The sequence below is a fragment of the Lysobacter hankyongensis genome (genome assembly GCF_039543145.1).
Classification (GTDB): Bacteria; Pseudomonadota; Gammaproteobacteria; order Xanthomonadales; family Xanthomonadaceae; genus Lysobacter_I; species Lysobacter_I hankyongensis.
Map to the genome: position 1 here is coordinate 229,623 of NZ_BAABJE010000010.1, position 56,815 is coordinate 286,437.

Consider the following 56,815-nt stretch of genomic DNA (forward strand, 5'->3'; position numbering starts at 1 on the left):
GCCGTCCGGCGCGTCGGGCAGGGTCATGTCGCCGAAGGCGGGGCCGAGTTCGAGCACGTCGCCGATCTTCGCATCGCGGCACAGATGCCGGCTGAGTTTGCCGCCGGGGATCGCCTTCACCGTGATCGCGATGCGGCCGTCGGCGCGGGGCGCGTCGCTGGGGCTGTAGCTGCGGACGACGCGGATACCATCGATCTCGGCGCCGATGTTCAGATGCTGCCCCGGGCGGAACCCGGCCCAGTGGCGGTTGGGCTGCAGCAGCAGGGTCGTGGTGTCGGCGGATTCGGCCTGCCGGCCGACGATCCGGGCCAGCGGGCGGTCCCAGGACCAGGTCGGATGCAGGCGAGACGCCCAGAAATCGAAGACCGCGGGCGCCACGAGACGGCCTCCCAGGCGTTTGAGCAGCGGGGCGCGGGGCACGATCTCGGAGCGGGCGACAACGTTCATGGCTCCGACTATACCGTCGAAAATACATTTGTCTATACAACTGTATATTTTTTGCGAGGCTATGATGCAAGGCCGCCCCGACCACTGCCCTCCGCCCGTGACTTCCCCGCTCCCCAACGACAACGTCGAGCTCGATGTCCCCTCCGGGCGGAAGACCTCCATTTCCCGCGAGGATCTGCTCGCGGCGGCGCTGCGCCTGATCGGCCCGCACCGCAGCGTCTCCAGCCTCAGTCTGCGCGAGGTGACGCGTGAAGCCGGCATCGCGCCCAACAGCTTCTATCGCCAGTTCCGCGACATGGACGAACTGACGGTGGCGCTGATCGATCTCGCCGGCCGCTCGCTGCGCAAGATCATCGGCGCCGCCCGTGATCGCGTGGCGACGCAGCGCGGCATCGTGCGCAGCTCGATCGAAGCCTTCATGGAACAGCTGCGTGCGGACGACAAACTGCTGCACGTGCTGCTGCGCGAAGGCACCGTCGGTTCCGACGCCTACAAGCAGGCGGTGGATCGCGAACTCACGTTCTTCGAAGAAGAGCTGCGCACCGACCTGGTGCGCCTGGCGGCGGCCGACGGCACGACCATGCACGAACCCGCGCTGGTGTCGAAGGCGATCACGCGGCTGGTGTTCGCGATGGGTGCGATGGCGATGGATCTGCCGCCGGAGCGCGACCGCGAACTGATCGATCAGATCTGCACGATGGTGCGCATGATCATCACCGGTGCGCGGACCATCGCGGAACAAGAAACGTCGAAGAACTGAGGCCGCAACGGCGCGGCGATCTCACTTCCGCCGCTGCGCGAACAGCCATGGCCACAGCTCGGGCGTCTGCGCGTAGGCCGGATCCCAGCTGTTGTGGTTGGCCTCCGGAAATTCGGTGTAGCGCACGTTCGCGGCGCCCGCGGCCTTGAACGCGGCGTAGGCCGCGCGCGATTCGCCCGGCGGCACCACATCATCCTTCGCGCCGTGGAAGATCCACACCGGCAGATGTTTCAGGCGCTGCGCCAGCGCGGCCGGCTTGTCGGCCTCGTCGCGCAGCGGGCCGACGAAGAGATCGCGCTCGGCGCGCGGCGCGGTCAGGCCGCCGCAGATCGGCACCAGCGCGGCGAAACGCCGCGGTTGCATCAGGCCCAGTTCCCATGTGCCGTAACCGCCCATCGACAGCCCGGTGAGATAGGTGCGATCCGGATCGCCGCCGAACTCTTCGCTGGCGGCCTCCAGCGCGGCGAACGCGATCGCTGCGGCCACGCCGTTCCAATCGCGGCCCTCGGGCGCCTGCGGAAACACGACGAGCGCCGGGAACGTATCGGCATGCGCGCGCACATACGGGCCGATGCCCGCGCGCGTGGGTTTGTCGCCGTCGTCGCCACGTTCGCCGGTGCCATGCAGGAACAGGATCGTCGGCAGCGACTTGCCGCGACGGCGCTGCGCAGGCACGAACACCTGATAGCGATGCTCGGCGCCGTCGACGCGCACGCTGCGCTCGACGAAACCGCCGACTGGTGCGCCGCCCGACACGCTGGCGCAGCCCGCCAGCGACAGCGCGGCGAAGACGAGCATCAACGTCGAGGCGAGACGTAGACCCGGTATTCCCATGGCTTCAGTTCCAGTGCGGTGGCGGCATCGAGTGTCGCGGATTCGCGGCTGAAATGCTCGATGTAATCGCCATGGAACAGGGACTGCTCGAAGCGCACGGTCTGCGGCTTCGGCGAGAGATTGAACACCGCGAAGACCTTGTCGTTGGCGTCCTGGCGGACGAAACTCAGCACCTGCGCGAGCCGGTCGTTGGGCACGTGGACCATCATCGCGCCCCAGCGCCCGTTCCACAGTGCGCTGTGATCCTTCTTCAGCCGGATCAGGTTCGCGTAGAGATCGCCGTTCGGATGCGGCCGCCAGGCGATCGGGTCCTTCTCGAAGAAGGCGAGCCGCTTCGCGTTGCCCGCTTCCTGGCCGTTGTAGATCATCGGAATGCCGTCGGAGACGAAGGACAACACCATCGCCGCCTGCACCGCGTCGCCGAAGGCCTCGAACTCGGTGCCTTCCCAGGCATTCTTGTCGTGATTGCTCACGAAGGTCATGCGCATGCCGCCGCGCGGGAAGAAGGCCTCGTTCCACGAGTAGTACACGTACATCGCGTTGACGTCGGCCTGCCCCTTGGCGATGCGGTGCAGGGCCTCGTACCAGCTCCAGGCGTAGGTCGCGTCGAAGGCGCGCGCGTGTAGATCGCGCGATTCCCATTCGGCCAGCAGGAAGACTGGTTTGATCGCGTCCAGTTCGGTACGCAGGTTGTCCCAGAAATCGACCGGCACGAAGCCCGCCACGTCGCAACGGTAACCGTCGACGCCGACCTCGCGCACCCAGTAGGCCATCGCATCGGTCATGTACTTGCGCAGACCGGGCTGGCTGTAATCGAGATTGATGATGTCCGACCAGTCCCACCACGGTGTCGGATGGAAATCGCCCTTCCAGTCGCGCGCGTACCACTCGGGATGCTGCTGCAGCAGCGGGTTGTCCCAGGCGGTGTGATTGGCCACCCAGTCGAGAATCACGTACATGCCCTGCGCATGCGCGGCGTCGACGAAATGCTTCAGGTCGTCCAGGGTGCCGAACTCCGGATTCACGCCGTAGTAGTCGCGCACCGAATACGGGCTGCCCAGCGTCCCCTTGCGGTTCTTTTCGCCGATCGGATGCACCGGCATCAACCACAGGATGTCGACGCCGAGCGCCTTCAGCCGCGGCAGTTCGCGCTCGGCGGCGCGGAAGGTGCCTTCGGGCGTGAACTGGCGGGTGTTGATCTGGTACAGCACCGCGTTCTTCGACCATTCCGGATTGCGCAGCTTCACGTAGGGCTGCGGTTGATAGCGGGGATCGGCGGCGGGGTCGGAAGGATGTGCGGCCACGGCAGGTCTCGCGGAGGCTTGGGAGGACGAGGGGACGGGCGTCTGGGCCGAAGCATCGAATGCCGCAGCGGCAATCGCGGCGGCGAAGGCGAAGATCAGGGCGAGGACGGGCTGGCGCATGCGGGGCTCCGGAGTCGTCCAGCGGATGTACGCCCCGCGCCGCCGGGACGCAATCGGAAAACGATTGCATGCGGGGGATCGTGCATGCTGCGCCGCGGCAGCGCAGGCATTCGGTGCAACCGGATCAGTGCCCTTGGATCAGCGCAGCAGGACCAGCGTCGCCAGACCGAGGAAGGTGAAGAAGCCCATCACGTCGGTGACGGTCGTGAGGAAGATGCTGCTGGCCAGCGCGGGATCGAAGCCGAGCCGCTTCAGCGTGATCGGCACCAGCACGCCCGCGGTCGCCGCGGACACCAGATTGAGCGTCAGCGCGGCCGCGATCACCAGCGACAGCCCCGGGCTGCGGAACCACACCAGCACGATCAGCGCCAGCACGAGGCCCAGCGCCAGACCGTTCAGCAGCGCCACCCGCGCCTCTTTCCACAGCAGCGTGCGGACGTTGGACGCGCTGACCTGGCCCAGGGCCAGACCGCGCACCATCAGCGCCAGCACCTGGGTCCCGGCGTTGCCGCCCATGCCGGCGACGATCGGCATCAGCACCGCCAGTGCGACCAGCTGGTCGATGGTCGCGGCGAACTGGTCGACCACGCTCGCGGCGAGAAAGGCGGTGCCGAGATTGATCGACAGCCAGATCAGCCGGCGGCGCGTGGCGCGCAGCACCGGGCTGAACATGTCCTCTTCCTCGTCCAGACCCGCGGCGCCCAGCGCCTGGTGCTCGGCCTGGTAGCGGATGATGTCGACCACGTCGTCGATGGTGATGCGGCCGAGCAGCACGTTGTTGTCGTCGACCACCGGGGCGCTGATCCAGTCGTGGTCGGAGAACATCCGCGCCACCTCGTCGGCGGACACGTCCACGCCGATGGCGGGCTGCTCGTCGTCGATCAACTGGTTGATCGGGGTGCTGGCGTCGCGGGTCAGCAGCGACTGCAGCGCGATCCGGCCGAGATACTGGTGGCGGCGGCTGATGACGTACAGATGGTCGGTGTGCTCGGGCAGTTCGCCGCGCAGGCGCAGATAGCGCAGCACCACGTCGACGGTGGTGTCGGTGCGCACCGTCACCACGTCCGGGTTCATCAGGCGCCCGGCGCTGTCCTCGTCGTAGGACAGTACCTGCTCCAGGCGCTCGCGGTTCTCGCGGTCCATCGACTTGAGGACCTCGTCGATCACCGTGTCCGGCAGGTCCTCGACCAGGTCCGCGAGGTCGTCGATGTCGAGATCCTCGACCGCCGCGACCAGCTCGTCCGGGTCCATGTCCGCGATCAGGCTCTCGCGCACGTCCTCGCCGACGTGCACCAGCACCTCGCCGTCGTCCTCGGGATCGACCAGCCCCCAGACCACGCTGCGCTTGCCGGGCGGGAGCGATTCGAGCAGGTTGCCGATCTCGGCGGGGGACAGCGTGTTGACCAGCCGCTTCACGGGGCCCAGACGGCCGCTGTCGAGCGCGTCCGAGAGCAGACGCAGCTGGCGCGCAGTCTTGTCGTGGCGGATGGTCTCGGCCATTCGATGCTCCCGGAGGCGGGTGCGCACCTTTCGAGGCTTCAACCACGACGGCGCGACAGGGTCAGGTGTCCATGGCGCGCATTATCGCCGGTCGGGGTGGGGATGCCTACCCCATGCCTCCGTCGCTGAACCGAATGATCGAAGTCGCAGGATCCGCGTCCCACTCGAATGAAGCGACAGCACCGCACTCATGACACCCGGGCAAAGGTTCGGTTGACGGCCATTCCGGGTGGAACCGAGAATCGCCACGACACTCGTCGGAACCCTGCGATTGGGCAAGCCACCCTTCGAAACGCTTCTTGACATTCTCAACGCCCAATCCACGACATGGGCCGAGGGTTATCTGGTCTTCCACGGAGGCGCCAACCCTACCGCGCAAACGGATCAATCCGCTTTTCTGGAATTCATGCACAGGTGCGAAAACAGGAAACCGCTGTGGGGTGATGTCGCGCCAATGCCTCTGCTGGCCCAGTCGCGACTCCGCACGGTGGCCGACAATGAAGCGCATGCAAGACTCTATGAAATGCTTCAGGACGAACAACGCTCGTTCGCCGGAAGACAACAAAACGAACATGAGATTCTTTCTCTGGTCGACTGCTTCATCGACCAGTTCCCGTTTTCCGTATTCCTGTCGAACGCGACACTCCAGAAAAACGGTGGTTCAAGCTGGAGTCCGGTGACCGGACACGCTTCCGATCGATTGCTTGTCGCCATCAATCATCAATGGATCGCATACTGGCTCACGCGTGATGACGAGTAACCTGATTGGTGGACAGGATCGATTCACCGTCGTCGCCGCACATCCGTTCATATCCATCCACTCCATCTCTTTCAGGCGCCCTACTTCCCGCAACAAGAAGAACCAAATGCACACCCCCGATCGAACGATCACGAAAGTCGTGAGACATGCGAACCAGGCGATGTCCGGCGGCAGCTTCGTCGCCTTTTTCTCCTTGGTAATCGTCCCGGATCTGGCAGTCGCGATTCCGATTGCGATCCAGAAAGAGGACAGCCCGGCTTCCGCCAGGGCTTTCCCTGCGATAGAACGCGGCCTGAAGCATTTCATCGCATGGCGACTGGAGCAGAGGACGCCTGTTTCCGGATTCAGGATGTACGTGACGGACGTGGTTGAACATCCGGACTTCAAGGAATTCCGATTCGTCGAAGCCACGATCATTGCCTTGAAGGATATCTTCGACCTTCATGAGATCCTGACCGGGGCTCCACAGAACCAGAACACAATCTCCTGAGCATGCAGACAACGGGATTCGCCGGCTGCACCCTGCTTCTACAAAAAACCACTGTCGCGGTGATTGCCGCATGCTGTACACGACCATCGGCAGGTACAGCGTTTCGCTTTCGTCTTCTCCCGACGTCATCAACCGCCACACACGCGAGTTTGCCGTCGTGACGAAACGCCTGACCACGCACGAATCACGCGGAGATTACGTGGCGATCGGCATCGCGGACGCAAGGCTTGGCGAAGATCCACTGGTAGAGGGGCAGTACTATCCGGGCCCTGCCTCAGGCTTCCATCCCGGGATATTGATCATTCCTGAAACCGATATCGTGTTCATCGGCGTCGGCACGAACGTGATTGTTTACAGCATGGCGCCGATTTCCGAAATCGTGCATATACAGACAGAGGCGGGCTTCTGGTGCTGGAAACGCCATGGAACCAGTGTGCTCATGTGTGCCGAGCTGGAAATCGCCGTATGGAGCATCAACGGACAAAAGCGATGACCCCGTCCCGTCGAACCTCCATGGTCGTGGCACGTAGAAGACGATGTCGTCTCCATCGATGCGATGGGCCATGTCGACGCTCACTCCCTGCAGACCGGAGAAAAAATCTGATCCGCAGCACAGCTTGGCGCCGCACACCTGAGTTAAGCCGCCACGACCGGGGCCAGCTTGAACAAATTTTTGGGGCTCAGATCGACTATGTTCATAGCCATGTTATTGGCCCACGCTGGACAAAATCTGGGGGCAGCTCCATGCCATTTGCGGACAGTATTGCCCTCAGTACTTGGCGAGGTGTTTGACGCCAGATCCAATATGCTTGCTCAAGACGCGTACCGGGGAAGTGCGTGCCGTTATCAATTCCTTGGAAATTCTTACAGGTATTCAAATATTGGTCACTTAAGAAGTAGTACTGATCACACAGCATTCCGCGCTCCTGTGCATCGGATACAAGGTAGCCAAGGAGTTCGATCATTCTTTCAATGTTCTCGCCGCCTTGCGCGTCCATTGGGAGTTCGAGATCAGGGCGTGCGTTAAATGCACTGTGCATCTCAGCGTGGCAAGAATGGCAAAGTGTTATGCCGTTTCCTGTTTCGTATCTGGCCTGTGTCAAGAAGCTCTTGCGGAGAACGTGGTGCGCAGAAACTCGTTGAGGACTGTCACACACCACGCACCGATGCAGATCACGAAGGCGTATGAACTGGCTCCACAGTCTGTGGCAGTAATTCGGGGTTCGATCTCTCTGAACAGCGTTGCTTAGACGACGCAAAGCGGCATCTAAATTAGCTAGATCCGATTGATTTTTAGTTGGCACGATTGTTTGCCCTGAGCCCTAACTAGCGCTACACCGTCTCCCCACCCCGCCCCGGGCAGCCCCAGTTGAGGATCGGGGTGCCGGCGGGCAGCACGCGGCGGAACAGGGCGATGCGTGCGGGTTTCGGGTTGACGACGACCGGTTTGCGCGCGGCCTGCAGCAGCGGGAGATCGGCGCTGCTGTCGGAGTAGGCGGCTTCGACCGGGCCGCCGTAGCCGGCGTCGGCGAGCATCCGCATCTTCATGCGGTAGTGGCAATGACGCACGGCGACGATCGAGCCGTATTTCGGGCCGACCTGGGTGCCGATCACCGGCAGGTCTTCGTGCGCGACGAACGAGAGAATCGCGCGCGCGAGTTCCGGCGGCGCGCCGGTGGCGATGATGACGCGGTCGCCGGCGTCGCGATGTCTGCGCAGCACGTCGAGCGCGATCGGCAGCAGCCGGGTCTTGATCGCTTCGGTATGGGCGGCGACGTAGCGGTCGGTGGCGTCGTCGAACTCGGCGACGGTGCGCATGCCCAGCGTGCCGACCCAGACGAAGCCGGAAATGCCGCGACGGCGGGTGGGCATCCACGCGATCATCGGGCCGAACACCGGCGCGATCAGCAGCGCGAGCAGTTGCCGCCACCAGTCGCGTTCGATCAGCCACTTGAACAGATGGCTGCCGGAATCGCCGTCGTACAGAGTGTGGTCGAAGTCGAAGACGACCAGCGGCGCATCGGCCGCAGGCATGGGGTATTGGAGCCGGGGATAGCGATGCGCGCTCATGCCGGGAAGAACAATCGCTGCAGGGCGACGCCCGGCTCGGGGTCGCGCATGAAGGATTCGCCGACCAGGAAGACATCGATGCCGGCGGCGCGCATGCGTTCGACATCGTCGCGGGTGGCGATGCCGCTTTCGGTGACCAGCGCGCGGCCTTCGGGCATCGCGGCCTTCAACGCCAGCGAGGTGTCGAGCGACACCTCGAACGTGCGCAGGTTGCGGTTGTTGACGCCGATCAGCGGCAGGCGTCCGTCGACGGCGGGCAACGCCAGCGCGCGCGCGAGTTCGTCGGCATCGTGCACTTCCACCAGCACGTCGAGGCCGACGGCCATCGCTTCGCGATAGAGCGACGACAGCTGCGCAGCGTCCAGCGCCGACACGATCAGCAGGATGCAGTCGGCGCCGAGCACCCGCGCTTCCACGATCTGATAGACATCGACGGTGAAGTCCTTGCGCAGCACCGGCAGCGCGCAGGCGGCGCGCGCCTGTTGCAGGTAGGCGTCGGCGCCCTGGAAGAAATCGATGTCGGTCAGCACCGACAGACAGGCCGCGCCGCCGGCTTCGTAGCTGCGGGCGATGGCCGGCGGATCGAACTCGGCGCGGATCACGCCCTTCGACGGGCTGGCCTTCTTCACTTCCGCGATCACCGCCGGCAGACCGGCCGCGCGCTTCGCGTCGACGGCCGCGGCGAACCCGCGCGTCGGCGGCGCGTCGACGAGGCGCGCACGCAGCGCGTCGAGCGGAACGCGGGCGCTGCGCTCGGCGATTTCTTCGGCCTTGCGGTCGAGGATGCGTTGCAGGATGTCCGCGCGTCCGGCGGCGGTGGCGTGCTGGCTCATGGGGCGGTCTTCGCGAACCAATCGTAGGCGCGTTCGACTTTGGCGACGCGGGTGATGTAGCGGGTGTACCAGTCGCGACGGCCGCGGTTGCGGATCGCGGTGTGCTCGGCGTGATGCTTCCACGACAGGATGTCGGCCTCGCTGCGCCAGTAGCTGACGGTGATGCCGATGCCATCCGCGCCGCGCACGGATTCCGCGCCGAGACAGCCCGGCTGCTGCGCGGCGAGCGCGACCATCGCGGCCGCGGCTTCGCCGTAGGCCTCGGCGTCCTCGCCGTTGCGCTGCGAGGTGAAGATCACCGCGTAATACGGCGGTTCCGGCGTGTTCGCGAACGACGGATCGCTCATGCCGCGCCCAGCCGTTGGGTGGTGGCGATGAAGTGTTCGAGCTTGGCGCGGGCGTCGCCGCTGGCGATGGCGGCGCGCGCGGCGTCGATGCCGTGGGCGACGCTGTCGGCCACGCCCGCGACGTACAGCGCGGCGCCGGCGTTGAGGCAGACGATGTCGCGCGGCAGGCCGGGCTTGTTGTTCAGTGCTTCCAGCAGCATGGCGCGGGATTCTTCCGCGTCGTTCACGCGCAGGTTGCGGCTGGCGGCCATGCCGATGCCGAAATCCTCGGGATGCAGCTCGTATTCGCGGACCTTGCCGTCGCGCAGTTCGCCGACCAGCGAGGCCGCGCCCAGCGACAGTTCGTCCATGCCGTCGCGGCCCCAGACCACCAGCGCGCGCTCGGCACCGAGTTCCTGCAGCACCCGCGCCTGGATGCCGACCAGATCCGGATGGAACACGCCCATCAGGATGTTCGGCGCACCGGCGGGATTGGTCAGCGGGCCGAGGATGTTGAAGATCGTGCGCACGCCCATCTCGCGTCGCACCGGTGCGACGACCTTCATCGCCGGATGATGCACCGGCGCGAACATGAAACCGATGCCGGTCTCGTCGATGCAGGCCGACACCTGCGCCGGCTGCAGATCGATCTTCGCGCCGAGGGCTTCGAGCACGTCGGCGCTGCCGGATTTCGAGGACACGCTGCGGTTGCCGTGCTTGGCGACCTTGGCGCCGGCCGCGGCGACCACGAACATGCTGGCGGTGGAGATGTTGAAGGTGTGCGCGCCGTCGCCGCCGGTGCCGACGATGTCGACCATGCGCTCGCGGCCCTTCACCTCGACCCGATGCGAGAACTCGCGCAGCACCGAGGCCGCGGCCGCGATCTCGCCGATGGTCTCCTTCTTCACGCGCAGGCCGGTGAGGATGGCCGCGGTCATCGCCGGCGTGACTTCGCCGCGCATGATCTGGCGCATCAGTTCGACCATCTCGTCGTGGAAGATCTCGCGGTGTTCGATCGTCCGCTGCAGGGCTTGCTGGGGCGTGATGGACATGGACGCGGGTCGCTCCGTCATGGGCGTGGGCTGCCGTTCGGCGACGGCGCTCAGGCCGCGCGCGCGAGGAAATTCTTCAGCAGCGCGTGGCCGTGTTCGGTGAGGATGGATTCGGGGTGGAACTGCACGCCTTCCACCGGGAAATCGCGGTGGCGCAGGCCCATGATCTCTTCCACGCTGCCGTCGTCGTTCTCGGTCCAGGCGGTGACTTCCAGCGCTTCCGGCAGCGTGTGCCGGTCGACGACGAGCGAGTGGTAGCGCGTGGCCTCGTAAGCGTCGGGCAGTCCGGCGAACACGCCCTTGCCTTCATGGCGGATGCGCGAGGTCTTGCCGTGCATGATCCGGCCGGCGCGGACGACATCGCCGCCGTAGGCCTGGCCGATGCTCTGGTGGCCCAGGCAGACGCCGAGGATCGGAATGCGGTCGCCCAGCCGGCGGATCACCTCGACCGAGACGCCCGCCTCGTTCGGCGTGCACGGGCCGGGGGAAATCACGATGCCGGACGGCGCCAGCGCCTCGATCTCGTCGACCGTCAGTTCGTCGTTGCGCACCACCTTCACGTCCGCGCCCAGCGCCTGCAGGTACTGCACCAGGTTCCAGGTGAAACTGTCGTAGTTGTCGATCATCAGCAGCACGACAGCGGTCTCGCGGCACACGGGGGGACGCGCAATGTAACAGGAACCGACGCGCGGGGCCCGCCCGCAGGCAGGCGCGCGCTCAGCGCCGGGGTTGGCCCTGCATGGTCCGGTCGCGGAGGCCGGGCGACGCGGCCCTCGCCGGTGCCGTCGCGGCCCCGGGCGCCCGGACCGCGCGCGGCGTCGGCCGCACGGTGACCACGAACCCTTCGGTGGTGACCGCGTCCACCTTCACCCGGAAGGCGTAGTCCGGGGACACCCAGGTTTCACCGACCTTGAACATGCTGCCTTCGTTGTTGGCGCGGTTCGCCGGCGGGGTGTCGGCATCCTGGCTCCAGGCCGGGGACGCGCGGCCGGTCTGCACCTCGTGGATGATGACCGCGTCGCCGGCCAGCTTGTTCTCGTAATTGCCGGTGCGCTTGCGCACTTCGACGGTGTAATAGCGGGTCGACTGGTCCGGATAATTGAGGGTCAACATCTGGGTGTTGACCGAGCCCGGCAGGCTGGCGCGATCGAGCGTGACCGAACGCGCGCCGGTGCCGGCGGTAATCGTGCGCTTGCGCGCGGCGGCGACCCACCCGAGACGGTTGCGCGAATAGATGTTGATGTGCTTCGGCAACGTGCCGTAGGTGGCGCTGGACACGCCGTTGTTCCACGCATCGCTCATCACGTCCCACGGGTTGTCGTAGGTGTCGCTGTCGTTGTCGGAATTGTTGGCGTGCGGCAGGCCGTAGGCGTGGCCCATCTCGTGCGACAGCGGCGCCAGGTTGCCGAACGACCACGGCGGGTTCCAGGTGGTGCTCCAGCACCTGTTGACGCCGTCGAGCGCGCCGCACTGAGCGCCGCCCCACGCGGAGCCGTCGAGATCGCCGTTGAACATCATGTTCACGCCCTGCAGGCCACCGTTCGCGGCGAAATTGACGTTGGCGTCGTGCGCGGCGGTGCAGTCCTGGAACAGCTTCGCGAGATCGACCTTGTCCTTGTTGGCGGCCTCGTCGCGGGTCACGTAATAGGAACGCGGCTGCGGCAGCGTGGCCCAGCCGTAGGCGGCGCTGCCGGCGAGGTTGATCTGGCCGTAGGACACTTCCTGCCAATAGTGATCCAACTGGCCGACGGCGCTGCCGTACTGCGACTGGAAGAAGCTCTGCGGCTTCTGCTCGCTGGCGATGTCGCTGAACTTGCACATCAGCGTCGCCCAGACCGTCACGCCGGCGACCTTGGGCGCGATCTCGCCCGCCTTCGATGGCGAGAGATCGCCGATCGGCACGATCGCGTCGACCACGACGGCTGCGCCCGCACCACCGCGTTTGGCCGCGGCCGGCGCGGTCGACACCGCGACCCGCCTGCCGAACAGCGCGTACAGATCGTGGGCGGCGCGCAGCGCCTGGTCCGGATCGATCGGGTGACGGCCGCCGTCGTCGGCGACCAGGGTGACGCGGAATTCGCTGTCGACGACACCGGCGGCCTTGGCCGCGGGCCCCGGGTCGCCCCAGGCCAATTCGAGACGGCCGATCAGCGGCGACGAGGCGCCGCGGCGACCGGCATCGCGTTCCGGGAAGGCATCGGTGCGGCGGGCGGCATCCGCCTGTGCCCCGCAGGCGAACGTCAATGCGATCAACAGACCGGTACGCAGGCATCGCATGGTCGTCTCCGGAAGGGTCGTCCGAACAGGTGCGGGAACGCTACCACCGACTTGCCGCTTCACGCCGCGACGGAAGTCCGCTTCGTCACTCCGGTAAGCTGTCGGGATCCGCCGTCCGTCGATTCCGCCGCCATGCCCTATCTGGAACTGTCCCTGCGCTGCCGCGAATCCGAGCAGCCGCGTTACGAGCGCGCGCTGGAGGATGTCGGCGCGCTGGCGGTGACTTTGCTCGATGCCGACGCCGAAACCCCGAACGAACGCGCGATCCTGGAGCCCGGCGTCGGCGAAATGCCGATCTGGGGCGAAGTGGCGCTGTCGGCGCTGTTCGATGCCGAGGCCGATCCGCTGCTGCTGCTCTCGGCGCTGGACGCCTTCGACCCCGGGCTGGACTGGTCGCAGGCCGGCTTCCGCAAGGTCGAGGATCAGGACTGGGAGCGCGCGTGGATGGACCAGTACGTGCCGCTGCGGTTCGGCGAACGCACCTGGATCGTGCCGTGGAACCACGACCTGCCGGAAGGCGCCGATGCACCGGACGCCGCGGTCGTGCGGCTCGATCCCGGCCTGGCCTTCGGCTCCGGCACCCATCCCACCACCTCGCTGTGCCTGCAGTGGCTCGACGGGCTGGCCGCGCGGGGCGAACTGCAGGGTCGCGCGGTGCTGGATTTCGGCTGCGGCAGCGGCATCCTCGCGCTCGCGGCGCTCAAGCTCGGCGCCGGCCGCGCGGTCGGCGTCGACAACGACCCGCAGGCGATCCTCGCCACCCACGACAACGCGGCGCGCAACGGCGTGGGCGACCGCATCGCCGTGCACCTGCCGGCGGACGAACCCGCGACCACCTATCCGGTGGTGGTCGCGAACATCCTGGCCGCGGCGCTGGACGCGCTGGCCGACACCCTCGCCGCGCGGGTCGCACCCGGCGGCCGGATCGCGCTGTCGGGCATCCTCGCCGGACAGGAGGACGAACTGCTGCCGCGCTACGGCGCCTGGTTCGACGGGCTGCGCGTCGTCCGCGAGGACGATTGGGTGAGGATCGACGGCGTTCGCAGATAGCGCCCGCACGGCATGCTTCAATAGCCCGCATGTTCATCAACTGCCCCTATTGCCGCGCGCTGGTGTCGACCGATCCGGTGACGGATCAGCCGCCCACCCACTGTCCGCACTGCGACAGCCTGCTGCGCCGCGATCCCGACGCGCCCTTCGACGGCGACGATATGGAAGAGCGTCCGCCGCTGGACATGGCCGCGCTGCTGAATGCGCCGGAGATGCTGTCGCCGCCCGTTGCGACCACAGCGGAAGCGGGCGAAGCGATGCTCGATACCATCGCACCCACGGCGGACACGCACGACGCGGGCGCTTCCGAAGTCGCCCCACTGCCGGCCAACGGTCCCGCCGCGCCTGCGGTCGCCGCACCGCCGGCGCGCACGCGCATCGGCCGCGCGATGCCCAGTTTCGCCCGCGGTTCCGCCGGCACCGGCACCGGCCGGCGCGAGCGCTGGGTGATCGCGGTCGTGATCGCGCTCGCCCTGCTGCTCGCGCTGCAACTGCTGCTCGCGGACCGCGCGCGGCTGGCGGGCGATGCGCACTGGCGGCCGCTGCTGCTCGCGCTGTGCGCGCCGCTGCGATGCGAACTGCCGCCGTGGCGCGAACCCGCCGCGTTCACCCTGGTGCAGCGCGACGTGCGCCAGCATCCGACCCGGCCCGGCGCGCTGCGCGTCTCGGCGACGTTCCGCAACGATGCGCGCTGGTCGCAGCCGTGGCCGCGACTGGAGCTGACGCTGTCCGACGCGAACGGACGCCCCGCGGGCGAGCGCAGCTTCAAGGTCGAGGAATATCTCGGCGGCGCGCCGAGCCAACCCGAACTCGCCAGCGGCGAAAGCGCGACCGTGGCGATGGACATCCTGGAACCCGCGTCGGGCATCGTCGGCTACGATTTCGGTTTCCGCTGATCGACACGGACATTTCGGACGGTCACTTCGGGCCACGCGGCCCGCGCCGCGTAACGCGAAAGCTTCGCATTTCCGGCCATCCAATGCGCGATCAATCACTTGCCGTGCCGCGATCGCCGCGACCTTCGCCATTCATCGGGAAACCCGGTCTGTAACGGGATTTCCCCCTGCCTGCGCCATGGCAGGCGACCATCGCCCACGCTAGACTCACACCCCCTCGCCGCCCCGGCGACGGTCGGCCAGGGACGGGGCCCACGCGATACGCCACCGAGAGACCGTTCTTGAACGCCGAACGCCACGACACCGCCAATCGTCCCGCCTCGCGCACGCCCCTGCGCGAGCACGTCGCGCATTCCGTGCGTCGCTATCTCGGCGATCTCAACGGTTCGGATACCCACAATCTCTACGACATCGCGTTGCGCGAACTGGAAATTCCGCTGTTCGCGGAAGTGCTGCTGCACTGCGACGGCAACCAGAGCCGCGCCGCGGCGATGCTGGGCATCCACCGGGCGACGCTGCGCAAGAAGCTGAAGGATTACGGCATCGGCTGAGCCCTGCGCAGGCCGGCGCCGATCCCTGCGTAGGCTGGCGCCGCCTGCGCGCAACCGGAGAGCGCCCCGCGCGCGGGCGGCCTTTATAATCGCGGCCTCCTCCGTCCCGCCCCGCCTCCCGATGACCAGCCACCTGCCCAGCGCCCCGGTGACGCTCCGCCGCGCGCTGCTGTCCGTGTCCGACAAGACCGGCCTGCTCGAACTCGCCCGCGCCCTCGCCGACCGCAACGTCGAACTGCTGTCCACCGGCGGCACCGCCCGGGCCATCCGCGAGGCCGGCATTCCGGTGCGCGACGTCAGCGAGGTCACCGGCTTCCCGGAAATGATGGACGGCCGCGTGAAGACCCTGCATCCGATGGTGCACGGCGGCCTGCTCGGGCGCGCCGGCACCGACGACGCGGTGATGGCCGAACACGGCATCGGCGCGATCGATCTGCTGGTGCTGAACCTGTATCCGTTCGAAGCGGTCTCGGCCAATCCCGACAGCAGCATCGAGGACGTCATCGAGAACATCGACATCGGCGGTCCGGCGATGCTGCGCTCCGCGGCGAAGAACTACGCCCGCGTCGCCGTCGCCACCAATCCCGCGCAGTACGCCGGCCTTCTCGCCGAGCTGAACGCCAACGACGGCGCGTTGTCCGGCAGGACACGCTTCGCGCTCTCGGTCGCCGCGTTCAACCGCGTGGCGCAGTACGACGCGTTCATCAGCAACTATCTGTCGTCGCTGCAGGACGATGGTACGCGCGCGCTGTTCCCGGCGCAGAACAACAGCAACTTCGTGAAGGTGATGGATCTGCGTTACGGCGAGAATCCGCACCAGCACGGCGCCTTCTACCGCGATCTGTGGCCGGTGCCGGGCACGCTGGCGACGTTCTCGCAGCTGCAGGGCAAGGAACTGAGCTACAACAACCTCGCCGACGCCGATGCCGCCTGGGAATGCGTGCGCCAGTTCGCGGCGCCGGCCTGCGTGATCGTGAAGCACGCCAATCCCTGCGGCGTCGCCGAAGGCGCACACTGCGCCGACACCTACGAGGCGGCCTACGCCACCGATCCGACCTCGGCCTTCGGCGGCATCATCGCCTTCAACACCCGGCTGGACGGCGCCACGGCGAAGACCATCCTCGACCGCCAGTTCGTCGAAGTGCTGATCGCGCCCGACTACGACGACGAGGCGCTGGCCTACGCGAAGAAGAAGGCCAACGTGCGCGTGCTGCGCATTCCGCACGGCGAGGGCCGCAACAACATGGACGTGAAGCGCGTCGGCTCCGGCCTGCTGATGCAGACCGCCGACATCCGCGAAGTGAGCGCGGACGAGCTGAAGGTGGTGACGAAGCTCGCGCCGACCGCCGCACAGCTCGGCGATCTGCTGTTCGCCTGGCGCGTGGCCAAGTTCGTGAAGTCGAACGCGATCGTGTACGCGAAGGACAAGCGCACCGTCGGCGTCGGCGCCGGCCAGATGAGCCGCGTCTATTCCGCGCGCATCGCCGGCATCAAGGCGGCCGACGCCGGTCTGATCGTGCCCGGCTCGGTGATGGCCAGCGACGCCTTCTTCCCGTTCCGCGACGGCATCGACGCCGCCGCCGAAGCGGGCATCGCGGCGGTGATCCAGCCCGGCGGCTCGATGCGCGACCAGGAAGTGATCGACGCCGCCAACGAACACGGCCTCGCGATGGTGTTCACCGGCGTACGGCATTTCCGGCATTGATCGCGGCTTTGCTCCTTCCCCCGCGCGCGGGGGAAGGTCGGGATGGGGGCGACGCGTCCGCCACCCCAGCCCCACGCACAAGGAGGCAACACCGGTGCTCACATGACCCGACTTGAACGCGCAGCTCAAGTCATTAGGAACTTTCGCCCCCGGAATTCGTTGCATATCTTTCGAAACCGGACCCACCGGAGCTGAAAGATGAAAATCAACCGCATACTCACGAAGATGAACAAGAGGGGCTTTCGTTCGGAAACGACCGAGAAAAACGAGCGTCTGAAAATCTGGCTGACCTTCGTCAGCGGCACCATCAGCGCACTCGTCGGCGCATTGTTCATGCGATGAATCACAAGTTCCCTCACCTTTGGAATATACCCATGCGCTTCCGTTCCGCCACCTTCGCCATCGCCCTCGCCGCCGGCTTCGCCGCCCCGGCCCTCGCGCTCACGCCGCAGGCGCCCGGCAAGGTCACCGATGCGGAGGCGCAGCGCCTGCTCCGCGAGACCTATGGCGAACCGGCGACGCTCCAGGGCGAGTGGCCGGCGACCTCCGGCGCCCGAAGCGAAGACGGGATCGCGCCGACCGCGCGCATCGTCTGCGCCGACAGCGGCAGCGACACCCTCGGCCCGCGCCGCATCGCGGTCTGCACCTCGTTCGCGGACGCCGGCCACGCGCAGTCCGGCGAAGTCGATCTGTTCCTGCTGCTCGACCCGCGCGACGGGGAAACGCGGGCGCGGATCGGCGCGCAGGAGCGCGGCGTGCAGACCGGCGGCTGGGGGTCCCCGGGTGAAGTGACATTCCAGGAGATCGGCCCGGGCCGCGTCGCGTTCGCGCTGGCGTCGGGCTATTCGAACATGGGCTGGTCGACCGGCCATGTCTCGCTGTATGACACGGAGAACGGCCACGCGGAGAGCGACAAGTTCGAAAACGTGCTGTCGATCGCGACCGACCTGAGCAACGGCGGCGCCTGCGACCCCGACGAAGACCGCGGATGTCGCGCACGCGCGATCGACCTCACCTGCGCGCTGCGCTTCGACCGCAACCGCATCGACGCCGGCCGCTACGCCGTGTCGATCACGGTCTCGGGCACGCGCGGCGGACGCAAGGTCGCGCGCACGATCCCGGTGCCGTTCGATGCCGGCCACTATCGCATCGACGCCGCCACCCTTCAGCGCGACGGCTGCGACGAAGGTTTCTGAGCATCGACGTCGCGCCGCCCGGCGTCGTCTTTTTTCCCACCGCGAGGAGTTCGGTCATGAAGGTTCTGGTCATCGGTTCGGGCGGTCGCGAACACGCCCTCGCGTGGAAACTCGCGCAGTCGGCGCGCGTCGACGAGGTGATCGTCGCGCCCGGCAACGCCGGCACCGCGACCGAAGCGAAGTGCCGCAACGCGGACGTGAAGGCCACCGATCTCGACGCCCTGGTCGCGCTGGTGCGCGCCGAAGGCATCGCCGTCACCGTCGTCGGCCCGGAAGGCCCGCTGGTCGCCGGCGTGGTCGACCGCTTCCGCGCGGAGGGCCTGCGCATCTTCGGGCCCACCGCCGCCGCCGCGCAGCTGGAGGGCAGCAAGGCGTTCGCGAAGGACTTTCTCGCCCGCCACGGCATTCCGACCGCGCATTACGCAGTGCATACCGATCTGGATGCCGCGCTCGCGTACCTCCGCGACAATGGGGCGCCGATCGTGGTGAAGGCCGACGGCCTCGCCGCCGGCAAGGGCGTGATCGTGGCGATGACCCTCGACGAGGCCGAAGCCGCGGTGCGCGACATGCTCTCCGGCAACGCCTTCGGCGAAGCCGGCTCGCGGGTGGTGATCGAGGAATTCCTCGACGGCGAGGAAGCGAGCTTCATCTCGATGGTCGACGGCGTCACCGCGCTGCCGATGGCGACCTCGCAGGATCACAAGCGGGTCGGCGACGGCGACAGCGGCCCGAACACCGGCGGCATGGGCGCCTACTCGCCCGCGCCGGTGGTCACGCCCGACGTGCATGCGCGGATCATGCGCGAAGTGGTCGAGCCGACCGTGCGCGGGATGGCCGCGGACGGCGTGCCGTTCACCGGTTTCCTCTACGCGGGGCTGATGATCGACGCGGCCGGCGCACCGAAGGTGATCGAATTCAACGTGCGCTTCGGCGACCCGGAAACTCAGCCGGTGATGCTGCGCCTGGATTCGGACCTGCTGGATCTGGTGGACGCGGCGATCGACGGGCGTCTGGACGCGATCGAAGCGCGCTGGAACCCGCGGCCGTCTTTGGGCGTGGTGATGGCCGCCGCACACTATCCCGAAACGCCGAAGACCGGCGACGTGATTTCAGGCCTCGACGCGCCGCCACCGATGGGCGCCAAGGTCTTCCACGCGGGCACCCGTCTGGACGACGCCGGCCGCGTGGTCACCAGCGGCGGACGCGTGCTGTGCGTGTGCGCGCTGGGCGAAACCGTGGCCGACGCGCAGCGCGACGCCTATGCCGCAGTCGCGACGATAGGCTGGGACGGCGAATTCCACCGCAGCGACATCGGCTGGCGGGCGATCGCGCGCGAACGCGGCTGACGGCGTGAGCTGCTTGTAGGAGCGACGCAAGTCGCGACGCTCTTGCGAGACTGTTTCCGCAGCCTCTCGCGACTTCCGTCGCCCCCGCAGGGGCTTCGGCGACAGCCAAAGGTAGAGCGGCCTTCAGGCCGCTGCTTTCCGCGTATTGAAGCAGCGGCCTGAAGGCCGCTCTATCGAATGCGCAGTGAGCCCGGGTGAAGTCGGAAGCCCGCCTTGTGGGAGCGACGGAAGTCGCGACAGGCTGCGGGAAAGTCTCCGAAAAGCGTCGCGACTTCCGTCGCTCCCACACGGGCTTCGGCGACATGACCGCTCAGCGCGACGCCTGCGGCCGATAACGCACGATGCGCACGTCGATGGCGGCATCGATGCCGGCGAGGGTTTCGTGCATGAGCCGCAGGGCCTCGTCTTCGTCGAAGCCGCCCGAGCCGGCGCCGATCACCGGAAACGCGATGCTGGCGATCCCCTGACGCTGCGCCAGCGTCATCGCCGAGCGCACGGATGTCCGGATCGAATACGGCGACGCGCGCCACAGCAGATCGATGCCCGCGACATGGAGGATCGTCTTGAACGGCAGGCGCCCGGCCGACGTGGCAACCGCCTCGCCCAGCGGAATCGGGCCGGCGCGGCCAACCTCGATGAAGGGCCGATAGCCGCCGCGGCGCTTGATCGCGCCAGAGACGCCCTGCGGCAGCAACAGCCACCACGGGATGATGTTGCGATTCCAGGCATTGACGATGGCCTCGACCGGCTGATCGAGCAGATCGCCATCGACGACGGACGCCCGCATGCGCGACGGACGGGGTTCAGCGGCCGCGCTTGGCGGCCTTGCCGGTCGCGTGCTGCTTTCCGAGTTCGTCGATCAGGCTGCGCACCAGCTTGCGCTGCGAGGCGGGCAGTTTCAGGAACGCTTCGATGGCGAGCTGGTCGTGCGGGTTCATCCGCCACTCGCCGCGGGCCTCGCGCACGCGCTTGTCGTCGCCGAACTGCAGTTGCTGCGGTTCGATCGACAGCATCTTGGCGAGGGCGCGCATGTTGCCCTGTCTCGGCATGGCGCGGCCGTTCAGCCAGCCGGACACGGCCTGCTGGGAGACGGGTTCGCCGCCGAAACGGGCGAGCAGCCGCACCAGTTCGGCTGGGCTCTCGCTCATGCCGGCCTGGCGCAGCGCTGCGCGGAGGCGGTCGCTGAAGGCGTCTTGTTCCGTTTTCATGCGCCGACCTTAGGCCGGCGTCGCGTCGGATGTGAAAGTCGAGGTTGTCGATCACATCCAATCCGTGTTGTAACGCAACAGATTCGTGGATTCCGGGCGGATCCGGCTCGCGCAAGCTGTCAGATGATGCAGGTCAGGTTTTTCTCGAAGTTGTGGACGACTTCACGAATTCATCGATGACATGGCGCAACAGCTTGCGCTGCGCGGGCGGCAGCTGCAGGAACGCCTCGATCGCAAGCTGATCGCGCGGATCCAGCCGCCACTCCCCCCGCGACTCGCGCACGCGCTTGCCGTCGTCGCCGTACTGCAGCTGCTGCGGCTCCATCGACAGCATCTTCGCCAGCGCTTTCAGATTGGCCTGCCTTGGCATGGCGCGCCCCTTCAGCCAGCCGGAAACGGCTTGCTGGGAGACGGGCTCGCCGCCGAAGCGCGCGAGCAGACGGACCAGTTCGACCGGACTTTCGCCGAGACCCGCCCGTTGCAAGGCAGCGCGCAGCCGTTCGCTGAACGCGGAGTGTTCATTGCTCATCACCTGACGTTAGGCCGGTGCACGCCGGCGTTGGAAAGATATGATTTGTACCGTATCAAACTTTTTGTTAATTTGCACGACAGGGGAATCACGGAGGACGCGGATGCAGACGGCATGGGATGGACCGGAACGACCCGGTGGCGAACGGGGCCAGGAATACGGCCAGGCACAAGTCCGCGGACAGGACGGCGAATGGACCGGAGCATGGGCCCGGAACCGGCAGCAGGGCGGTCGAGACGCAGCATCGCCGCATGTTTCCGGCCACGTCCCGCCGGCGGTACGCGTGCGCGCGCAGGCGTCCACGCAGCCGACCGTCCTTCAGGGCGACCCGCCCGCAGAGCGCGTCGTTTCCCGCCACCACGTCGAACAGGAGGCTCCGCCGCTGCACGCCGCGCTCGACTATCGCGCCCGCCGGCTGTGCGTCGCGCTCGACGCGCGCGCCGACTCCGGTGCGGATGCCGCCCTGCTGGTCCGGCTCGGTCCGGCCAGCGCACAATTGCTGCGCTGGTGGTGTTCGCATGCGGCCTGTCGCATGCGCGTGGACAACTTCAGTGTCGTGCAGCGCCAGGCGCTGCTGCATGTCCTGCTCGCGCATGAGGTCCTGCGCAGCGACGATCCCGGCGTGCTCTATCGTCGCGCCTGCGATCCGTCGACCCTCGGAGACGCCACCGACATCCCCGACGCCGCGCATCACGGCCTTCGGCTGGCGCCGGGCAGCGGACTGCGCTGGGTGCTGCAGGCATTGCTGGTCTGGCGCTGGGCGAATGCGTTCGACGCGATCCAGACGCAAGTCGATGCCGACACGATGCCGACGCTGCGACTGCGGGTGATCGCAGCGACGCCCGCGCTGCGCCGCCGCTTGCAGGCGGCGATTCTGGGCACGGCCTGCGATCCCGCCACCGCAGGCCGGGATGCGCCTCACGGCATCGAGGGCAGCAGCCTTCTGCGCCATGCGCGACTGTTCGTGCCGCCGGCGCTGCGCGCACCGTTCCGCGCCTGGCTGCTGGCGCAGGCGCGCGGCGCAGGCGGCCTGCGCATCGTCGACGCGGCACCGCAGGATCCGCGCACAGTCTGGACGCTCATCGAAGCGCGCACGACAGAAAAGTGCACGATCGAACAGAATCCGCCCGCTGCGGACGACACCACGACACGGCCGCGGTTGCGGATCGATCTGCAGTTGGCGGCGGACATCAATGCCCACGCCCATGGAGATGCGGCGCTCATCGATGTGCCGCTGGCGCAGGCGATCCGGCGCAGCGCCTGCAAGATGCCGGCGCTCGAAACCGTCGACACCGCACGGCTTCCTCTCCCGGCGAAACCGCCGCGGCGTCCCGGCCTGCGTCCGCGACTGTCGCGCGCGCATCGTCGTCTGCTCGCGGCAGGACTGGCGGCGCTGCGCCAGCGCGAGGACGCGTTCGCCGCCCTGGATGCCGCCCGAAGGCCGCACCTGCTGGTGCTCTGCGCCACCCCGCTGCTGATGCGCGCGGCGCGACGCTGGCTGATCGACGCGGGCCTCGACGACGACGCGATCGCCTTCGCGGACGAAGCGCGGACGGACGACCCATCGGCGGCGACGCGCGCACGGATCGCGGGCCCGCAAACACCTTTGTGCGACGCCGGCATCTGCGTGGTCGCGATCCTGCGCAGCCATCGCGACGACGCCACGCAGCGGCTCGCGGCTTTCGCCGCGGTCTCGGGTGCGCCGCTGCTGTGGCCGGAGCCGGATTTCGTCGATCTGCGCAGCGACAATGTCGAACGCGCCGCGCTGCGACGGCCGCCGCGACATCTGATCGATGTGCTGTCGATCGTCGACGACCCGCGCTGTCGCGACGCCCACGCGTCGCTGCCGCATCTCCTCGACACCACCGCGGTGCCGGCCACGGACGATCTGTTCGCGACGCCGCTGCGCGCGGATGCGGCCACGTTCGACATCGCGATGCCCGCGCCGTGCGACGGCGCTGCGCACATGCCGCAGGCCATCCTGCCGGAGCGGCTGAGCGATCTGCCGCGACGCATCCTGCGCGCGCGGCACGCGTTGCCCGTGGCCAAATCGGTGTACGCGCACGCCCCCTGCAGCGCGCTCGACAGCGGTCTGCGCCGCGCGCTGCTCGAATGCGCGGAGGCCGACCCCGCGATCGACAGTCATTGCCTGCTCGATCCGCGTCGCCACGGCACCCGCTTCCGGGAGGCCTGGCTCGCGCATGCGCCGCGGGCCTCCGCGCCGGATCCGCGCGGCTGGCCCGATGCGCTGGTGCGGACCGCCGACCGCATCTATCTGGTCGAACTGCAGCCGTTCTGCCCCACCGGCCCGCAGCCGCCCGGCCCGGCCGAGCGCGCGCTGCTGCGCTGGCTGCGACAGCTCGACGCGCGGCCACCCGATCAACGCGGGCATCGCCGCTGGTTCCGCGCCGCGGTGCCCGCGCCGCTGTTCTGGTCGTGGAAACGCAGCGGCGGCGCGCTGTCGGCGCTGCTGTCGATGCTGGCGGACACCGCCGCACATCCCCCGCAGCGCGAGGACTGAGCCGCGTCCGGCCGTGCCGCGCGCACGGGCGGACGCGACAACCTGCTAGGCTCTGCCCGAATCCCGCCGGCGCCGCCGGCATCGCGGAGCGCGCATGGCCTACAACCAGTTCGAACTGTTGCGGCAACGCCGCTTCCTGCCGTTCTTCGTGGTGCAGTCGCTGGGCGCGTTCAACGACAACGTCTACCGTCAGGCGATCATCGGCATGCTGTTCTGGCTGGGCGTGCCGATCGAACAGCGCACGCTGTACACGAACCTCGCGCCCGCGCTGTTCATCCTGCCGTTCTTCCTGTTCTCGGCGACCGCCGGCCAGATCGCGGAGAAGCTGGAGAAGTCGCGGCTGATCCGGATCACCACGACCATGGAAATCGCGATCATGTCGGTCGCGGGGCTCGGCTTCCTGCTGCAGAACATGCCGCTGCTGCTGGTGGCGCTGTTCGGCACGGGCCTGCAGTCGGCGCTGTTCGGGCCGGTGAAGTATTCGATCCTGCCGTCGGTGCTCAAGCCCGAGGAATTGACCGGCGGCAACGGACTGGTCGAGATGGGTACGTCGATGTCGATCCTGATCGGCATGATCGTCGGCGGCCTGATCTTCACCCTCGCCGGCAATCACGGCCCGGTCGCCGCCGCCAGCGCGATCGTGGCGCTGGCCATCGCCGGCAATCTGGTCAGCCGCATGATCCCGCCGGTGGACGCCGGCGCCCCCGACCTCAAGGTCCAGCTCAATCCGATTCCCGAGTCGCGCCATGTGCTCGCGCTCGCGCGCAAGCAGCCGGCCGTGCGCAACAGCATGCTCGGCATCTCGTGGTTCTGGTTCTTCGGCACCGTGCTCACCGCGCAGTTGCCGACCTACGCGGAGCTGCATCTCGGCGGCGACCAGCGCCTGTATCTGCTGGCGTTCGCGCTGTTCTCGATCGGCACCGGCATCGGCTCGCTGCTGTGCGAGAAGCTCTCCGCGCGCACGGTCGAGATCGGTCTCGTGCCGCTGGGCGCCTTCGGCATGAGCGCGTTCCTGCTCGATCTGTACTTCGCGCGCACCGGCGCGCCGCCGGCCACCGGCCTGACCGTCTCGCAGTTCCTCGACCATCCCGGCGGCTGGCGGATCGCGATCGATCTCACCGGCATCGGACTGTTCTCCGGCCTGTTCCTGGTGCCGCTGTTCGCGCTGATCCAGAGCCGCACGCCACGCAGCGAACTGTCGCGGGTGATCTCCGCGGTGAACATCCAGAACGCGTTCTTCATCGTGCTGGCCGCGGTGCTGGCGATCGCGCTGCAGATGGAACAGGCGACGCTGGGCGGGATCACCCTGCCGCTGCCCGGCCTGAGCATCCCGCAGCTGTTCCTGGCCCTGGCCATCGCCAACACGCTGGTCGCGATCTGGATCTTCACGCTGGTGCCGGAATTCCTGATGCGCTTCCTCAGCTGGGTGCTGGTGCGCACGCTCTACCGGCTGCGCCTGCACGGCATCGAGAAGCACATTCCCGATGAAGGCCCGGCGCTGATCGTCTGCAATCACGTCACCTACATGGACGCGCTGGTGCTGTCGGCCAGCATTCCGCGCCCGGTGCGCTTCGTGATGTATTACAGGATCTTCAACATTCCGGTGATGCGCTGGATCTTCCGCACCGGCAAGGCCATTCCCATCGCCGGCGCGAAGGAAGATCCGGTGGTGATGCGCCAGGCGTTCGAGGACGTGGACGCGGCACTGGCCGACGGCCAGCTCGTGTGCATCTTCCCCGAAGGCGCGCTGACCCGCGACGGCAACATCGCGCCGTTCAAGGCCGGGATGGAGCGCATCCTCGAACGCCGCCCGGTGCCGGTGGTGCCGATGGCGCTCAAGCACATGTGGACCAGCATGTGGAGCAAGCGCGACGGGCGCCTCGGCCGGATGCGCGTGCCGCGCAGATTCCGCGCGCATGTCGAAGTGGTGGCGGGCGAACCCGTCGACGGCCGCGAAGCCGGCGCCGCGATGATGGAAGCGAAGGTCCGGGCGCTGCGCGGCAACGACGCCTGATGCGGCCCGGGCACGATTGCGCCCACCGGCGGAATCGGCACAATGCAGGCTGAATCCCAGCTTCCCAACCCCATCACCCAATCCCTGGAGCGGTCCACGTGAACATCCCCGAGCAGCCCGGCATCGCCAAACCGGTCAACAACTATCTCGTCTGGTCGATCATCAGCCTGGTGATCACCGTCATCACCTGCTGCATGTGCTACACCCTTCCGGCGCTGGCCACGGCCATCGTGGCGACCGTCTTCTCGACCAAGGTCAACGGCGCCCTGAACGCCGGTAACCTGGAAGGCGCGCAGCAGGCCTCGAAGAACGCCAAGCTCTGGAATCAGATCACCGCGGGCCTGTTCCTGGCCGGTCTGGCGCTGTGGATCGCCATGTTCTTCGTGCAGGGCGGCCTTGCCGGCCAGCAGGAAGCGATGGAGCAGATCCGCCGGGCGCTCGAACAGCGCTGATCGGCCGCGACGGCGATGGCGTTGACCGAACGCACACTGTCGATCCTGCTGCTGACCGTCGCCGCCTTCGCGGCGGCGGTCGGGCTGGTGTTGTTCCGCTTCATCGATCCCAATGCGCCCGACAGCCCGCTGCCGGGCTGCCTGTTCTACGCGGCGACGCACTACTACTGCATCGGCTGCGGCGTGACCCGATGCCTGCATGCGCTGGCGCACGGCGACCTGCTCGGCGCGCTCGACATGAATCCGCTGGCCACGATCATGGTCGTTCTCGGGCCGATGATGCTGCTGCATACCGCCGGCTGGCGCCCGGCCGTGCTGCAACCGCTGATGCGCCCTGTGCTCTCGGCCCGCCTGTGGCTGGTGCTGCTGCCCGCCTACTGGATCGCGCGCAATCTGCCGATGTGGCCTTTCGCGGTGCTCGCACCGGGCTGAGTTCCCCATTTCCTCGCACGACATCTTCCCGGAGATCGCATGTCCACGCCCGGCCCCTACGGCAACGAATACATCCCGAACCATCTGGTGTGGGCGATCCTGACCACGCTGTTCTGTTGCCTGCCGCTGGGCGTCGTCTCGATCGTCTACGCGGCGCAGGTGGACGGCAGGCGCGCGGCCGGCGATCTCGCCGGCGCCCGTGCGGCCTCGGACAAGGCACGCTTCTGGGCGATCATGTCCGTCGTGGCGGTGCCGATCCTGCTGGTGCTGTGGTTCATGCTGTTCGGCGGCATGGCCGTGCTCGGCAGCATCTTCAACGCCTGAACGCCGCGCCGCCTGGCGCTGCAGCCGGCCCGACGGTGCGACCGCAACCTTCGCCGCCGGCCGTTCGCCGGATGCCCCGGACAGAGCGCTTCGTGTCCTGCCGCAATTTGCCGATGAGACCTGCATGTCCACGCCCGGCCCGCACGCCAACGCGCACATTCCCAACCATCTCGTGTGGGGAATCCTGACCACGCTGTTCTGTTGCCTGCCGCTGGGCATCGTCTCGATCGTCTATGCCGCCCAGGTGGACGGCAAACGCGCGGCGGGCGACATCGCCGGTGCCTGGGAAGCATCGGAAAAGGCGCGGTACTGGGCGCACATGTCCGCTTCGGCGGTGGCCGTGCTGGTGATCCTGTGGGCCCTGGTGTTCGGCGGCCTGACGATTCTGGGCTTCGCCAACGTTTGAACGATCGCCCGCCCTGCGGTTGCCTGCCCTGCGATTGCCTGCCCTGCAATCGTGCCCGTCGACGTGCGCACTGGCCGGGGCGCGCCGCACCGAATGCGATGCCGGCCGCACGGTCGATCCCGCATTCATGCCATCGATGCTAAAACGCGTCATGCACGTCTCGATATGCCGCACCCTCCTGATCGTCTGCTGCCTGATCGCCGCCTGCGGGCCGTGGTCGCCACCGGCCCGGGCGCAGGACACCCTGATGAACCGCTGCACCGGCCCGGGCGGCAGCACCATCTACACCGACCAGCCCTGCGACAGCATCGGCGCCACCGCACGACTGCCGCGCGGCGCCGGTGCGGGCAATGTCGGCGGCGCGCGCCGCGGCGGCTGCGCGCGATCAGTGCAGGAACTGATCCACGACATCACCAACGCCATCGACACCCGCGACGTGAATCGGTTGGGCGCGGTCTATCACTGGCCCGGACACAGCCCGGAAAGCGGTTATCGCGTCCTCGACCAGTTGCAGGCGATCGTGGACCGGCCGCTGGTGGACATCGTGCCGCTGCACGGGGCCGCGCCCGCGATCGTCGCGGAAACCGCACCCCGGGCACCGCTGGCGCCCGCCGCGGATGCGCCGCCGCCGGCCGAACCGGCCACCGCAGCAACCGCCGCACCGGGCGCGGCCGACACGCCCGCCCGTCCGACCATCCTGCGCCGGGTCCCGGTCGGACTTCGGCTGGAACAGACCCTCGGCAACGGCAGCACGCCCTCGCGCACGGTGTTTGGCCTGCGCCGGCACCTCGACTGCTGGTGGATCACCTTCTGACCGCACCGAGACGGCGGAACCAAAGGCACTGAGACGCCTCTCGCGAACCCGCGCGGGATGCTGCGCCGCGTCTTGCGCGCGCACCGACCGCATGCGAACCATGGCGGCGGGCAAGGCGTCCGGGTCATCCCGACCACCGACCGAGTCCCGACATTGCATCCTCGGCCCGGACGCCGCAATGGAAGGACAGGGAGAGTCAACCGCATGAAACGTTCATCGTTGTTCTTCGCCGTGGGCGCCGTGGCCGCCGTGGGTTTCGCCGCATTCGCGACCCAGGCCGCCGGCACGCCGCTGCTCACCGCGACCAAGGCCACGCCGGCCGGCCTCACCGCCGACGCCAGCTACCGCGCGCTCGCAGCCGATCGCGCCACGGTCTCGTTGCAACTGGTGCAGGCCGACGCATCGCAGATCGACGCCAAGACCGACCGCATCCAGCTCGGCCTGGGCGATGCCGGCACCGCCTACCTGCGCAGCGTCACCCAGAACGCCGACGGCACCGTGGTGTGGTCCGGCACGCTGGGCCGCGATTTCGGACCGCTGGCCCGGATGAAGAGCGCCCTCGACGGCGAGATCGCCGACGACCCGAAGAACTCGGTGATCATCGTGCGCAACGGCGACAAGCTCACCGGCACCATCCGCAGCAACGGCGAACTCTACTCGCTGCGCCCGCTGCGCTCCGGCGGCCACGCCCTCGTGCGCGTCGACGAAGCGAAGATGCCGGCCGACCATCCCGAAGCCGACTACAAGCGCCTCTTCGAGCAGGCCACCAGCGCCCGCCTGCGCAGCCTGCGCGACACCGACGCGGTCGAAGCCGCCCCGGGCATCGCCAAGGCCAATGCGATCATCCGCGTGCTCGTCGCCTACACGCCGTCCGCGCGCAGCGCCGTCGGCGACATTACCGGCCTGATCAACCTCGCCGTGGCCGAAACCAACCAGGGCTACAGCAACAGCGGCGTGGCGATCACCCTGCAGCTGGCCAGCACGGTCGCGGTGACCTACACCGAATCCGGCAGCTTCAGCACCGATCTGTCGCGCTTCCGCGGCACCACCGACGGCTATATGGATTCGATCCACACCACCCGCAACAGCACCGCGGCCGACGTCGGCGTGCTGATCATCAACAACAGCTCGTCCTGCGGCCTCGCCTCGGGCATCGGCTCCAGCGCGAGCACCGCGTTCGCCGCCGTGCATTACAGCTGCGCCACCGGCTATTACTCGTTCGGCCACGAAATCGGCCATCTGCAGTCGGCCCGCCACGATCCCGCCACCGACCCGAGCACCTCGCCCTACGCCTACGGCCACGGCTACCGCTCGCCGACCAGCGCCTGGCGCACGATCATGGCCTACGCCTGCAGCAACAACTGCGCCCGCATCAACTACTGGTCCAACCCGGCCAAGACCTACAACAGTCAGGCCATGGGCACCACCGCCACCAGCCACAACCAGCGCGTGTTGAACAACACCGCGGCCACGGTGTCGGCCTTCCGCTGACCGCGCATCCGTTGTCCACACCATCGGACGGGGCCGCAAGGCCCCGTCTTTTTTCGGGCGCCCGGCCGGCGACTGGCCTAAAATGACGGCCTTCTCGCCCTTCGCCGCGGACACCGACATGGCCCAGCAATACCCCGAATGGATCTGGCACAACGGCAGCATCAAGCCCTGGGCCGACGCCACCACCCACGTGATGGCGCATGTCGTCCACTACGGCTCGTCGGTGTTCGAAGGCATCCGCTGCTACGACACCCCCGACGGTCCGGTGATCTTCCGTCTGACCGACCACAACCGCCGCCTGTACGCATCCGCCAAGATCTACGACATGGCCATGCCCTACGGCCTCGACGAGATCAACGCCGCCTGCCGCGACGTGATCAAGGCCAACGGTTTCACCACCGACTACCTGCGCCCCGTCGCCTATCGCGGCCTCGGCGGTTTCGGCCTCTCCGCCGACACGCCCACCGACATGGCCGTGGCCACGTGGAAGATGGGCCAATACCTCGGCGCCGCGGTGCTGGAACAGGGCATCGACGCCTGCGTCTCCAGCTGGCAGCGGTTCGCGCCGAACACGCTCCCGGCCGGCGCCAAGGCCGGCGGCAACTATCTCTCCGGCCAGCTCGTCGCCCGCGAAGCGCGCCGCCTCGGCTTCGGCGAAGGCATCGCCCTCGCCTCCACCGGCCTGCTCAGCGAAGGCGCCGGCGAAAACCTCTTCCTCGTCTTCGACGGCGCGTTGCACACCACGCCGGTCAGCGCCGCGTTGCTCAACGGCATCACCCGCAACACCATCATCACCCTCGCCCGCGACAACGGCATCGAGGTGGTCGAACGCGACCTCCCGCGCGAATACCTCTACCTCTGCGACGAACTCTTCATGTGCGGCACCGCCGCCGAGCTCACCCCGATCCGCTCCGTCGACGCCCGCCAAGTCGGCGAAGGCAAACCCGGCCCCGTCACGCGCCAACTGCAGGAATTGTTCTTCGGCCTGTTCAACGGCAAGACCCCCGACAAATACGGCTGGCTCGAACGCGTGTAAGCGCACGCAGCTCGACCCGCATCCCCGAAGGCCACGCACCCGCGTGGCCTTCGTCGTTGCGGCGACCGACCGCACCGCGCCCCCACCGCCAGCCCCTGTAGGAGCGACGCAAGTCGCGACCACCCCCACCGCCCTCGCACTCTCACCGAAGGCCCACTGTAGGAGCGACGGAAGTCGCGACAAACGAAGCCGCACACGATCCACCCCGACAACGCCCACAACCCCTGTCATCCCGAATGCGCACAGCGCGGAGGGAACCGCTGTTGCTGTTGTGGGAGCGCCGGCAGGCGCGATCGCACCCCACCGCCACAACACACACACCGCCAGCCCACTGCAGGAGCGACGCAAGTCGCGACGAACGAAGCCGCACACGATCCGCGCCAACAACGCCCACAATCCCTGTCATCCCGAACGCGCGCAGCGCGGAGGGATCTGCTGTCGCTGTTGTGGGAGCGCCGGCAGGCGCGATCGCACCCCGCCGCCACAACACACACACCGCCAGCCCACTGCAGGAGCGACGCAAGTCGCGACAAACGAAGCCACACACGATCCGCGCCAACAACGCCCACAATCCCTGTCATCCCGAACGCGCACAGCGCGGAGGAATCTGCTGTTGTAGTTGAGACATCGGGCTCTTCGCGGATCCGTACGCGCAAAATCTCAAATTGTCGGAACCGCTATCCCGGGGGGCGCGCTGCGCGCTTACGCGGGCTACTCGATGATCGCTGCGACGGCTTATGGTACTGGGGCCTGATGCGCGGGAACCCACAGACCACGAGTCATGGAGAACAGTTCCTTGATCAAAGGCGACTGCACCGCCCTGACGAATCGGAATTTGCCCGGGCTCACCTCATACTTTCGCAGAAATATTTTCTTGTCCATTTCAAACGAAACAAAGAAATCCAACTCGGGATACTCGATTTTCTGCCAATCGACCTCTGCCTCATTTGGAATGGTCGCGTTATCGAAAAATGTCTTGTTCTCGCTGTCGTAAGAAAATCCGAACCGCTTCATTACCGTCATCTCTTCCAGCGCAACCTTGTAACAAACCAAACCGTATTGTGGCGATTCTTGTCCTTCGAGGTTCTGGATCATCGCTGCTTTTGCTTTTGCTCTTTTCAGATCCTTTCCGGTGCAATTTCCCTTTACCTCGATTACACAAAGAGCATCCTTCTTCTCGACGAAACACTGAGCACCTACGCGTCGTATGTGAGCATGCGGGCGGCACAATATGATGTCCAACTGACCCGCATCATATTGGCCGTCAGAGATCGTGCCTTTCAATAACTTAGGCTTCGGATCAGAACATGACTCAAGGGTAGAAATGAGAAAGTCCTCCCGGACCTCGCCCTTCATCAGCTCATGCGTGATGATCTCCGAGACGTCATACTGCGCCATCAGAAGATCTTCAGAATACTGATCGAACTGAGCGAACCTCATACTCCCCTCTCTTCGCCCCAGACCCGAGCAAGGGTCGCTTGTATTTTTTGCTCGAAGCGGGCGATCAGCTCGCGATTGGCAGCGACCAGCGCTTGCTCGGCTTCTATTTCTGCCACGATGGCTTGCTGGATAGCAAGGGATGGAAGGGGAATTTTCACATGAACCAGCGCGTTTCCATTGAACTGTGGCTGCCCCCCACCAGTCATGAGTGCAGCCGCTTGACTCCAATAGAGATCGCTCTGAGCAAAAGCCCAGTAGTAACGAGGGAGAACTCGATCTTTCGAGAAACGAAGCCTAATGAGAAACGAGGCGAACACCGCCGGATAGGTTTCTTCGAAAATCATCGTCTTTCCAAAGGTTGCTCCGGTTCGAGCAACGAGGATATCGCCATTTGATAGCAAGGCCTTCCGAGAATCATCACTTAACGTGATGAACTTAGGGTCTTCTGTTCGAAGCCTCCCATCTTGAGAGATGTCGGTGATACGAACAAAACGGGCATCACCTTGTTCTGCAGCCTTATCGGTAAATCCGTATTCAGGCTTGGTAATCTCTCCCAACTCCAGCACCGGCCAGTCAGGATGGACGGAAATGTGAGGACGGTAGCTATCGAGCACCGTCCGCGCTCCATCAACGACCTTCTGATAGCCCTCAATCTCCGCCACGATCTCCTTCTGCAAATCCAGCGGAGGCAATGGGATTTTGTGCTTTTTGAGCTTTGAATAGTGGCGCTGATAGCCATCACTCGTTAGAGGTCTGGCACGAAGAATGTGAAACAGGAACCGCGGATCGAGTATATCTATCGTTTGAAGGATCTTTATTCCGTCGGCCCCCTGCGCGAATGGCGCTTCAATAAGCTTGATTGCACATGTGTGGTCGCCAAAAATAACCAGTGGTTTGATGGGATGAATCAATGAGGATTCGTCGTTAGTCCAACCTGCAATGGCATCCTGCGACTGGTCGATGATCGGAAATCGTCCAGCAGTGCCAAATTCTGTTTTCTGAATCTTTTTTGGTGGTGTGACTGTCTCGACAAGGGATTCAACAGTCATCCACGGAAAGCGCGCGGATTGAACAGCCCCCTCCCGATACCTCTCCCCACTCAACCCATACTCGCCGCCCTCCGCGATCTTCGCCTTCGCCACCACATGCCCGGTGGTCAGCGTCAGCGCCTCCACCGGTTCGCCATCGCGCAGCGCCTGCAGATAGGCCGCGATCTCGGCCTGGACCTGCGGCAGATCGTTCTTCTCGATCGGGCGCCGCTGCGCACCGAGACCGAAGCCGTCGTTCTCGACCTTGAAGAAGGCGATGCTGTCGCTCTTCTTCGCCAGCGGCTTGTCGAAGATCAGGATGCTGGTCTTCACGCCCGAATAGGGGTTGAAGCAGCCCGCCGGCAGCGAAACCACCGCCACCAGCACGTTGTCGACCAGCAGCTTGCGCAGCGCCCGGTAGGCGGTCTGGCTCTGGAAGATGACGCCTTCCGGCACGATGATGCCGGCGCGGCCCTTGGCCGAGAGGTGTTCGGCCATGTAGTCGACGAACAGCACTTCGCTGCGCTTGGCGTCGATGGAAAAGCGGTTGTGCGGGCGGATGCCGCCCTTGGGCGACATGAACGGCGGATTGGCCAGGATCACGTCGGCCATTTCGTTCCAGCGGTCGTCCTGGGTCAGCGTGTCGTATTCGTACACGTGCGGGTCGCTGAAGCCGTGCAGATACAGATTGACCAGCGACAGCCGCACCATGTCCGGCGAGATGTCGTAGCCCTTGAAGTTGGTGGCCAGCCGTGCGCGGTCGTCGGGCCCGAGCTTGCTGCGACCCTTCGCGTCGACGTTGGTCCGCAGAATGTATTTGTAGGCCGAGATCAGGAACCCGGCGGTGCCGCAGGCCGGGTCCAGCACCACTTCGTGCTTCTTCGGCTGGATCACCTCGACCATGAAGTCGATGATGTGCCGCGGCGTGCGGAACTGGCCGGCATCGCCCTGCGATCCCAGCACCGACAGCAGATACTCGAAGGCATCGCCCAGGCGTTCGCTGTGGTCGTATTCGAACTCGTCGATGATCTTCAGGAAAGCGCGCAGCGTTTCCGGGTCGCGATACGGCAGATAGGCGTTCTTGAAGATGTCGCGGAACAGCGCGGGGATGCCCGGGTTCTTCGGCATCTTCTCGATGCCTTCGGCGTACAGCGCGAGGATCTCGTGCCCGCCCAGGCCCGCACGCATGAGCTTGGACCAGGCGTAGCGGGCGTATTGCCCGGTGAAGAACTTGCGCTTGCCGCCCAGCTCGTGGGCTTCGTGGTCCATGTCGTCCATGAACTTGTAGATCAGGGCGATGGTGATCTGTTCGACCTGCGATTTCGGGTCGGGAACCTTGCCCACGAGGATGTCGCGGGCCGTGTCGATGCGGCGCTTGGTGTCGGTGTCGAGCATGCGTCTTCTTCAGGGATTGAACTGCGCCAGGGGTACGTAGTCTTTCACGTAGCCCGGGACGAGGGTGCGGTATTTTGGGGGCACGGCCCTGAAATCGCGACTGTCGAAGTAGGCATTGGTCGCCAGGTCCTGGAAGTGCCGACGTTCGATGGCGTCGCGCACGCTGTCGCTGATGATGTAGGCCTTGAAGTAGTTCCTGATCGCGGGAATGTCGGTCGCCTCGTCCGGAGGCGCATCGGCGACGAACTTGGCGAACTCTTCCTCCAGCAGTTCGTCCCGGGACTTGAAGCCCGGAATGAAGCCGAAGACCTTTTCGAGGATTTCGCGCAGCGAGAGCCGGCGATCCACATCCGCGGCCCTGCGCAGCTTCTCCAGCGTGTAGTACTGGTCAGGCTTGTCGAAGATCTCGCGGTTGACGTAGTCGATCACGCGCTCCCATTCGCCCGCCTGCACTGCGGCCGCGATCTCGACGTTGCGACGCACGCTGTCCTCGAACGACTGGAAGAACATGCGGTCGATCTTCATGCCTTCCGCGCCGACCTCCTGCACACGCATGGACTCCAGCACGTCTTCGCCCATGTGCTCGTAGCCCAGGCCGGGCGGGGGCGGCGGGTCCGTTCCACCGCCCTTGGCGGAGGGACGGGGCAGCTTGAGCACCTCGTCGTAATCGAATTCGTCCTCGAAGTATTCGCAGTTGGCGAAGAAATCGAAGAGCTTGAACGTGGTTTTCTGCGGATGCGCCACGTCCGCTTTGGCGGCCTCATCCTGCAACTGTTCGCGGAAGTCGTGCTTTCGCGTGCCGCGGCCCTTGATCTGGATGAAGTCGGTCGGCGAGAAGACCGGGCGGAACAGCCCGAGATTGAGGATGTCCGGGCAATCGTAGCCGGTGGTCATCATGCCGACCGTCACGCACACCCGGGCCTTGCTGGTCCTGTAGTCCGGCAACACGTTCGCGGTGCCGAGCAGGTTGTTGTTCACGAAGTTGATCGTGAACTGCTGTGCGTTCTGGACCTGCGACGTGACCTGCACGGCGAAGTCCGACTGATAGCGCCCCGGATAGATGCGGTCCGCCATCGTGTTCAGGATCTGGGTCAGCTTGGTCGCATGATGCTGGCTGACGGCGAACACGATCGACTTCCCGAATTCGCCGCTGATCGGGTCGCGCAGCCCGTTTTCGAGGAAGGTCTTGCAGAACAACTGGTTGGTGTTCTCCGAGAAGAAGCGTTTCTCGAATTCGCGCTGCCCGAACGACTCTTCGGCGTCGTCGCCGTTGTCGTCGGTGAACACGGCGACGAAGCCTTCTTCGGACAGCAGTTGCGTGGTGACATCGGTCCGCGCATCGACCACGGTCGGATTGATCAGATACCCTTCCCTCACACCGTCGAGCAGGGAATAACGATAGGTGGGCTGGCCGTTTTCGCAGCCGAACGTGCGATAGGTATCCAGCAGCAGCCGCCGCTCCATTTGGCGCGGATCGCGCGCGGCGACCTTGGTTTCGTCCAGATTCTTCAAGTAATCGCGCGGCGTCGCCGTGAGCCCCAGCTTGTAGCCGACGAAGTAGTCGAACACCGCGCGGGCGTTGCCGCCGATGGAGCGGTGGGCTTCGTCGGAAATCACCAGATCGAAGTCCGTCGGCGAGAACAGCCGCTGGTACTTGTTGTTGAACAGCAGCGACTGCACCGTGGTCACGACGATGTCCGCACGGCGCCAATCGTCCCGACTTTCCTTGTAGATGACGGTCTTGGCATCCGCGGACAACAGCGCCGAGAATTGTCTGTGCGCCTGATCTTCCAGTTCGAGGCGATCGACGAGGAACAGCACGCGGCGTACATTCCGCGAGCGCAGGAACAGCTTGATGACCGCGGCCGCGGTGAGCGTCTTGCCCGTGCCCGTGGCCATTTCGAACAGAAAGCGTTGTTTGCCCTGTTCGACGGCCTTCTGCAGCGCCTTTACGGCTTCGATCTGGTATCGACGCAGGAATCGAAGTTTGTTGGCGCGCACGAATGCGTCGCGCTCGGCCGCGTTGCGCCAACCCGCTTCTTCGCGGTAGCCGGGGCGCTGGGTGAGGACGATGTAGTCGCTCTCGATCGTCTCCTGCACGATCAACGCGGGCTCGGGCGTGACGTGACGATAGCCGATGACCGACTCGGGCGTCGGGAATGCGGTGATGATCTCGGGATTGCCGCGTTCCAGATCCCAGAAGTAGTGGAGATTGCCGTTGGACAGAATCACGAAGCGGCATTTCATGGCCTTGGCGTATCTGCGCGCCTGTTCCTTGCCGACCAATGGATGCTTCGCTTCGGATTTCGCTTCGAGAACGATCAGCGGGTGACCCTTGGCATCGAGCAGCAGGAAATCGATGAACCCTTTCGAGGAAGTCTCGAAATCGTTGCCGAAGGCGTCGAGATCCTGCTGATGCAGGGTGACACCGGGTTCGAGGCTGATGTTGGCGGCGCCCCGGTCGTCGTCGAAGAAGCGCCAACCGGCCTGCTCCAGCAGACGATTGATCTTGATTCTCGCGGCGGCTTCCTTCGGATTGTTCATGGCGTTGCGTGCCCGGATTCACGTCGAGACAGCGACATGGGCTTCGACGCGCGTGCGACACCGTCACCTGGGCCGAGTCCATTTCGCTGGTCTTCCATCCGGCTATCCCCTGTTGCCTGCCGTCGATGTTACCGGAGCCCACCGAAGACGGGCCACGGCGGAGGCTGTCGGGTCTGACAGTCTGGAACAGCAGATCCCTCCACCGGTGGCGCCGGTGTTCGGGATGACAGGGATTGGAGACTTTCGGGCAGAGTGCGGAGGCGGTGGGAGGCGGTCGCGACTTCCGTCGCTCCTACAGTGGGCCTGCGGCGAGGGCGCGGGGGCGGCGGGAGGCGATCGCGCCTGCCGGCGCTCCCACCAGAGCAAACACAGCAACAGGTCCCTCCGCGCGGTGCGCGTTCGGGATGACAGGGGCTTCGGTAGCGGTGCGGCAAGGATGGGTGTGCGGCTTCGTTCGTCGCGACTTGCGTCGCTCCTACAGTGGGCCTGCGGCGAGGGCGCGGGGGCGGCGGGAGGCGATCGCGCCTGCCGGCGCTCCCACCAGAGCAAACACAGCAACAGGTCCCTCCGCGCGTTGCGCGTTCGGGATGACAGGGGCTTCGGTAGCGATGCGGCAAGGATGGCTGTGCGGCTTCGTTCGTCGCGACTTGCGTCGCTCCTGCAGTGGGCCTGCGGCAAGGGCGCGGGGGCGGCGGGAGGCGATCGCGCCTGCCGGCGCTCCCACACGAGCAAGCACAGCAGCAGGTCCCTCCGCGCTGTGCGCGTTCGGGATAACAGGCGTCGGGATGGCGGCGTGTTTGAACGCCGCGGGGGTTCGCGTCAGTTGCCGAAAGTGAGCGTGGCGACGACGCCTTTTTCCGTGCCGGGGACGACGCGGACGCGCCAGCCGTAGAGGGCGCAGAGGCGGCGGACGATGGAGAGGCCGATGCCGCCGCCCTGGGTGTGTTCGGCGTGGCTGCCGCGGTAGCCGCGTTCGAACAGGCGGGCGGCGTCTTCGGCGCTGAGGCCGGGGCCGCTGTCGATCACGTCGACCGCGTTGCGGCCGAGGCGGACGATCACTTCGCCCTGCTGCGTGTATTTCACCGCGTTGCCGATGAGGTTGCTGAGCGCGACGGTGACCGCGGCGTCGGGGGCGTCGACGATCACCTGGCCGGGCGCACCGTCCAGGCGCAGCATCAGCGGTTTGCCGCCGAGCTGGCCGCGATGCGCGTCGAGCAGTTGTTCGGCGAGCCGGCCGACATCGGCGGCGCCGTGGCCGCGTTCGTTGCGCGACAGCAGCAGCAGCGCGCTGATGAGGTCGGTGCAGTTCTGTTCGGCGCGCTGGATGCGCTGCAGGCGGACGCGGGTTTTCTCGTCCATGTCGGGCTTGGCCAGCAGCAGTTCCGACGCGCCGCGGATCACCGCCAGCGGCGTGCGCAGCTCATGGCTGACGTCGGCGTTGAATTCGCGGTCGCGCTTGACCACGTCGGTAAGACGCTCTGCGTAGTCGTCGAGCGCTTTCGCCAGTTCGCCGACTTCGTCCTCGGCGAAATGCGCGGCCAGCGCTTCGGGTTCGCTGCTGCGGCCGGAGCGGCGGAGGCGCCGCGCCAGTTCGGTCACCGGACTCATCACGCGCGAGGCCGCCCACCAGCCGACCAGCAGGGAGAACAGCGTGAACAGCACCACCGAACCGAAGATCGCGCGATTGAACTGCGCGTCGCCGCGGCTGGCGCGGGTCATGTCGTAGGCGAGGAAGAACCAGGCGTCCGGCGTCTTGCGCACCGCGAGTTTGTAGACGAACGGGGTGCCGTCGGGGTTCCTGCCGCTGAGACGGTGGATGCCGTCCGGCAGCGCATGCCACTCCGGGCGATTCAGGCGAACCGATTCGAATTTTTCGGGCGTGTAGACGAACGCGCGGATCTGGTCGACCGCGAACTGCGGATTCGAGGGATCTTCCTGGAAATTGCGCGCGGCCTCCGCGATGTTGCGGTTCATCAGGTCTTCGACCAGCGCGTTCTCCACGCGGCTGCGCGTCCACTGGGTGGCGAACGCGAACAACGAGGTCAGGCCGAAGCCCAGCAGCAGGAACGACAGGATGATGCGACTGCGGAGCCGCCGCCGGTACGCGGGGCGCTGCCGGCGCGGCAGGGCAGGCTCAGGCATTGGCTTCGGGGACGGCGATGCGATACCCGATGCCGTGGCGGGTCTGGATCAGCGGCACGCCGAAGGGCTTGTCGACCACCGCGCGCAGGCCGTGGATGTGGACGCGCAGGCTGTCGGAATCGGGCAGTTCTTCGCCCCACACCCGGGTTTCCAGTTCCTGGCGGGTGACGACGGCCGGCGAAGCTTCCATCAGTGCCTGCAGGATCTTCAGCGCGGTCGGGTTGAGCTGCAGCAGCTTGCCCTGGCGGCGCACTTCGAGGGTGTCGAGGTTGTATTCGAGATCGCCGACGTCCAGCACCCGGCTCTGGGTGCCCTTGCCGCGGCGGGCCAGCGCGTTGAGGCGGACTTCGACTTCCTGCAGCGCGAACGGCTTGATCAGGTAATCGTCGGCGCCGGAGTCGAAACCGGCGATCTTGTTGTCGAGGGTGTCGCGCGCGGTGAGCATCAGCACCGGGGTCTGCTTGCGGGCTTCGCCGCGCAGCTTGCGGCAGACTTCCAGCCCGTCCATGCCGGGCAGATTGAGGTCGAGCACGATGGCGTCGAACTCGTGGACGATGGCCAGGTGCAGGCCGGTGATGCCGTCGGCGGCGAAATCGACGGTATGGCCGCGGTCCTCCAGGTAGTCGCCGAGGTTGGCGGCGATGTCCTGGTTGTCTTCGATCACGAGTATGCGCATGCGGTTGAATCCTCGGAGGTCGTGATGAGACCCGTCGTGCGTCGAACGGTTCCCGGCGATGCCGCACGTCGCGCGCACGGGCCGTGCGGCGGCCATTCTGTCACAGGGACGGAATCGCGCCACGGCCGCGGCGGCTGCATGCAACGCGCACGGCCGCGACCCGGGCATGCGGTCGAAAAGCAGGAGACGACGCGGTCGAAAAAATGGCCCGGGCGACTTGGGTCGCCCGGGCCGAACATGGGTGTCACCCCGATCAGCCGGTTCTGCATCTGCCCCCTGACGAGGATGGGTGGAATGACAGAGATCGGCCCGGACACGCTACGCCCGGGGCGATTAAAGGGCCGTTAAAGGCAGATGACAGTCGCTGTTAGGCGCTCAACCAGGCGATCACGATCGACGGCGTTTCGCTTTTTTGTCTGCCTTTTCCAGATTTTCGATGATTTTTCCGGCCACATTCACGCCCGTGGCCGCCTCGATGCCCTCCAGCCCGGGCGAGGAATTGACCTCCAGCACCAGCGGCCCGCGCCGGGCGCGGATGAGGTCGACCCCGGCGACGCCCAGCCCCAGGACCCGGGCCGCGCGCACCGCCACCTTGCGTTCGTCGTCGCTGGCTTCGACGGCCTCGGCGCTGCCGCCGCGATGCAGGTTGGAGCGGAAGTCGCCCTTCGGCGCCTGTCGCCGCATCGCCGCGACGACCTCGTCGCCGACCACGAAGCAGCGCAGGTCCGCACCCTCCGCCTCGGCGATGAACTCCTGGACCAGGAAGTTCGCGTACAGCCCGCGCAGGGCTTCGACCACGCTGCGCGAGGCCGACGGTTTCTCGGTGAGGATTACGCCGGCGCCCTGCGAGCTTTCGTTGAGCTTGATGACGTGCGGCGGCGGGCCGAGCATCGACAGCAGATCGACGGTGTCGTCGGGGTTGTCGCCGAACACCGTGACCGGCATGTCGATGCCCTGCGCCGCCAGCAGCTGATGCGTGCGCAGTTTGTCGCGCGCGCGGGCGATGGCCTCAGCGCTGTTCGGGGTGACGCTGCCCATCAGCTCGAACTGGCGCAGCACCGCGCAGCCGTAGCGGGTGATCGATGCGCCGATCCGCGGCAGCACCGCCTGATAGCCGGAGATCGGCCGGCCTTTGTAGTGCATGTCGAAGCCGTCGCTGGCGATGCGCATGTAGCAGCGCAGCGGATCGAGCACGCGCGCGCTGTGTCCGCGCTCGCGCGCGGCTTCGACCAGCCGGCGGGTCGAATAGAGCTTGCTGTTGCGGGAGAGGATGGCGAGTTTCATGCGCGACGACCCGGGGCGACCGGGAATCGGCAGCCTGCCATGCGGATGATGACAGTTCCCGCGCGTCGGCGGCATGCGCGCCGCGCGACGAAAACGATCGGCCTTGAGGATCAGCTCTTGAAACTTCGCGCGCGATTGATGCCCAGCGCCACCAGCGTGCCGACGGCGCCGGACAAGAGATACGCGCCGAGCCACGCCAGCCCGAAGTTCGCGCACAGTCCCAGCGCCACCAGCGGCGCGAAGGCGGCGCCGATCAGCCACGCGAGATCGGCGGTGAGCGCGGCGCCGGTGTAGCGATAGCGCCGGCCGAAATTCGCGGTCACCGCGCCCGCGGCTTGGCCGTACGACAGGCCCAGCAGCGCGAAACCGATGAGGATGAAGGCGTCCTGGCCGATCTGCCCCGCGCCCATCAGGGTCGGCGCGAAGCCGCTGAACATCGCGATGCCGATCGCCAGCCCGCCGAGCGTGCGTGCGCGGCCGATGCGATCGGCGATGAAGCCCGAAGCGACGATGCCGCCGGCGGCGATGCAGGCGCCGACGATCTGGACCAGCAGGAAGTCGACGATCGACTGATCCGAAAACAGCAGGATCCACGACAGCGGGAAGATCGTGACGATGTGGAACAGCGCATAGCTGGCCAGCGCCGCGAACGCACCGATCACCACGTGCTGGCCCTTGGCGCGGAACAACTCGCCGATCGGCGTCGGCTCCAGTTCCAGTTCGCCCATCCTGCCCTGGTATTCCTCCGCGACCACCAGCCGCAGCCGCGCGAACAGCGCGACCACGTTGATCGCGAAGGCGACGAAGAACGGATAACGCCAACCCCAGGCGATGAAGTCCGCCTGCGTCAGGCTCGCGTGCAGGAACGCGAAGACGCCCGCGGCCACGATGAATCCGACCGGCGCGCCCAGCTGCCCCAGCATCGCGTACCAGCCGCGGCGTTCCTTGGGCGTGTTCAGCGCGAGCAGCGAAGGCAATCCGTCCCACGACCCGCCCAGCGCGATGCCCTGCAGCACCCGGAAGAACGCCAGCAGCGCGATCGACCATCCGCCCAGCGTGGCGTAGGCGGGCAGAAACGCCATGCCGGCGGTGGCGGTGCCGAGCAGGAACAGGGCGACGGTGAGTTTGACCCCGCGGCCCCAGCGCGCCTGCATCGACATGAACAGCACCGTGCCGAGCGGCCGCACCACAAAGGCCAAGGCGAAGATCGCGAACGACCACAGCGTCCCCTGCAGACGATCCAGAAACGGAAAGAACACCGCCGGAAACACCAGCGCCGACGCGATGCCATAGACGAAGAAGTCGAAATACTCGGACGCACGGCCGACGACGACGCCGACGGCGATCTCGCCCGGGGCGACATCGGGATGCGCCCGCGTGCCGTGATCGCGCGAGGACGCGGTGGAGCCCGGCAGGGGCGAGAGCGGAGCGGAGGGAAGCGGGGCGGGACGCATCGGAAATCCGGGGAGGGAACGCTGCGAACACAGCGTGGCAGAGACGCGCGCCGGAAACGATAGGACAAAACGTCCAATTCTCGCAGTGACACGCCGCCACTACATTGATCCACGTCAATTTCGCCTCTCTCCCGGTCCGCCATGTCCCTTCTTCGCAGACTCCTCCAGATCGCCGTGCTGCTGGCGGCCGCCGGCCTGCTGTCCGGCTGCGATCTGCTGGTGCTCGATCCCGCCGGCGACATCGCCGCGCGCCAGGGCGACCTGATCGTCGTCGCGACGCTGTTGATGCTGATCGTGATCGTGCCGGTGATCGGGCTGACCTTCTGGTTCGCGTGGCGCTATCGCGCTTCCAACCAGAGCGCGACCTACACGCCCGACTGGGACCACTCGACCCAGCTGGAGCTGGTGATCTGGGGCGTGCCGCTGCTGATCATCATCGCGCTGGGCGCGGTGACCTGGATCAGCACGCACCTGCTGGATCCGTATCGCCCGCTCGACCGCATCGCCGACGGCCGGCCGGTGCCCGCCGACGCGAAACCGCTGGAAATCCAGGTGGTCGCGCTGGACTGGAAGTGGTTGTTCGTCTATCCGGAACAGGGCATCGCCTCGGTGAACGAAGTCGCGGTGCCGGTCGATCGGCCGGTGCGATTCCGGATCACCGCCTCGTCGGTGATGAACACGTTCTACGTGCCCGCGCTCGCCGGGATGATCTACGGCATGCCCGGCATGGAGTCGAAGCTCAACGCGGTGATCAACGCGCCCGGCGAGTACGAAGGATTCTCGGCGAACTACAGCGGCGCGGGTTTCTCGCACATGCGGTTCAAGTTCCACGGCCTGGCCGACGCCGATTTCGAACGCTGGGTCGAGCGCGTCCGCGGCAGCGATGGTGCGTTGACCCGCGCCGCGTATCTCGATCTCGAAAAGCCGAGCAAGCGCGATCCGGTGCGGCACTTCGCGCGCGTCGACGCAGGCCTGTACGAGGCGATCCTCAATCGCTGCGTCGACACCGAACGCCTGTGCATGAACCAGATGATGGCGCTCGACGCCGAGGGCGGCCTGGGCCTCGACGGCCTGAACGCGCTGGAGATGCCGCGCCGCGGCGATCCCCGCCTCGGGCCCTATGTGTCCGCGCAGGTCTGCACGGTGCCGACCGCCGGGCCATCCGTTCTGTCCTCCGCGCTCGGCGGCATGCAATCGCCCTGAGACACCGCACGCGGCCTTGAGCACGCTGCTTCGAAATCGCTACCGGAAGTCCCCACGATGTCCCTCGAAAGCGCCACTGTCCCGCATTCGCCGATCTTCGGGCGCATGACATGGGAAGCGATTCCCATGCTGCACGACAAGATCGTCCTCGCCACCTTCGTCGGCACCATGATCGCCGGCATCGCCCTGTGCGCCGCGATCACGAAATACCGGCTGTGGGGCTATCTCTGGAAAGAGTGGTTCACCAGCATCGATCACAAGAAGATCGGCATCATGTACATGGTGCTGGGCCTGGTGATGCTGCTGCGCGGCTTCGCCGACGCGATCATGATGCGCCTGCAGCAGGCGATGGCCTTCGGCGACAATCTCGGCTATCTGCCGCCGCACCATTACGACCAGATCTTCACCGCGCACGGCGTGATCATGATCTTCTTCGTGGCGATGCCGCTGGTCACCGGCCTGATGAACTATCTGGTGCCGCTGCAGATCGGCGCGCGCGACGTGGCCTTTCCCTTCCTCAACAACTTCAGTTTCTGGATGACCGCCAGCGGCGCCGGGCTGGTGATGCTGTCGCTGTTCTTCGGCGAATTCGCGGCGACCGGCTGGTTGGCGTATCCGCCGCTGTCGGGCGTCGCCTTCAGTCCATGGGTGGGCGTCGACTACTACATCTGGTCGCTGCAGATCGCCGGCGTCGGCACATTGCTGTCGGGCGTGAACCTGCTGGTGACCATCGTCAAGATGCGCGCGCCCGGCATGGGCCTGATGAAGATGCCGGTGTTCACCTGGACCGCACTGTGCACCAATGTGCTGATCGTCGTGTCGTTCCCGGTGCTGACCGCGGTGCTGGCGCTGCTGACGCTGGATCGCTACGCCGGCACCAACTTCTTCACCAGCGACCTCGGCGGCAACGCCATGATGTACGTCAACCTGGTATGGATCTGGGGCCATCCGGAGGTCTACATCCTGATCCTGCCGATGTTCGGCGTGTACTCGGAGATCGTCTCCACCTATTCCGGCAAGCGCCTGTTCGGCTATTCGTCGATGGTCTACGCGACGGTCTGCATCACCGTGCTGTCGTATCTGGTGTGGCTGCACCATTTCTTCACCATGGGCTCCGGCGCCAGCGTGAACTCGTTCTTCGGCATCACCACGATGATCATCTCGATCCCGACCGGGGCGAAGATCTTCAACTGGCTGTTCACGATGTACCGCGGTCGCATCCGCTTCGAAGTGCCGATGCTGTGGACCATGGGCTTCATGGTGACCTTCGTCGTCGGCGGCATGACCGGCGTGCTGCTGGCGGTGCCGCCCGCGGACTTCGTGCTGCACAACAGCCTGTTCCTGGTCGCGCACTTCCACAACGTGATCATCGGCGGCGTGGTCTTCGGCGCGTTCGCGGCGATGACCCACTGGTTCCCGAAGGCCTTCGGTTTCCGGCTGGACGACTTCTGGGGCAAGGTCTCGTTCTGGTTCTGGCTCGCCGGCTACTGGTTCGCGTTCACGCCGCTGTACGTGCTCGGCCTGATGGGCGTCACCCGCCGCATGAGCCACTTCGAGGATCCCTCGCTGCAGATCTGGTTCCAGATCGCCGCGTTCGGCGCGGTCCTCGTCGCCATCGGCATCGCCGCGTTCCTGATCTGCATCTATGTGAGCTTCCGCAAGCGCGCGCAGTTGCGCGATGTCACCGGCGACCCGTGGAACGGGCGCACCCTGGAATGGTCGACCTCCTCGCCGCCGCCGGACTACAACTTCGCGTTCACGCCGGTGGTGCACGACAACGATGCCTGGTGGGACATGAAGCAGCGCGGGTTCGAACGCCCGACCGGCGGCTTCCTGCCCGTGCACATGCCGAAGAACACGGCGGCCGGCGTGATGCTGTCGGCGTTCAGCACCGCACTGGGCTTCGCGATGATCTGGCACGTGTGGTGGCTGGCGGTGGTATCGCTGCTGGCGATCGTGGCTTACGCGATCCATCACAGCTTCGACGGCGATCGCGATTACCACATCCCCGCCGACGAGATCGCCGCGACCGAGCATGCGCGCAGCGAACAGCTGAGGTCCCTCCATGTCTGAGTCCATCGCCCTCGCCCGCACCGACGGGCCGACGGTTTCGAATCCGTTCCTGGATCTCGAAGGTCGCCACCATCCTGAAAACGGCACGCTGCTGGGCTTCTGGCTGTACCTGCTCAGCGATCTGATGATCTTCGCCTGCCTGTTCGCCGCGTATGGCGTGCTCGGGCGCAATTACGCCGCGGGGCCGTCCGGCGCGGATCTGTTCGATCTCCGGCTGATCGCGGCGAACACCGCGATCCTGCTGGTGTCGTCGATCACCTACGGCTTCGCGATGATCGCGATGCAGCAGCGTCGACCGCGCGCCACGATCGGCTGGCTGGTCGCGACCGGCACCCTCGGCCTCGGCTTCCTGGCGATCGAACTGTACGAATTCCACCATCTCATCCACCTCGGCGCGGGGCCGCAGCGCAGCGCGTTCCTGTCGTCCTTCTTCGCGCTGGTCGGCACCCATGGCCTGCACGTGCTGTTCGGCGTGATCTGGCTGGTGGTGCTGTGCGTGCAGATCCATCGCCACGGTCTGACCCGCACCACCGTCCGCCGCGTCGCCTGCCTGTCGATGTTCTGGCACTTCCTCGACGTGGTGTGGATCGGCGTGTTTTCCTTCGTTTACCTGATGGGTGTGCTGCCATGACGCATGCAACGACGCCGCACGACGCGCCTGATCCGCACAATGCGCACGCTCACGACGACGTTCATGCCGACGGCATGCATTTCGACGACGGCATCCCGCACGTCTCCGCGCGCGAGTATCTCAACGGCTTCGTGCTGTCGGTGGTCCTGACCGCGATTCCGTTCGCGCTGGTGATGACGGAAACGATCTCGAATTCGACGCTGGCGGCGGTGGTGATCCTGCTGTTTGCCGCGGTGCAGATCGTCGTGCACATGGTCTACTTCCTGCACATGAACACGAAGTCGGAGGGCGGCTGGAACCTGCTGGCGCTGGTGTTCACGGCGGTGCTGGTGATCATCGTGCTGAGCGGTTCGCTGTGGGTGATGCATCACCTGAACACCAACATGATGCCGGGGCAGCACGAGATGCAGGAGATGCCCAAGACTCCGCGAAACACGCCATGAGCGCCCGCGCACGTACCGTCGCGTTCGGCGTGGCGCTCGCGATGGCGTTCGCCGGATTCGTATCGCTCGGCGTCTGGCAGGTGCAGCGCATGCACTGGAAACACGCGCTGATCGCGCGCGTGGAGGCGCGCGTCGACGCCGCGCCCGTCGCGCCGCCTGCTCGCGACGCGTGGACAGCGATCACCGCGGCGAGCGACGAATACCGCCGCGTGGCACTGAACGGGCGATTCCTGCCGGTGACGGAGACGCGCACCCAGGCGGTCACCGCGCTCGGCGCAGGCAGCTGGGTGCTCGCGCCGCTGTGCACCGATGCCGGCGACATCGTGCTGGTGAACCGCGGCTTCGTGCCCACCGGCGAAGCCGCCGCACCGCCGCCGGCGGGCGCGGTCCGGATCGAAGGCCTGCTCAGGATCAGCGAACCCGCAGGCGGTTTCCTGCGTCGCAACGCGCCCGCGCAGGACCGCTGGTATTCGCGCGACGTGGCCGCGATCGCACGGGCGCGCGGACTGTCCGGCGATGCGGTCGCACCGTTCTTCGTCGATGCCGTTCAGGCGCCCGGCGTCGCAGGCTGGCCGCGCGGCGGCCTGACGGTGGTGACGTTCCGCGATTCCCACCTGTCCTACGCGCTGACCTGGTTCGGCATGGCCCTGCTCACCGCGGTCGCCGGCGCGCGGCTGTTCGTATTGTCGAGCGGTTTCCGGCAAGATCGTCGCCGACGACACCATGTCGAACGAAATCATGGTGGACGACAGGACCTCGATCATGCCGGCCCGATCCCCCGCTGCTGACACGCCCACCGACCGCACGCCCATCGAGCGGGCACGGCGGCGCCGGGGCGAAGCCGCCCCCCGCGACCGCACCGGGCTGCGCAACATGCAGCAGTTGATCCAGTTGCGCTGGATCGCGGTGATGGGCCAGGTGCTCACGATCCTGGTGGTCCACTACGGCATCGGCATCGCGCTGCCGCTGCGCTGGATGCTCGGCGTGCTGCTGCTGCTCGCGCTGTTCAACCTCGCCAGCCAGGTCTGGTGGAAACAGCGCGGGCATGTGTCGAACGCCGCGATCCTGGCCGGGCTGCTGGTCGACGTGGCCTCGCTGACGCTGCAGCTGCACTTCAGCGGCGGCATCACCAACCCGTTCGTGTTCCTGTACCTCCTGCAGGTCGCGCTGGGCACGGTGCTGCTGCGTTCGCCGGCGCCGTGGATCCTCGCCGGCGCGACCGGCCTGTGCGTCGCCGCGCTGATCATGCTGCCCTCGCCGATCGAGATCGCCGTGCACCCCGGCGGCGGCCTCGGCGACCACTACGTGCAGGGACTCTTGATCTGCTTCCTGCTGCTGGCCGCGCTGCTGGTGGTGTTCATCAGCCGCATCGGCGGCATCCTGCGCGAACGCGACGCCCGCCTGGCCGAACTGCGCCAGCGCGCCGCGGAAGAGGAACACATCGTGCGCATGGGCCTGCTCGCCTCCGGCGCCGCGCACGAACTGGGCACGCCGCTGGCGACGCTGTCGGTGATCCTCGGCGACTGGCGGCACCTGCCGACCTTCGAATCCGATCCCGAACTGTCGCACGATGTCGTGGAAATGCAGGCGCAGGTGGCGCGCTGCAAATCGATCGTCACCAACATCCTGCTGGCCGCGGGCAAGACGCGCGGCGAAGCACCGGTCGAAACGACCCTGCATGCCCTGCTCGACGAGATGGCCGAGGAATGGCAGACGCTGCGCGGCCTCGCCGATTTCCGCTATCGCCGGAGTTGCGCCGAGAACCCGCGCATCGTCTCCGACGTCGGACTGCGGCAGATGGTGTTCAACGTGCTCGACAACGCGCTGGAAGTCTCGCCCGGCTGGGTCTCGCTCGACGCCGATTGCCGCGACGGCCAGCTCGTCATCGAGATCGCCGACGACGGGCCGGGCTTCGTCACCGACGTGCTCGAACGCCTCGGCACGCCCTACAACTCGACCAAGGACCGCCCCGGCGGCGGACTCGGCCTGTTCCTGTCGGTCAACGTTGCGCGTACGCTGGGCGGCACGCTGACCGCCCGCAACCGGCGCCAGGGCGGCGCGATCGTCACCATGACGCTGCCGCTGTCCGCCATCGCGCTCGAGGCGCACGACGATGACCGATGAACGCACGAACGACGAACGCACGAAAGATCAACGCAGGCTCCTGATCGTCGAGGACGACGCCGCGTTCGCGCGCACGCTGGTGCGCTCGTTCGAACGCCGCGGCTACACCGTGCGCCACCTCAGCGGCGAAGACGGATTGGCGGCGCTGCTCGACGACTTCGCGCCGACCCACGCCGTGGTCGACCTCAAACTCGCCGGCAACGCCTCGGGCCTGTCCTGCGTGCAGGCGCTGCACGCCTGGGATCCCGACATCGTCATCGTGGTGCTGACCGGCTACGCCAGCATCGCGACCGCGGTCGAAGCGATCAAACTCGGCGCCCGCCACTACCTCGCCAAACCGTCGAACACCGACGACATCGAAGCCGCCTTCCAGCGCGCGGTCGGCAATACCGACGTCGAACTGACCGACCGCAAGACCTCGATCAAGACCCTCGAGTGGGAACACATCCACGAAACCCTCGCCGAAAGCGGCTTCAACATCTCCGAAGCCGCCCGCCGCCTGGGCCTGCACCGCCGCACCCTCGCGCGGAAGTTGGAGAAGCGGCGGGTCAAGTAGATCAAAAATACGAAATGACGACGCCTTGCGTGGTCGCTCCTCGTAAGGATTATCGTGGAATGTGGGCTGTCGATGAGGATGGAATCGATACCCGATGCATTTCTTCGCAATCAACCCATGACACGGTGATTGCGCTCAGGCCAGGCGTGGACTCTTCGGTGCAGGTCCATCCGGTCCGTCAATCCCTTGTGTTTGCGTCGGCGGCTGGAGACTCTGCTGCAGCGCTTGCTGCTGATTGATGACCGCGACATTCTGGCTGCTTTGCTCAAGCTTCTGACCCGCCAACAGCCCGACATCGCCGACGGCGGTCTTCGCCCACGGCGCTGACAAATCGGCCGTATCGGTCATTCCGACCTTGGTGCCATCCGGCGTGAACTTCGCCGCGCCGATCGCCTCCAGGCCGCGCTCGCGGGCCTTCTCGACCAGGCCGCCCGCCAACTGCCGGCTGACATCGTCCGGCTCGCGGCCGAGTTCCTTGTCGCGCTCGTTCACGGTGCGCAGCAGCGCCGCGAACATGGCGTGGTTCTGATGAGCGTGGTTGTCGAGCAGCAGCGCGCCGGCCCGTTCAGGCTTCGCCTCTTCCTTGGCCGCAGGCTCGACGTCGTCGGTCTTGCCGCTGCGAGCGCCGGGCGTGGTCTGCGCCGACACCGCGCTGCGCACCGTTGCTTGCGTGTCGTCCTGCGACAGGCCCGCACGGTTCGCCTCCCTCTGCGCCTGCTCGTGCGCATCGCGTTGCTCCGTGGTTGCCTTTTCTGTCGCCTGGACTGTGGCGGCCCTGTCTGGCTTATCGTTCGCGAGACTACCTGCCCGCACATCGCTCAGGGCGACTTCGATCTCATCGGGATAGGTCTTTGCCGCAACTTGGACCTCATTGTTCGGCCCCATCCGGGTATGCAGGATCGAGCTATTCAACGAGGTCTGCCCATTTGCGTCTTTTTCCAATACGAGCCCGGAGTTCTCGGCCGTCAAATCCGACATCTGCCGGGTGCGCTTGACCGCGAGATAGCTCGCTTCGAATTGCTCCGGCGAGGGGTTCCATCCTTCGTTTGTGTAGGCTGCGCGCAGCATCGCTCGATCACGCTGTTCCGGGGTTGGAGGCTCGTAAGCCTTGGTGGCAGCCAGCTGCTGTTCGTGTTGCGCCAGGGCCGGGATGAGACGCTCGCGCGTCGCCTCCAACTCCAATACACGGTTGCCCGTTGCAGGCACACCGTCGTGCGACCACTGCCCCTGCGCATCGCGCACATATTGCTTGCCGTTGGATGCTTCCAGCGTGTTCGGGTTCAACGCCATCGCCACCGCCTCCGGCTCCGACCCAAAATCGCCGAACCCGTTGCGCTTGGCACCGATCTGATACTGCGCAGCGAGCACCGCAGGACCTTCGACAATGTTGCGATCAATCACGCCCAGGGCTTGCCGGTCGAGTTCCGCAGCGCGGGCGGGAGAGGCGTATTCCGGCTCGGCTTTCCACACCGGCGCATCGTTGCGGTCGAACTCGTCCGCCACCGTGCGCGACCAACGGCCTGTGTCGGCATCGCGCGTCCAATCGCGCACTTTTAGGTGTGGGGGATCGCTCTCGTTCGATGGCTGCACGAACGGATCGCGCGGGTCCGTCTTGCCAATGGCTTGGCTGACGGCTTCGGCACTGGCTTTGGCATTCAGCTCTCGCATGCACTCGGGTGTCGCGGCGAAGTCTTGTTGCCGTGGCCGATCCACGCCATCGTCGCGGAAGTCGGCGCGCAGATCGTCGCGAATCCACTGCTTGCCGTTGAACACGTAGTCCGCACCATCGCTACCGGTCTGATGCGTGATCTTGCGAACATCGAAAAACCTTGCGCCGCGCTCGGCGGCTTCCGTGAGCAGCACGCCATCGGCAACCGCGAGCGCCACCGCGGGCCCGCCGCTTGCGCCTGCGGCATAAACGGTCAGACCCGCTGCCGCACCACCGCCACTGCGCGCAAGGAAATGTGTCGCCTCCGAACGCACAGCGGATGGATTGTCCTGTGCGTAGGCCGTGCTCAGGCGCTCGCCGGTTTCCCTCGCATCGTAAGCGGCAGCTGCAAGCCCCACGCCTGCCAGTCCGGCGGTGGTTCCGGCACGACCAAGGCGCGGCAGTGAAGGTTCAGCGGCCTGGACAGGCGCCTCAATGGCGGCGATGCTTTCCGCCCGCACCGTTGCGCGTTCCAGCTTCCCTCGCTCGGCACTTCCGGCGATCAACGTCTCTGCCGTCGTAAGCGAGATGTCCTGGCGTGCGCGGACTGCCTCGGGCATGGTTTCATGCCACGCTTGTTGCCGCTTCCAGTCTTCCGACAACCGCTGACGCACTTCGGGATCTTCCATGCGCCCCGTGCGCGTCTCGCGCAGCACTTCGCTTGGCGACCCCACATCGCGACGGTTGTTATAGATCTCGTTCAGTTCGCGATCATAGATGCGCACTTGAACGCCCGTTCTTTCAGCAACTTTTTCAAGATTTCCGGGCAGATCGTTATAGACCCGATTGTGGAAGCCCATGTCGACGTCGCGCGCCACACCAACCTTGTCGAGATCTCTTGTGAATCGACGGTCAATACCAAGCTCGCTTTCGAGCCAGTGCGTTGAAATCGCACGAACCTCAACTTCATAGCCATTTTTTTGCAGCGCCTCGATCGTGCGAATGCTGTTGCCCGCATCACTCATTGAGCCATCGATGACGAGATTGACGCGCTTGTCCACGCCCGTGTCGCGCAAGCCATTTGCAAGCCGAAAGGCATCCTTGTTGGTTTCCTGGGGCCAGCCGAAGGGATCGGCCTCTTGGAGTCGACGAACACCAGGAATTCTTTCTCTCTGCTCATCTGGATCAATCACGAGAATGTCGTCACCGAACTCGCGCTCGGCTGCACGAGCAAGACTATTTTTCCCGGCACCAGGCTGCCCGGCCAGCACGATCGCTTTTGGCTTATCGTGCGACGCAAGCTCATCAAGTCGTGACTTTGGAATCACCTTCTCACGAAGCAGCCGCTCTAACTCCTCTTTACCAAGAGCGTTTTCAGCGTCGCTCATTTGAAAGAATCCTTATTTTCCTCAAAGTAACTCCATAATTCGTGAAGACCTTTAAGCCCATCATTCACACTCCGGGCACTGAACATTAGCTCTTCTTTCACCTCAGCCCGTGCGATTTCATCCGCGTCGCCGACCTCTTGCGCAGCCTCCAATTCGGCTTGCGCTTCTCTGATGAAGGCACTGGTCTGCCCCTCCAAAGCCCAAATCGCTTGCTCAAATAGCGGTATCGACTTGGCGTGGTTTAAAAGCAAATCATTAAGATCTTCTTGTATCCGCACGAGATGCCCCGGGTAGTCTTTAAGCAATTCTCTCAGCCGCTGCGGGATAGGCGGCTGCGGCAGGCCATTCGCCAGCAATCTGTGAGACGTTGTTTCGTTCACTTCGTCAACTCCTTATCAAACCCCTGCGAGTTCTAAACCATGTCGTTTAACAGTCGCTGCAACTGCTCCTTGTTGAGTTGCTACTTGGAATCACTCATTTCAGCACTTCCTTATGCAACTGAAAGAAGTCCCAAAGCTCGTGCAACCCCTTTAATCCGCCGTTCGGACTCGCCGCTCGCCGCATCAGGCTCGTTTTCGCTTCGGCCAGAGCAATCGCCTCCGCAACGCCATTTTTATTCGCTTCCGCCAATTCGGCCTGCGCTTCTCTGACGAAAGCATCAGTTCGCCCTTCCAAAGCCCAAATTGCCTGCTCGAATAGCGGCACTGATTTAGCGCGGTCTACGGCAACACGGTTAAGCACCTCCTGTATCCGCGCGAGATGCCCCGGATAGTCTTTGAGCAATTCACGCAACCGCTGCGGGATGGGTGGCTGCGGCAGGCCGTTCGCCTGCAATGTGTGGGACGTTGTTTCGTTCACTTCGTCAATTCCTTGTGAACCCCCTGCGGGCTCTGGAGATGACTTTGGCACCCGCCGCACGGAGGATGCAACGAGCGGCCCCGTGTCTCCGAAACGACAACGGCGACCTTGCGGGTCGCCGTTGCGGAATCTGGAGCGGGTGATGGGAATCGATTCCTCAGCGAGAGAAACCATTCCAATCAATCACTTGCCTGCCGCAGCGGGTGCAGAAAATGGTCCCCGAGATGGTTCCCAGGGAAGCTGCAAGGTAGCGGATACATTGTGTCTGCATCAACGGCCACTAACATCGTTCATACCAACCTCGGCCCCTTCGGCGCCGGATCATCCGGCCCCTGCATCGTTTGCGTCTGCGTCGGCTGCTTCAGGCTTTGCTCCAACGATTGTTGCTGGTTGATGGCCGCGACGTTCTCGCTGCTTTTCGCCAGCGTTTGGCCCGCCAGTTGCCCCACCTCCCCAACCGCGGTCTTCGCCCACGGCGCCGACAGATCGGTGGTGTCGGTCATGCCCACCTTCGTGCCGTCCGGTGTGAATTGAGCCGCGCCGATGGTTTCCAGCCCGCGCTCGCGCGCCTTCTCGACGAGCCCGCCGGCGAGCTGTCGGCTGACTTCATCGGGCTGCCGGCCCATCTGAGTGTCCCGGTCGTTCACTGCCCGTAGGGCGGCGGCGAACATGCTGAAGTTCTCGTGCGAGGGGTGGTCGAGCATCAGGGCGGCCTGCCGCGGTTGCGCCCCCGGCTGCCCCGGCTCCGGACCGTCTGCATCCGAAGCATCGGCGCGACGTCCCGGGCCCGGCGCGCGCGGCGCCGCCGGCTGCCTCGGCGGTTCCTGGGGCTGTTCCGGCCGCACCCCGGGCGCGCGCGGGTCGACGTGCAGCAGCGGCACCGCAACCCCGTTGCGCGTCACGTTCAAGTCCACCACGCCGTTGCCCCGGTCCAGCCGGGTCACCTGGTCGCGCTCGACCTCTTGCCAGCGCCCCCCGATGTTGGCGTGCCCATGGCCGTCGCGGTTCCACTGAACGAAGTCGTGGCCGGAGACATACAGGCCCGCGGTGTGGCCCGCCGGGGCGCCCTGGAAGCGGACGTCCTGCGCGCGGGTGCCGCCGGCGTCCAGCGCCTCGACGAACGCCCTGCCCTGCGCCGGCGCGAGGAACAGGTTCTTGACGGTCGAATACTCGGCCTCGAGGTTCGGGCGAGCCCGGTCCTGATCGAGCTGGGTCGGGTTGACCAACGGGTTCGCCATCACGTCCCGCCACGCGCCCCGGAGCGGGTTGTCCGCTTCGGCCCCGCGCAGGGCGATCACCAGCTCCGCGCCCCGCAAGGCGTTGTCGCGGTCGCCCTGAAGGTGCCGCGGGACGGCCGCGTTGAGGTCGTCCACCGAGGCAATGGTGCCGTTCTCGATGCGGTTGATGATGCCGGGCCAGTTCCGGCGCCCGTCCTGGTTCTCCAGCTTGGAGATGACCGTGGCCATGCGGATCTGGTCGTCGGCCGTGGCGTTGCGATACAGGGCGGTGTCCGCGAGCTCGCGGACGGCGCCGCCGTCCCGGAGCAGGTGGTTGACCTGCCGCACGTCCTGGTTGTGGACGAAGGTGATGCCCGCGTCCGATTGCAGGAACTGGTTGAGCCGCGTCTTGATGCCCGCCGGCACGTCGTAGCCGTTGTCGGTGACCGTCTGGCGGTCGCCCCGGATCTCGTTGCCCTGGCGCCGCAGCGCGTCGCTGGCCTGGTCGTATTCGGCCTGGGTCAGCGCCAGGTTGGGCCGCTGCCCGGGCTGGCGCGCCCACTCCTGGTAGGCGTTGAGCAACTGGTCGGCGTTCCGGTTGGCGTCGTTGCGCTGCTGGCCGAAGTCCGTCTGCAGCGTGCCGATGGAGTAGCCGCTGTTGTAGATGGGCTCCAACTGCCCTTCCCGGTAGACGCCCGCCTCGCGGGGCTGCCCCCGGGCCGAGTCGCCTTCCCGGTGGATGTAGCCGGCGAAGGCGAGCTCGTAGGCGACGTTGCGCCCGCGGTTGCTGCCTTCGGACGCCACGCCGACGGCGAAGTAGATCGTGGCCCTGAGTTCGTTGTCGTTGAGCGTTGCGGGTTGCAGCTGCGCGTTCACGGGGATGCCTCCTTGGCGTGCCGTTTTCCTATTCCTTGATGTCGACCGTCCGGAGCTGGGCCGCGGCGCCCACCGGGGTCAGATCCTTGCTGCTGAGCCGGAAGACGCGGGTCCTCGTGGCGAGGAGGAAGGTGTTGTCCTCAAGGTTCACCGCGTGGATCGGCTGCGTGTTCCAGCAGCGCTTCGCGGCGTCGTAGTCCGCGAGGATCTTCGCGCGGGGCACGAAGCCGGGCTCGCTGTCCTGCGAACTCGACGCCTGCGTGCGCGCGACGTAAGCCGCGTCCTCGCACGCGGGCTGCCCGCCGAAAAACGGCCGCGGATCGACCGCGCGGGTGACCGCCTTCGCGACCCCGTCAGGGCCCGTTGCGGTCTTGCGCTCGAATAGCGTCGCCCCCAGCACCACGTCGTGGCCGGTTCCGTCCTTGCCGTCCCAGCCGGCGTAGGCCGAGGGCTGGTCGGTGTCCACCTGGGACGGCAGCGCGCGGACGGCCGCGTATCGGCGTCCGCTTCGGTCCGTGAAGCTGTAGGTCCAGCCTTTCCCGGGCGCGGAAGACCCGGACGGTTCGACGCGCACGTCGGCCACGCGCTCGCCCGAGAAAAACTCCAGGGCCTGCGCGGTGCCCTGCGACGGCGAGGACACCAGCCAGACCTTCTTCGGCGCGCCGCGATCGTCGAGGACGATGGCCGCGGTCGGGAAATCCCGCTCCGCAACGGTCGTCGGCGATGGGCTGGGCGGTTGAGGCCGGGGGGTTGCCTCCGCGCGCGGACGTTTGCCCGTGGGCGGATTCGCGCAGGCGGCTGCCGCGGCCAGCACGGCGCCGGCGATGACCACGGCGGCGAGACGACTCCAGCGCCCTGCGCTTACGCGGGGTTCGGTGCGCGATGCGGCGCAGCAACCGTCGAAATCATTCCGGGCCGGTTTGGGCACTTTCCATTTCCTCATGGCGACGCTTCCTTGCTAAACCTCAGCCTGGCCAGTATGCATCAAGGCGCAGGCCATGGGCTTTAGTCAGACCCACACGGGTCCAGTGACTCCCCCTCGCACGGATCCGTTCAGGTTTGCGAGATGACGATAGGCCATCTTGCGAAAA

At 66.2% G+C, this 56,815-nt stretch carries 53 protein-coding genes (1 of these 53 running past the window's edge); 27 read left to right on the forward strand and 26 right to left on the reverse strand.

Going from position 1 to position 56,815, the window contains the following annotated elements:
* Positions 1-447, reverse strand: the 5' end (the start) of a protein-coding gene (locus tag ABD974_RS10715) for a ferredoxin reductase (RefSeq protein ID WP_345303305.1). Its footprint begins 666 nt before the window's first position; only the first 447 of its 1,113 coding nucleotides appear in the window; it begins with the start codon at positions 445-447; its stop codon lies beyond the left edge, outside the window.
* A 64-nt stretch (positions 448-511) separates the two neighbouring features.
* Between ABD974_RS10715 and fabR the strand changes: the two genes are divergently transcribed.
* Positions 512-1,207 (forward strand): HTH-type transcriptional repressor FabR, encoded by a 696-nt coding sequence (gene fabR, locus ABD974_RS10720; protein WP_425562677.1) that lies wholly within the window; start codon positions 512-514, stop codon positions 1,205-1,207.
* Between the two features lie 21 nt (positions 1,208-1,228).
* Here the strand turns inward: fabR and ABD974_RS10725 are convergent, their stop codons facing one another.
* From ABD974_RS10725 to mgtE, 3 genes are all read right to left on the reverse strand, one after another.
* Entirely contained in the window at positions 1,229-2,041 is an 813-nt protein-coding gene (locus ABD974_RS10725; protein WP_345303307.1) for a carboxylesterase family protein, read from the reverse strand.
* The gene (locus ABD974_RS10730) at positions 2,005-3,465 is read right to left on the reverse strand and encodes an alpha-amylase family glycosyl hydrolase (RefSeq protein ID WP_345303308.1); all 1,461 of its coding nucleotides are present in this window, start codon (positions 3,463-3,465) and stop codon (positions 2,005-2,007) included. Before ABD974_RS10730 ends, ABD974_RS10725 begins: the two co-directional genes overlap by 37 nt.
* A 138-nt stretch (positions 3,466-3,603) precedes the next feature.
* Positions 3,604-4,965 (reverse strand): magnesium transporter, encoded by a 1,362-nt coding sequence (gene mgtE, locus ABD974_RS10735; protein WP_345303309.1) that lies wholly within the window; start codon positions 4,963-4,965, stop codon positions 3,604-3,606.
* A gap of 271 nt (positions 4,966-5,236) precedes the next feature.
* On the opposite strand from mgtE, the gene ABD974_RS10740 reads away from it, so the two are divergent.
* The 3 genes from ABD974_RS10740 (at position 5,237) to ABD974_RS10750 (ending at position 6,708) form a co-directional block, all read left to right on the forward strand.
* Positions 5,237-5,725 carry a hypothetical protein gene (locus tag ABD974_RS10740; protein ID WP_345303310.1) on the forward strand — a complete coding sequence of 163 codons (489 nt, stop codon included), beginning with the start codon at positions 5,237-5,239 and terminating at the stop codon, positions 5,723-5,725.
* Between the two features lie 106 nt (positions 5,726-5,831).
* Complete coding sequence (locus tag ABD974_RS10745; RefSeq protein ID WP_345303311.1) at positions 5,832-6,215, forward strand: hypothetical protein; 384 nt, start codon at positions 5,832-5,834, stop codon at positions 6,213-6,215.
* Positions 6,216-6,285: 70 nt separating this feature from the next.
* Positions 6,286-6,708, forward strand: coding sequence for a hypothetical protein (locus ABD974_RS10750; protein WP_345303312.1), 423 nt, complete (start codon positions 6,286-6,288; stop codon positions 6,706-6,708).
* A 202-nt stretch (positions 6,709-6,910) separates the two neighbouring features.
* Here ABD974_RS10750 and ABD974_RS10755 read toward each other — a convergent pair whose 3' ends face one another.
* From ABD974_RS10755 to ABD974_RS10785, 7 genes are all read right to left on the reverse strand, one after another.
* Positions 6,911-7,213, reverse strand: coding sequence for a hypothetical protein (locus ABD974_RS10755; RefSeq protein ID WP_345303313.1), 303 nt, complete (start codon positions 7,211-7,213; stop codon positions 6,911-6,913).
* 334 nt (positions 7,214-7,547) lie between these two features.
* Positions 7,548-8,285, reverse strand: a complete 738-nt coding sequence (locus tag ABD974_RS10760) for an HAD-IB family phosphatase (protein ID WP_345303314.1) — start codon at positions 8,283-8,285, stop codon at positions 7,548-7,550.
* A complete protein-coding gene (trpC, locus tag ABD974_RS10765) occupies positions 8,282-9,118 on the reverse strand; it encodes an indole-3-glycerol phosphate synthase TrpC (RefSeq protein ID WP_345303315.1) in 837 nt (278 codons plus the stop codon). The genes ABD974_RS10760 and trpC overlap by 4 nt, the downstream gene beginning before the upstream one ends.
* The gene (locus tag ABD974_RS10770) at positions 9,115-9,465 is read right to left on the reverse strand and encodes an antibiotic biosynthesis monooxygenase family protein (protein ID WP_345303316.1); all 351 of its coding nucleotides are present in this window, start codon (positions 9,463-9,465) and stop codon (positions 9,115-9,117) included. Before ABD974_RS10770 ends, trpC begins: the two co-directional genes overlap by 4 nt.
* Positions 9,462-10,496: an anthranilate phosphoribosyltransferase gene (trpD, locus tag ABD974_RS10775; protein ID WP_345303317.1), complete on the reverse strand. Its 1,035-nt coding sequence runs from the start codon at positions 10,494-10,496 to the stop codon at positions 9,462-9,464. Before trpD ends, ABD974_RS10770 begins: the two co-directional genes overlap by 4 nt.
* Before the next feature lie 50 nt (positions 10,497-10,546).
* On the reverse strand, positions 10,547-11,131 hold the full coding sequence (locus ABD974_RS10780) for an anthranilate synthase component II (protein WP_345303318.1): 585 nt from the start codon (positions 11,129-11,131) through the stop codon (positions 10,547-10,549).
* An 82-nt stretch (positions 11,132-11,213) separates the two neighbouring features.
* Positions 11,214-12,773 (reverse strand): metallopeptidase domain-containing protein, encoded by a 1,560-nt coding sequence (locus ABD974_RS10785; protein WP_345303319.1) that lies wholly within the window; start codon positions 12,771-12,773, stop codon positions 11,214-11,216.
* Positions 12,774-12,905: 132 nt separating this feature from the next.
* Between ABD974_RS10785 and prmA the strand changes: the two genes are divergently transcribed.
* The 7 genes from prmA to purD all read left to right on the forward strand — a co-directional run bounded on the left by prmA (position 12,906) and on the right by purD (position 19,517).
* The gene (prmA, locus tag ABD974_RS10790) at positions 12,906-13,823 is read left to right on the forward strand and encodes a 50S ribosomal protein L11 methyltransferase (protein WP_345303320.1); all 918 of its coding nucleotides are present in this window, start codon (positions 12,906-12,908) and stop codon (positions 13,821-13,823) included.
* A 29-nt stretch (positions 13,824-13,852) separates the two neighbouring features.
* Complete coding sequence (locus tag ABD974_RS10795; RefSeq protein ID WP_345303321.1) at positions 13,853-14,719, forward strand: DUF3426 domain-containing protein; 867 nt, start codon at positions 13,853-13,855, stop codon at positions 14,717-14,719.
* A 281-nt stretch (positions 14,720-15,000) separates the two neighbouring features.
* Positions 15,001-15,270, forward strand: a complete 270-nt coding sequence (gene fis, locus ABD974_RS10800) for a DNA-binding transcriptional regulator Fis (RefSeq protein ID WP_345303322.1) — start codon at positions 15,001-15,003, stop codon at positions 15,268-15,270.
* 121 nt (positions 15,271-15,391) lie between these two features.
* Positions 15,392-16,975: a bifunctional phosphoribosylaminoimidazolecarboxamide formyltransferase/IMP cyclohydrolase gene (gene purH, locus ABD974_RS10805; protein ID WP_345303323.1), complete on the forward strand. Its 1,584-nt coding sequence runs from the start codon at positions 15,392-15,394 to the stop codon at positions 16,973-16,975.
* Between the two features lie 198 nt (positions 16,976-17,173).
* Entirely contained in the window at positions 17,174-17,317 is a 144-nt protein-coding gene (locus tag ABD974_RS10810; protein ID WP_345303324.1) for a hypothetical protein, read from the forward strand.
* A gap of 32 nt (positions 17,318-17,349) precedes the next feature.
* Positions 17,350-18,171: a hypothetical protein gene (locus tag ABD974_RS10815; RefSeq protein ID WP_345303325.1), complete on the forward strand. Its 822-nt coding sequence runs from the start codon at positions 17,350-17,352 to the stop codon at positions 18,169-18,171.
* Between the two features lie 56 nt (positions 18,172-18,227).
* Entirely contained in the window at positions 18,228-19,517 is a 1,290-nt protein-coding gene (gene purD / locus ABD974_RS10820) for a phosphoribosylamine--glycine ligase (RefSeq protein WP_345303326.1), read from the forward strand.
* Between the two features lie 310 nt (positions 19,518-19,827).
* On the opposite strand, the gene ABD974_RS10825 is transcribed toward purD, so the two are convergent.
* From ABD974_RS10825 to ABD974_RS10835, 3 genes are all read right to left on the reverse strand, one after another.
* On the reverse strand, positions 19,828-20,304 hold the full coding sequence (locus ABD974_RS10825) for a macro domain-containing protein (RefSeq protein ID WP_345303327.1): 477 nt from the start codon (positions 20,302-20,304) through the stop codon (positions 19,828-19,830).
* Between the two features lie 16 nt (positions 20,305-20,320).
* A complete protein-coding gene (locus tag ABD974_RS10830) occupies positions 20,321-20,725 on the reverse strand; it encodes a helix-turn-helix domain-containing protein (RefSeq protein WP_345303328.1) in 405 nt (134 codons plus the stop codon).
* Positions 20,726-20,858: 133 nt separating this feature from the next.
* Positions 20,859-21,254 carry a helix-turn-helix domain-containing protein gene (locus ABD974_RS10835; protein WP_345303329.1) on the reverse strand — a complete coding sequence of 132 codons (396 nt, stop codon included), beginning with the start codon at positions 21,252-21,254 and terminating at the stop codon, positions 20,859-20,861.
* Between the two features lie 283 nt (positions 21,255-21,537).
* On the opposite strand from ABD974_RS10835, the gene ABD974_RS10840 reads away from it, so the two are divergent.
* The 9 genes from ABD974_RS10840 (at position 21,538) to ABD974_RS10880 (ending at position 30,744) form a co-directional block, all read left to right on the forward strand.
* Entirely contained in the window at positions 21,538-23,775 is a 2,238-nt protein-coding gene (locus tag ABD974_RS10840) for a hypothetical protein (protein ID WP_345303330.1), read from the forward strand.
* A gap of 94 nt (positions 23,776-23,869) precedes the next feature.
* Entirely contained in the window at positions 23,870-25,789 is a 1,920-nt protein-coding gene (locus ABD974_RS10845; RefSeq protein WP_345303331.1) for an MFS transporter, read from the forward strand.
* 98 nt (positions 25,790-25,887) lie between these two features.
* Positions 25,888-26,241 carry a CD225/dispanin family protein gene (locus ABD974_RS10850; protein WP_345303332.1) on the forward strand — a complete coding sequence of 118 codons (354 nt, stop codon included), beginning with the start codon at positions 25,888-25,890 and terminating at the stop codon, positions 26,239-26,241.
* Positions 26,242-26,256: 15 nt separating this feature from the next.
* Positions 26,257-26,673: a DUF2752 domain-containing protein gene (locus tag ABD974_RS10855; RefSeq protein WP_345303333.1), complete on the forward strand. Its 417-nt coding sequence runs from the start codon at positions 26,257-26,259 to the stop codon at positions 26,671-26,673.
* A gap of 39 nt (positions 26,674-26,712) precedes the next feature.
* A complete protein-coding gene (locus ABD974_RS10860; protein WP_345303334.1) occupies positions 26,713-26,997 on the forward strand; it encodes a CD225/dispanin family protein in 285 nt (94 codons plus the stop codon).
* A 124-nt stretch (positions 26,998-27,121) separates the two neighbouring features.
* Positions 27,122-27,403 carry a CD225/dispanin family protein gene (locus tag ABD974_RS10865; RefSeq protein WP_345303335.1) on the forward strand — a complete coding sequence of 94 codons (282 nt, stop codon included), beginning with the start codon at positions 27,122-27,124 and terminating at the stop codon, positions 27,401-27,403.
* Positions 27,404-27,554: 151 nt separating this feature from the next.
* Entirely contained in the window at positions 27,555-28,217 is a 663-nt protein-coding gene (locus tag ABD974_RS10870; RefSeq protein ID WP_345303336.1) for a DUF4124 domain-containing protein, read from the forward strand.
* A 204-nt stretch (positions 28,218-28,421) separates the two neighbouring features.
* Positions 28,422-29,708 (forward strand): M12 family metallo-peptidase, encoded by a 1,287-nt coding sequence (locus ABD974_RS10875; RefSeq protein ID WP_345303337.1) that lies wholly within the window; start codon positions 28,422-28,424, stop codon positions 29,706-29,708.
* Positions 29,709-29,826: 118 nt separating this feature from the next.
* Complete coding sequence (locus tag ABD974_RS10880) at positions 29,827-30,744, forward strand: branched-chain amino acid transaminase (protein ID WP_345303338.1); 918 nt, start codon at positions 29,827-29,829, stop codon at positions 30,742-30,744.
* 735 nt (positions 30,745-31,479) lie between these two features.
* On the opposite strand, the gene ABD974_RS10885 is transcribed toward ABD974_RS10880, so the two are convergent.
* The 7 genes from ABD974_RS10885 to ABD974_RS10915 form a co-directional block, all read right to left on the reverse strand.
* Positions 31,480-32,142 (reverse strand): DUF6602 domain-containing protein, encoded by a 663-nt coding sequence (locus ABD974_RS10885; protein ID WP_345303339.1) that lies wholly within the window; start codon positions 32,140-32,142, stop codon positions 31,480-31,482.
* A gap of 38 nt (positions 32,143-32,180) precedes the next feature.
* Positions 32,181-34,607: an N-6 DNA methylase gene (locus ABD974_RS10890; protein ID WP_345303340.1), complete on the reverse strand. Its 2,427-nt coding sequence runs from the start codon at positions 34,605-34,607 to the stop codon at positions 32,181-32,183.
* Between the two features lie 9 nt (positions 34,608-34,616).
* Positions 34,617-37,151 (reverse strand): DEAD/DEAH box helicase family protein, encoded by a 2,535-nt coding sequence (locus tag ABD974_RS10895; RefSeq protein WP_345303341.1) that lies wholly within the window; start codon positions 37,149-37,151, stop codon positions 34,617-34,619.
* Positions 37,152-37,970: 819 nt separating this feature from the next.
* On the reverse strand, positions 37,971-39,293 hold the full coding sequence (locus ABD974_RS10900) for a sensor histidine kinase (RefSeq protein ID WP_345303342.1): 1,323 nt from the start codon (positions 39,291-39,293) through the stop codon (positions 37,971-37,973).
* Positions 39,286-39,969: a response regulator transcription factor gene (locus tag ABD974_RS10905; RefSeq protein WP_345303343.1), complete on the reverse strand. Its 684-nt coding sequence runs from the start codon at positions 39,967-39,969 to the stop codon at positions 39,286-39,288. The genes ABD974_RS10900 and ABD974_RS10905 overlap by 8 nt, the downstream gene beginning before the upstream one ends.
* 387 nt (positions 39,970-40,356) lie before the next feature.
* Positions 40,357-41,253, reverse strand: a complete 897-nt coding sequence (gene rimK / locus ABD974_RS10910; RefSeq protein WP_345303344.1) for a 30S ribosomal protein S6--L-glutamate ligase — start codon at positions 41,251-41,253, stop codon at positions 40,357-40,359.
* A 110-nt stretch (positions 41,254-41,363) separates the two neighbouring features.
* Complete coding sequence (locus ABD974_RS10915) at positions 41,364-42,707, reverse strand: MFS transporter (protein ID WP_345303345.1); 1,344 nt, start codon at positions 42,705-42,707, stop codon at positions 41,364-41,366.
* A gap of 141 nt (positions 42,708-42,848) precedes the next feature.
* On the opposite strand from ABD974_RS10915, the gene cyoA reads away from it, so the two are divergent.
* The 7 genes from cyoA to ABD974_RS10950 all read left to right on the forward strand — a co-directional run bounded on the left by cyoA (position 42,849) and on the right by ABD974_RS10950 (position 49,737).
* On the forward strand, positions 42,849-43,910 hold the full coding sequence (cyoA, locus tag ABD974_RS10920; RefSeq protein ID WP_345303346.1) for a ubiquinol oxidase subunit II: 1,062 nt from the start codon (positions 42,849-42,851) through the stop codon (positions 43,908-43,910).
* Positions 43,911-44,003: 93 nt separating this feature from the next.
* On the forward strand, positions 44,004-45,983 hold the full coding sequence (gene cyoB, locus ABD974_RS10925) for a cytochrome o ubiquinol oxidase subunit I (RefSeq protein ID WP_345303506.1): 1,980 nt from the start codon (positions 44,004-44,006) through the stop codon (positions 45,981-45,983).
* Positions 45,976-46,614 carry a cytochrome o ubiquinol oxidase subunit III gene (gene cyoC / locus ABD974_RS10930; RefSeq protein WP_345303347.1) on the forward strand — a complete coding sequence of 213 codons (639 nt, stop codon included), beginning with the start codon at positions 45,976-45,978 and terminating at the stop codon, positions 46,612-46,614. The genes cyoB and cyoC overlap by 8 nt, the downstream gene beginning before the upstream one ends.
* Positions 46,611-47,057 (forward strand): cytochrome o ubiquinol oxidase subunit IV, encoded by a 447-nt coding sequence (gene cyoD, locus ABD974_RS10935; RefSeq protein ID WP_345303348.1) that lies wholly within the window; start codon positions 46,611-46,613, stop codon positions 47,055-47,057. The genes cyoC and cyoD overlap by 4 nt, the downstream gene beginning before the upstream one ends.
* Entirely contained in the window at positions 47,054-47,845 is a 792-nt protein-coding gene (locus tag ABD974_RS10940; protein ID WP_345303349.1) for an SURF1 family protein, read from the forward strand. The genes cyoD and ABD974_RS10940 overlap by 4 nt, the downstream gene beginning before the upstream one ends.
* Positions 47,820-49,181: an ATP-binding protein gene (locus tag ABD974_RS10945; protein ID WP_345303350.1), complete on the forward strand. Its 1,362-nt coding sequence runs from the start codon at positions 47,820-47,822 to the stop codon at positions 49,179-49,181. Before ABD974_RS10940 ends, ABD974_RS10945 begins: the two co-directional genes overlap by 26 nt.
* Entirely contained in the window at positions 49,171-49,737 is a 567-nt protein-coding gene (locus ABD974_RS10950; protein ID WP_345303351.1) for a response regulator transcription factor, read from the forward strand. Before ABD974_RS10945 ends, ABD974_RS10950 begins: the two co-directional genes overlap by 11 nt.
* A 135-nt stretch (positions 49,738-49,872) precedes the next feature.
* Here the strand turns inward: ABD974_RS10950 and ABD974_RS10955 are convergent, their stop codons facing one another.
* From ABD974_RS10955 to ABD974_RS10975, 5 genes are all read right to left on the reverse strand, one after another.
* Positions 49,873-52,773 (reverse strand): zeta toxin family protein, encoded by a 2,901-nt coding sequence (locus tag ABD974_RS10955; RefSeq protein ID WP_345303352.1) that lies wholly within the window; start codon positions 52,771-52,773, stop codon positions 49,873-49,875.
* Positions 52,770-53,153: a hypothetical protein gene (locus ABD974_RS10960; RefSeq protein WP_345303353.1), complete on the reverse strand. Its 384-nt coding sequence runs from the start codon at positions 53,151-53,153 to the stop codon at positions 52,770-52,772. Before ABD974_RS10960 ends, ABD974_RS10955 begins: the two co-directional genes overlap by 4 nt.
* A 94-nt stretch (positions 53,154-53,247) precedes the next feature.
* Positions 53,248-53,631, reverse strand: coding sequence for a hypothetical protein (locus ABD974_RS10965; protein WP_345303354.1), 384 nt, complete (start codon positions 53,629-53,631; stop codon positions 53,248-53,250).
* 290 nt (positions 53,632-53,921) lie between these two features.
* A complete protein-coding gene (locus tag ABD974_RS10970) occupies positions 53,922-55,724 on the reverse strand; it encodes an XVIPCD domain-containing protein (RefSeq protein ID WP_345303355.1) in 1,803 nt (600 codons plus the stop codon).
* A gap of 28 nt (positions 55,725-55,752) precedes the next feature.
* Positions 55,753-56,652, reverse strand: a complete 900-nt coding sequence (locus tag ABD974_RS10975) for a hypothetical protein (protein WP_345303356.1) — start codon at positions 56,650-56,652, stop codon at positions 55,753-55,755.
* Between the last annotated feature and the right edge of the window lie 163 nt (positions 56,653-56,815).

What these genes read in the sequence shown, in the direction of transcription:
- fabR (WP_425562677.1), top strand. Translation starts at nt 512, where the DNA reads ATGCAAGGCCGCCCCGACCACTGCCCTCCGCCCGTGACTTCCCCGCTC.
- ABD974_RS10725 (WP_345303307.1), bottom strand. Translation starts at nt 2,041, where the DNA reads ATGGGAATACCGGGTCTACGTCTCGCCTCGACGTTGATGCTCGTCTTC.
- ABD974_RS10730 (WP_345303308.1), bottom strand. Translation starts at nt 3,465, where the DNA reads ATGCGCCAGCCCGTCCTCGCCCTGATCTTCGCCTTCGCCGCCGCGATT.
- mgtE (WP_345303309.1), bottom strand. Translation starts at nt 4,965, where the DNA reads ATGGCCGAGACCATCCGCCACGACAAGACTGCGCGCCAGCTGCGTCTG.
- ABD974_RS10745 (WP_345303311.1), top strand. Translation starts at nt 5,832, where the DNA reads ATGCACACCCCCGATCGAACGATCACGAAAGTCGTGAGACATGCGAAC.
- ABD974_RS10750 (WP_345303312.1), top strand. Translation starts at nt 6,286, where the DNA reads ATGCTGTACACGACCATCGGCAGGTACAGCGTTTCGCTTTCGTCTTCT.
- ABD974_RS10755 (WP_345303313.1), bottom strand. Translation starts at nt 7,213, where the DNA reads ATGGACGCGCAAGGCGGCGAGAACATTGAAAGAATGATCGAACTCCTT.
- ABD974_RS10760 (WP_345303314.1), bottom strand. Translation starts at nt 8,285, where the DNA reads ATGAGCGCGCATCGCTATCCCCGGCTCCAATACCCCATGCCTGCGGCC.
- trpC (WP_345303315.1), bottom strand. Translation starts at nt 9,118, where the DNA reads ATGAGCCAGCACGCCACCGCCGCCGGACGCGCGGACATCCTGCAACGC.
- ABD974_RS10770 (WP_345303316.1), bottom strand. Translation starts at nt 9,465, where the DNA reads ATGAGCGATCCGTCGTTCGCGAACACGCCGGAACCGCCGTATTACGCG.
- trpD (WP_345303317.1), bottom strand. Translation starts at nt 10,496, where the DNA reads ATGTCCATCACGCCCCAGCAAGCCCTGCAGCGGACGATCGAACACCGC.
- ABD974_RS10785 (WP_345303319.1), bottom strand. Translation starts at nt 12,773, where the DNA reads ATGCGATGCCTGCGTACCGGTCTGTTGATCGCATTGACGTTCGCCTGC.
- prmA (WP_345303320.1), top strand. Translation starts at nt 12,906, where the DNA reads ATGCCCTATCTGGAACTGTCCCTGCGCTGCCGCGAATCCGAGCAGCCG.
- ABD974_RS10795 (WP_345303321.1), top strand. Translation starts at nt 13,853, where the DNA reads ATGTTCATCAACTGCCCCTATTGCCGCGCGCTGGTGTCGACCGATCCG.
- purH (WP_345303323.1), top strand. Translation starts at nt 15,392, where the DNA reads ATGACCAGCCACCTGCCCAGCGCCCCGGTGACGCTCCGCCGCGCGCTG.
- ABD974_RS10810 (WP_345303324.1), top strand. Translation starts at nt 17,174, where the DNA reads ATGAAAATCAACCGCATACTCACGAAGATGAACAAGAGGGGCTTTCGT.
- ABD974_RS10815 (WP_345303325.1), top strand. Translation starts at nt 17,350, where the DNA reads ATGCGCTTCCGTTCCGCCACCTTCGCCATCGCCCTCGCCGCCGGCTTC.
- purD (WP_345303326.1), top strand. Translation starts at nt 18,228, where the DNA reads ATGAAGGTTCTGGTCATCGGTTCGGGCGGTCGCGAACACGCCCTCGCG.
- ABD974_RS10825 (WP_345303327.1), bottom strand. Translation starts at nt 20,304, where the DNA reads ATGCGGGCGTCCGTCGTCGATGGCGATCTGCTCGATCAGCCGGTCGAG.
- ABD974_RS10830 (WP_345303328.1), bottom strand. Translation starts at nt 20,725, where the DNA reads ATGAAAACGGAACAAGACGCCTTCAGCGACCGCCTCCGCGCAGCGCTG.
- ABD974_RS10835 (WP_345303329.1), bottom strand. Translation starts at nt 21,254, where the DNA reads ATGAGCAATGAACACTCCGCGTTCAGCGAACGGCTGCGCGCTGCCTTG.
- ABD974_RS10845 (WP_345303331.1), top strand. Translation starts at nt 23,870, where the DNA reads ATGGCCTACAACCAGTTCGAACTGTTGCGGCAACGCCGCTTCCTGCCG.
- ABD974_RS10855 (WP_345303333.1), top strand. Translation starts at nt 26,257, where the DNA reads ATGGCGTTGACCGAACGCACACTGTCGATCCTGCTGCTGACCGTCGCC.
- ABD974_RS10860 (WP_345303334.1), top strand. Translation starts at nt 26,713, where the DNA reads ATGTCCACGCCCGGCCCCTACGGCAACGAATACATCCCGAACCATCTG.
- ABD974_RS10865 (WP_345303335.1), top strand. Translation starts at nt 27,122, where the DNA reads ATGTCCACGCCCGGCCCGCACGCCAACGCGCACATTCCCAACCATCTC.
- ABD974_RS10870 (WP_345303336.1), top strand. Translation starts at nt 27,555, where the DNA reads ATGCACGTCTCGATATGCCGCACCCTCCTGATCGTCTGCTGCCTGATC.
- ABD974_RS10875 (WP_345303337.1), top strand. Translation starts at nt 28,422, where the DNA reads ATGAAACGTTCATCGTTGTTCTTCGCCGTGGGCGCCGTGGCCGCCGTG.
- ABD974_RS10880 (WP_345303338.1), top strand. Translation starts at nt 29,827, where the DNA reads ATGGCCCAGCAATACCCCGAATGGATCTGGCACAACGGCAGCATCAAG.
- ABD974_RS10885 (WP_345303339.1), bottom strand. Translation starts at nt 32,142, where the DNA reads ATGGCGCAGTATGACGTCTCGGAGATCATCACGCATGAGCTGATGAAG.
- ABD974_RS10890 (WP_345303340.1), bottom strand. Translation starts at nt 34,607, where the DNA reads ATGCTCGACACCGACACCAAGCGCCGCATCGACACGGCCCGCGACATC.
- ABD974_RS10895 (WP_345303341.1), bottom strand. Translation starts at nt 37,151, where the DNA reads ATGAACAATCCGAAGGAAGCCGCCGCGAGAATCAAGATCAATCGTCTG.
- ABD974_RS10900 (WP_345303342.1), bottom strand. Translation starts at nt 39,293, where the DNA reads ATGCCTGAGCCTGCCCTGCCGCGCCGGCAGCGCCCCGCGTACCGGCGG.
- ABD974_RS10905 (WP_345303343.1), bottom strand. Translation starts at nt 39,969, where the DNA reads ATGCGCATACTCGTGATCGAAGACAACCAGGACATCGCCGCCAACCTC.
- rimK (WP_345303344.1), bottom strand. Translation starts at nt 41,253, where the DNA reads ATGAAACTCGCCATCCTCTCCCGCAACAGCAAGCTCTATTCGACCCGC.
- ABD974_RS10915 (WP_345303345.1), bottom strand. Translation starts at nt 42,707, where the DNA reads ATGCGTCCCGCCCCGCTTCCCTCCGCTCCGCTCTCGCCCCTGCCGGGC.
- cyoA (WP_345303346.1), top strand. Translation starts at nt 42,849, where the DNA reads ATGTCCCTTCTTCGCAGACTCCTCCAGATCGCCGTGCTGCTGGCGGCC.
- cyoC (WP_345303347.1), top strand. Translation starts at nt 45,976, where the DNA reads ATGTCTGAGTCCATCGCCCTCGCCCGCACCGACGGGCCGACGGTTTCG.
- cyoD (WP_345303348.1), top strand. Translation starts at nt 46,611, where the DNA reads ATGACGCATGCAACGACGCCGCACGACGCGCCTGATCCGCACAATGCG.
- ABD974_RS10940 (WP_345303349.1), top strand. Translation starts at nt 47,054, where the DNA reads ATGAGCGCCCGCGCACGTACCGTCGCGTTCGGCGTGGCGCTCGCGATG.
- ABD974_RS10945 (WP_345303350.1), top strand. Translation starts at nt 47,820, where the DNA reads ATGCCGGCCCGATCCCCCGCTGCTGACACGCCCACCGACCGCACGCCC.
- ABD974_RS10950 (WP_345303351.1), top strand. Translation starts at nt 49,171, where the DNA reads ATGACCGATGAACGCACGAACGACGAACGCACGAAAGATCAACGCAGG.
- ABD974_RS10955 (WP_345303352.1), bottom strand. Translation starts at nt 52,773, where the DNA reads ATGAGCGACGCTGAAAACGCTCTTGGTAAAGAGGAGTTAGAGCGGCTG.